The sequence below is a fragment of the Paracoccus liaowanqingii genome, assembly GCF_004683865.2.
GTDB classification, from domain to species: Bacteria; Pseudomonadota; Alphaproteobacteria; order Rhodobacterales; family Rhodobacteraceae; genus Paracoccus; species Paracoccus liaowanqingii.
On sequence record NZ_CP040760.1, the window covers coordinates 1 to 57,671 of the forward strand.

Consider the following 57,671-nt stretch of genomic DNA (forward strand, 5'->3'; position numbering starts at 1 on the left):
CGTGACGGCACCGGCCGGTCGCGGCCGCAGCCTGCGGCACGCGGCGGCCAGCCGATCCCGAGACGCTGATCGCTTTTCAAACCCACTTAGACGTCGACCTATCCCCAATCATTTCCCCTCAGGAGATCTTTCATGCGTCATCTGATCATGTTTGCCACTGCAACCGCCATCACCCTGTCGGGCGTGTCTCTGAGCCAGGCACAGCCACAGCCCAGAGCGACCGACGGCTGTCCGCGGGGCGAACAATCCTGCGCCCGGCCAGACGATGCCCGGGCGCCCGAGCGGCGCGGCAATGAACGAGAGCAGCGTCCTGCACCACAGGCGAACCCGGCGCGACAGGACAATCGCCCCGCCCCGCAGGCGACCCCGCACAGGCAAGACACCCGTCCGGCGCCACAGGCCGCTCCCCGCCGGCAGGATAACCGTCCACTGCCCCAGGCCGGCGCCATCGCCCAGAATGGGCAGCCGTTCCAGCGTGCCCCGGGAAGCCGCTTCAACGCCCCGCCGCGCGGCCAGGAGTACCGGATCGTGAACGAGCATCTGGTGCTGGTCGACAGCAGGACACAGCGTATCGTGACCGTTCTCGGTCTGCTGAATAGCTTGATGCGCTAGATCGGATTTCTGGAAGAGCGCTTCTGATAGGCACCTCCGGCACATTCGCAGAGACGAGTGTGCCGTCCTGCATGCCCGAGATGCCCGATTGCGGGGTGCCGGGTGGTGGTGACGAGGTCTCAACCGACCCAACAATGACAGCCGCCCGCCCGAGCATCTGCGGGGCGAAGGACCAGGAACCCAGACCATGAGTAAAACCAGCCTTGTAACCGGCGCCGTCATGGCGGCCGCCATGCTCACCACCCTTTCGGCGGCTGCCCAAGGCCCGGGACAAATGCCGCCCAAGCAGGTTGGCGTGGTCGAAGTCACCAGCCAGGAGGTTCCGCGACGGGTGACCCTCCCCGGTCGGGCAGTTGCCGCCTCCGAAACGGCGATCCGCCCCCGCGTGGGCGGCATCATCACCGAGATCCTGTATCGACCCGGCCAGCCGATCGAGGCGGGCACGGCAATGTTTCGCATCGAAGACCGAACCTATCAGGCCAACCTGGCCATTGCACAGGCGGAAGTCACCTCGGCCCGGGCGCAGGTCACGCAAGCGCAATCCTCGTTTGACCGCACCGAACAGCTGCAGGGATCAGGAACGACCCAGTCACAGGTCGAAGAAGCACGGGCCACGCTGGATCAGGCGCTGGCGGCTCAGCAATCGGCGGAGGCCGACCTGACCCTGGCGGAGGCCGATCTGGAATGGACCACCGTGACCAGTCCGATCTCGGGCATTGCCAGCGTCTCGGACGTGTCGGTCGGCGACTTGGTGACCGCAGGGCAATCGGATGCGATGGCGACGGTCACCCAGCTGGATCCGATCGAGGTCGACATGTATGAGCCCTCCTCGCGAATTCTCAGTGTGCTGGACGACATCAACGACGGCAGCCTGCGCATGAATGACCAGCTGAACGCGACGTTGACGCTGGAAAACGGTCGCGAATATCAGGCGGTGGGCAAACTGGTGGCGCCGGGGGTGACGGTCTCGACCTCCACGGGGTCGATCGACACCCGGTTCCGGTTCGATAATCCCGACAATCTGCTGCTGCCGGGCATGTTCCTGCGCGGTCAGATCGAGCTGGGAATGACATCGGCCATCCTGGTGTCACAATCGGCAGCCAGTCGGGACAAGATCGGCACTCTTTCAGCCTGGGTCGTCGTGGATGGTACGATTGCGCAACGTCAGCTGACCGAGGAAGGCACCTATCAGCACCAGTGGATCGTCACCGGGGGGCTGGAAGATGGCGACATGCTGGTGGTCGACGGGCTGGCAGGTCTGGCCGATGGGATGGACGTGATCAGTGTTCCGGTCTCTTTCGATGACACGGGTGTGGTGCGCGAAGCGGAGCCTGCAGGGGGCGCAGCTGCAGGCGTCCCTCCTACTGGAGCACAGGCCGGAGGGGCAGCAGCACCTGCCTCGGACGCGCCTGCCGACAATGCAACCCCCGGGGGGACGCCGACCGGGGCGCCCGCCGACGCGCCCGCGACGGAGTAACCCACCATGGCCCGTTTCTTCATTCATCGCCCGGTCTTTGCCTGGGTGATCGCCATCGTGACCATGCTTGTCGGTGCGCTTGGCTTGAACAGCCTTGCCATCGAGCAATATCCCCAGATCGCACCGACCACGGTCAACGTCAGTGCATCCTATAACGGCGCCTCGGCGGAAATCGTGGAGACTTCGGTGACCACGGTGATCGAGGATGCGATGACCGGTCTGGACGGGCTGATCTACATGACCTCGAACTCGACGCCGGGATCGGCCTCGGTCTCGCTGACCTTCGACGACACGGTGGATGCCGACATCGCGCAGGTGCAGGTGCAGAACAACGTGCAACTGGTCACCTCACAACTGCCCGACGTTGTCCAGCAGCAGGGTGTGCAGGTGTCGCGTTCGACCAGCTCCATTCTTCTGATCGGTGCCCTCACCTCTCCGGACGACAGCTATTCCACGGTCCAACTGGGTGATCTGTTTGCCCAGCTGATCGAGGAACCCGTCAAACGCACCCCTGGCGTCGGCTCGATCAACGCCTTCGGATCGGGCTATGCAATGCGGATCTGGATGGATCCGATGAAGATGACCCAGTACCAGGTCACCCCCGCCGATGTGACGGCAGCGGTCGAGGCACAAAATACCAACGTCACAGTTGGCGATCTGGGCGCGCAACCTGCGGCCGAAGGCCAGCGGCTAACGGTGTCGATCTCGGCGCAATCGCAGCTCACAACGGTAGATGAATTCGAAAGCATCTTGCTGCGTGTCGACGCCGACGGTTCCACGGTCTTTCTGGGCGACGTGGCCCGGATCGAGATCGGCCAGGAAAGCTATGGCGGCGCCGCGCGCTACAATGGAAACGCAGCGGCAGGCTTCTCGGTGAACCTGGCCACGGGGGCCAATGCGGTCGACACAGCCGAGGCGGTGCGCGAGACGATCGCCAGCATCGTGAACGCCCTGCCTGCCGGGGTCGACATGGTCTACCCCTATGACACGTCGCCTTTCGTCGAGGAATCCATCTCTCAAGTCTATCACACCCTGGCCGAGGCCGTGGTGCTGGTGTTCCTGGTGATCCTGATCTTCCTGCAAAGCTGGCGGGCGACGATCATCCCGGTCGTGGCGATCCCTGTCGTGCTTCTCGGCACTTTTGCGGTGCTGGCGGTCGCGGGCTATACGATCAACACGCTGACTATGTTCGCCCTCGTTCTGGCCATCGGCCTGCTGGTCGACGACGCCATCGTCGTGGTGGAAAACGTCGAGCGGGTGATGGAGGAAGAGGGCTTAGGCCCCGTCGAGGCCACCGAGAAGAGCATGGGCGAGATCACCTCAGCCCTGATCGGCATCGTGCTGGTGCTGGTTGCCGTCTTCCTTCCGATGGCCTTCATGAGCGGGGCAACCGGGGTGATCTACCGGCAATTCTCGGTCACCATCATCACCGCGATGGTGCTGTCCCTGGGCGTCGCCGTCATCCTGACGCCCGCCATGTGTGCCAGCCTTCTCAGGCCGCGCAAGCACGGCCAAGGCGGCATCGCGCCGGCGCGCTGGTTCAACCGCAATCTGGACCGGGTCAACACCGGCTATGTCGCCGTGGTCACCCGGATGGTCAAGCGTCCGCTGCGCATGCTGCTGGTGCTGGTCGTCATCGGCTTCGGTGTTCTGACCCTGTTCGACCGCCTGCCGGGATCCTTCCTGCCCAATGAAGACCAGGGCGTGGCGATGATCATCATCCAGGGCCCCGATGGATCGACCACTCAGCAAACCCAGGCTCTGGTCGAAAAAGTGGAAGATTACATGCTGACGCAGGAGTCCGAAACGGTCGAATCGGTCTTTGCCGCGCTTGGCTTCAGCTTCGGCGGGACCAGCCAAAGCAATGCCATGGTTTTCGTCAAGCTGCGCGATTACGACGACCGCGAGGGTCTGGACGTCGCCGCGCTGGTGGGCCGCGCGAACGGCCATTTCTTCACCACCAACCGGCAGGGCAACATCTTCGTGCTGCAGCCGCCGGCCATCCAGGGCATGGGCACCTCGGAAGGCTTCACCATGTATCTGGTCGATCAGGGCGGCGCGGGACAAGAGGAGTTGGCCGCGGCCGCAGACCAGCTTGTGGCCACCGCTCAAGCCGATGGTCGGGTGACCGGGCTGCGTGGCAACGAGGCCGCGACCCAGACAGCCCTGCAGCTGGACATCGACCAGCAGAAGGCTGCCGCCTTCGGCCTGTCCATCGACGAGGTCAACGCCATGTTGTCGGTGATCTTCGCCGGGCGCGACGTGAACGACTTTGCCCTGGGCACCGACCTGCGCCCGGTGATCGTGCAGGGCGAGGCCGAGACCCGGTCCCAGCCCGAGGATATCAACCGATGGTATGCCCGCAACGATCAGGGCGAGATGGTGTCCTTTGGCGCCTTCTCCAGCCAGAGTTGGCAACAAGAGCCACAGGCCGTTGCCCGCTATGGCGGAACAGGGGCGATGGAGTTGAGCGGCTCTGCCGCAGCGGGTGTGTCCTCCGGGGCAGCCATGGACGCCATGGAAGAAATGGTGGGCGAGCTGGACGGTGGTTATGGCACCGCCTGGACAGGCCTGTCCTATCAGGAGCGCCTGTCGGGCAGCCAGGCCCCGCTGCTGTTCTCGCTGTCGGCGCTGGTCGTGTTTCTTGCCTTGGCGGCGCTCTACGAAAGCTGGGCCGTGCCGCTGGCAGTCATGCTCACCGTGCCGGTGGGGGTCTTGGGGGCACTCGCGGCCGCGCTGTGGTTCGGGCAGCTGAACGACGTCTACTTCAAGGTGGGCTTGCTGACGACGATCGGGCTTGCGGCCCGCAACGCCATCCTGATCGTCGAATTCGCCCAGGCACAGGTCCACGACGGAAAATCAGTCGTCGAGGCCGCCCTGATCGCGGCCCGCCAGCGGCTGCGCCCGATCCTGATGACCGCCTTCTCGTTCATGCTGGGGGTGATGCCACTGGCCATCGCAACCGGCGCCGGGGCCGGGGCCCAGAACTCGATTGGCATCGGTGTGCTGGGAGGCATGACCTTGTCGGTCGTCGTCGGCATCTTTCTGGTGCCCGCATTTTATGTTGCCGTTCTGAAGCTGCGCGCACTGCTGACACGAAAGGAAATGAACTCGTGACCTTCCTCTATTCTCCCCGAGGCGTCTTGTCGCTGACCGCCCTCATGATGATCACAGCCTGCGCGGCTGTAGGGCCGAACCCGTCCGACCTGCCAGAGACCCGTGTTCAGGCCGCTTTTGACGAAGGGGCCTCCGGCACGGTCGGTGTGGTGGGCGCCAATGCCTTCTGGTCGGGCTATCAGGATCGTACTCTGTCCCGGCTGATCGCAGGTGGCCTGGAGACCAGCCTCGACATCATTCAAGCCAATGAACGCATCCGCGCTGCCGCCGCCGACTTGCAGGGAACCCAACCTCTCGCCGCCCAGATCACCGGCGACTCCGCCTCTGCAAGTCGTGTGCGATCAGGAGGGGAAGACCAGGCCACCGGCTACACGAGCAACTCCAGCCTATCGGCCGGCTTCGTCTTCGACTTGTTCGGCGGCGCCCGGCGGGCACGTGAAGGTGCCAGTGCGGCCTATGCCTCGGCTGAGGCGGAAGTGCAGGTCACGCGACTGGCTTGGCTGGCCGAAGTCATCAACGCCTATTCCGACGCCCGCTTTAATCAACAGGCCCTGGCTCTGACGCGTGAAACGATCCGCGCCAGGGAAGGCACCTTGGAGGTGACGCGCAACATGCTGTCCCTGGGTCTGGCGACCGATTACGACATCGCCCAAACGGAGGCGCTGCTCCAAACAGCACAGGCTGATCTGCCCAGCTACGAGGCGCAGTTCAATGCCCAGGTCTATCGCCTGTCCACCCTGCTGAACCTTCAGGCCGGACCGCTGATGGCGCAGATGCAGGCCGGATCGGGGGCGTTGCGCATCCCGCCGGGTCCCGGCACCGGCGTGCCCGCCGATCTGCTGCGCAACCGCCCCGATGTTCGCGCAGCCCAGCAGGATCTGGCACAGGCCCTGGCCGAGGTCGGTGTGGCCACAGCGGACATGCTGCCCTCGCTGTCGCTGTCGGGCACGGTCAGTGACTCCGGCGGTACGCAGGGCTGGAGCTTTGGCCCACGCCTGTCCTTGCCGGTGGCGGGGCAGGGCGTGCTGGCCGCGACCCGCACCCGCCGCCTGTCCGAGGCGCGGTCCGCCGATCTGGCATGGCGCGCGTCTGTCGCGGCAGCGGTTGAGGACGTGCAGACCAGCCAGTCGAACCTGCGCCGGTTGCGCCAGCGAGTCACCGCGCTGGACGAGGCCGCAACCTCCTATGACCGGGCCTATGATCTGGCGAGGACCAACTTCGAGGCTGGCGCTCTCCCCTTGGTCGACCTGCTCGATGCCGACCGCCAGCGGGCATCGGCACGGTTGCAGGCCGCCTCGGCGCGCAATGATGCGGCCGCCGAATGGGCAGCGCTGCAGATCGCCACGGGCGCGGGCGCAGCGGTCGCGCGCATCGCCGACTGACATTCTTGCGCGATTGACCGGCCATCATCCCCCGGTCTGAAACACCAGATTTTTTTGGAACACATGCTCCTGCATAGGGGTAGGAGAGACGCAGTGAGATATATATCCAAGGCAGCGACCCGCGCAGGTCTGCTGATCATCGTCGCGGGATTTCTGTCGGCCTGTTCCCCGGCCGGCTCCGGCCCGAACAGGACGCAAGTCCTGAGCGGCGCCGTCGAAAACGGTGGGAACGCTCACATCATTCACGTCAATAACCACGTCACCCGAGCAACGGCTGTCGCCACGGGTTACGGGTTTTCGAATGATTTTCGCAATGTCGGCACACTGGGTGCGGATCAGATCCGCGCCGGCGACATGCTGGGGCTCTCCATCTGGGAGAACGTCGACCAAGGTGTGCTGACCTCGGCAGGAGCACGGTCATCGGCGTTGACCCAGGTTCAGGTCGACAGTGATGGATATGTGTTCGTTCCCTATGCCGGCCGTCTTCTCGCGGCTGGCAAGACCCCAGACCAATTTCGTGACCTTGTCACCCAACGTCTCGGCGCCCAAACGCCCGACCCTCAGGTCACTGTTCAGCGCGTCGCCGGCGATGGGGCCACGGTATCGGTCATGGGTCGGGTCGGGGGCCAAGGTGTCTATCCGATCGAGCGGCCGACGCGGACGCTTTCCACGATGCTCGCCCGCGCGGGGGGCGTGATCGTCGAACCGGACGTGGCGACTGTCACCGTGAAACGCGGTGCTGACAGCGGCAAGATCTGGCTCGAAGACCTTTATGGAAGCCCTGACAATGACATCGTACTTCAGGCGGGCGACCTTATTGTCGTCGACGAAGATGTCCGCAGCTTCATCGCGCTCGGCGCAGTCGGGGGTCAGACCCGGGTTCCTCTCGGAAACAAGGTGATCAGCGCTCTCGAAGCCGTTGCAATGGTGGGTGGCCTTGATTCGGAGCTTGCCGATCCGGCCGGTGTCTTCATCCTGCGCAATGAACCTCAAGCGGTTGCTGGCCGGGTTCTGGGAAAGCCGATCACCGGAAGTCAGCGTTTCGTCTACCTTCTCGATCTGACACGCCCGAACGGCCTGTTTCTGGCCCGGAACTTCGGCATCCGCGACGATGACATTGTCTATGTCACCAACGCTGCCCAGTGGCAGAGGCCCCTCGGCGCATTGATCGGAGCAGCCTCCACGATCTCGTCGTTGAGTGACTGAGGACGTCATGGCAGTTCGGATATCGACAAGACATGCGGCGGCGGAGGCTCATGTGCACCGAAAGCTTGCTGAAATATTGGCGCCAATCATCCCGAAGTGCCCAGGACTTGAGGCCTTTCGGTTGTCTCAAGAACCCTGATGCGGCGAGGTGCTGGTTCGGAGGAGCAGGGCCCGACCCGCGTCATGGGGATTGCGCAGAAGGCTCAAAGCGCGGTGGAGAAGGCGGGTCAGGCTATGAATATGTCAGATCGCCTAAAATCACGTTTCTCCAAAGATGCACGCGTCAAACGGGGCAGTGACGATAATGGCGGCCTTTACTCATTCGAGCGCTTTCGTGGATCAAACTTTCGCGGCGTAAAACGGCGGTTTTTACCCATTTTTCGCGCGTGGTGCGCTTACAGATTGGAGGCTCTTATCCAATGACTGCGACCTTACGAGAACGCCGGCGGCTCCAGACCATCCGAGAAATCCAGCTGGCCGCGCTTCGATTATGCTTGAGCGTTGGTTATGCCAACGTGACGACAGATTTGATTGCTGCGGAGGCGGGCATAAGTCCACGCACCTTCTTTAACTATTACCCGAATAAGCAGGCGGCAATCCTCGGTGAAACCCCGGAACTGGGTTGCGTCTGTATCAGGTGGCCGCGTCTCTTAGACGGGTCTCTGACCACTGATCTTGCGCGCCTTGTCGGCTCAATCTTGGGGCAAATGCACCTCGACAGGGACGTCGTGTGCATGGTCGAGGAGATCTGCCATGACACGCCAGAGCTGTCAGCGCTCATTGATAATTCGATGAACACTATCGCGCTCATTATCGGTCAGCTTCTGGAACAAAGGCTCGGTCCGGAGCGCCGATCTGAGGCGATGCTGGTCGCACAGCTGACAACGGGCGCGCTTTCAAGGTCAATTCGGGTATGGGCTGCCGACGAAGCGATGACCCTGAAAGATATTTCGCAGATGGTTGAGCATATGCTCGCTCACGTCGGAGATTTGCTGCGGTAACTGAACGCCTGTATTTACAGCGTTTATGCCGATCCTGAGAGGCCGCACCCTCGACATAATCGCGCCTTGGGGCGCGTTAGCGGGCAGACGTAAAAGCTGCTCTTTGTGTGTGCTTATCTGAACCCATTAATATTATTCTGCCCCCGGGCAGACAATCACGGATGCTGATTGTGGCAAATAACCCGTAGAAGGCGGTTTTGATTGTGCTCAGAAAGATTTTCTACGTTCTGGATCTTGTCGCTATCATTCTTTTTGTTGCGCACATCGCGTATCGTCCGCCGTCGCTCCAAGGAAGAACGTCAAGCCAGGCCGTCGAGGCCTCGGATATAACCGCGCTCGGCCAGTTGGCGGTCGTTCCCCCGGGGACCGACAACCAGATGTCCGGCGTGCTGTCGTTGATCGAAGGACCCGATGCTTTTGCATCCCGCATTGCGCTGATCCGTTCGGCTCAGGTCGCACTAGATGTCCAATATTATATCTGGGAGCGCGATGCGACCGGGCTCATATTGCTTGATGAGCTTCGACGCGCCGCGCAGCGGGGTGTCCGCGTCCGGCTCCTCCTCGACGATAACGGAGTTCCTGATCTGGAGTCCGATCTTGCAGCACTCGACGCCTTGCCCCTGGTCGAGGTCCGGCTCTTCAACCCATTTATCTTTCGGAGTGTGAAGCAGCTAGGTTATGCCTTCGACTTTTTCCGATTGAACCGACGCATGCATAATAAGTCTCTCACAGCAGATGGCGCAGTCAGCGTGCTGGGCGGCCGGAATGTGGGTGACATATATTTCGGCTTCGGCGACGGTATACACTATCTCGACACGGATGTGCTTGTCACCGGCAGGGCGGCCGCGGCTGTCGGAGAAGACTTCGACCGCTACTGGTCGAGCCTCTCGGCGCATCCGGCCGACCGTATTCTTCCGGCTGCGTCGGTTAAAGCACTGGAACAATTAAATGTCGATGCCGAGGCCGCAGCAAGCTCAATTGAAGGAAAGCTATACGCTGAACACCTCCGAAGCTCGGATATCGCGAAAGGAATAGCTGCGGGACGATTGGACCTTGTCTGGGCCAAGGTGACCCTTGTCTCAGACGACCCGGCAAAAGGAATGGGAAAGGCACGTGCGGGGAGCTTGTTGTTTCCTCAGCTCGTGGCTCTCCTTGATCACCCTGTAAATTCAATCGATCTCGTTTCCGCCTATTTTGTTCCGGGTAAACAGTTTACCGAAACGCTGGCGGATCTCGCCTCGAACGGAACTCGAATACGGATCCTGACAAACTCTCAAAATGCGACGGATGTCACGGTCGTTCATAGTGCTTACGTTAAGTATCGCCCTGAACTCCTGAGGGCGGGTGTGGAGTTGTTTGAACTAAAATCGTCTGTCACCGCCTATGCCGAACCAGATACAGTGCTGCCGCTCGCATCGTCGGGTGCCAGCTTGCATTCAAAAACTCTCGTCGTGGACGAAGAAACCGTCTTCATAGGATCGTTCAACTTTGACCCAAGATCGCTGTTTCTGAATACGGAAATGGGAGTCCTTATCGAGGATGATACGGTCGCAAACGAGTTGACAGTCATTTTTGCAAGGACATCGGCAACGGCGAGCTATCGCCCACAGTTGATTGCCGACGGGTCTTTGGTCTGGGACGCGCTGACCGCTGCGGGGCAATGGGTCCGTTATCATAAGGAGCCGGGCACGACTTCCACCTCCCGGGCACTTGTGCTTGCCATGGGCTTGCTACCGATCGAATGGCTCCTCTGATCACTCTGCTCCTGTGAATGTTTGACCCAATCCAAGCCGTATGCCGTGAGCGTTGCAATCTTGCGGTTGTCAGGGGGCAGGTCAGCGCCTCAGAGCAAAGTTCGTTCACAAAAAACTGGATATGAGAAAACGTATGTAACGTCCCAGACCAACGCGAGACATGCGACAGGCTTAAGTTTCTTGGGTACACGATGGCCTTGAAGGACACAGAGATGAGAAATCACTCCTTAAAACTTGGAAGTCTGGCAGCTGCTCTTGTAACTGCAACTTCGTTACTTGCGATGCCCACCGTTTCCCACAGTGCTCCGGCTGGTTTTGGTCACGCGGACGAACCGCCGGGTGAACATCGCACCGGGCCGCGCAGCGACCGACGTGCCCAGGGCGTGGCCGGCGTCGAACGTCACTTCGATCGTCCCGGCGTACGGTCAGACCGCCCAGGGGTGCCGATGGGATTTGAGATCGCCGCGAGGCTTTCGGCCCTTGAGGTTTATGTGGGGATCAGAAGTGATCAGGAAGACGCGTGGCGGCGCTACACGTCATCGTTGATTGGTCTTTTCGACAGTCCGATGCCCATGCCGCCCGAGGGTGGGCCGGCACGTGGCGAGAACCAAGAAGATCCGCAACAGGGTGAGAACGCGCCTACGACCCCACCACTGCTTTCAGAGCGGTTGGCAAATGATGTCATCGCGCGTGGAGAAACGGCACGCGATCTTCAGGAAGCCATCGCCGAGCTGCGCACCACACTTGATAGCGCACAGCTCACTCGGCTTGCTGCGATAGAGCCCTCTCTCGTGGCACTGCCCGGCCCTGGCGGGCCAGACCACCCACGGATAAAGGGGCCTGGCGCTGACAGTATGGATAGGGATGATCGCGGCCCACGCCCAACGCCGCCATCTCCCTCGGATCGGTAACTTCCAAGGGTTCGGGGGGATGCATTTTCGGAAACCACGTCTTTAAATGTCAGCCTTGTTTAGTTAAGTTCCAAGCTGAATTTTTCGCCTGCCATGAGTGCAGAACCGGTGAGGTCTATCTCGTCCAGCGTTACGGCCGATGGCCAAACAACGGACGAGATAGATCCGTTCCAGCCAGATTATTTAGCCAATAAGCCGCAATTTGTTGTGGGCTTATTTTTACTTAAGTTAGTAAAAAGTTAAGGATATATTCTCAGTTTTTTTTGAACCCTGCAGTTTGCAAGTTGATGCCCCCCGGGCTTTCAGTTCTTCAGAAAGGCGTGTCCAGGATGCTATCAGGTCCGCAAATTGGCGATACCACCAGAGCAGAAATTACCCGTGATATGACCGATAATATGCTTTCGATACTCAATAGATTTCGAGGCGTTGGAATTCTTGCGCTTGAAATTCGCGGCGACAAACTATTTGTGCTAAACCCTTTGACCAAAAAATACGAAGTCGTCAGCATGGTCCAGGTCCCCCCCTCGTCAGATCGCTAGACGGGTGTACTGTCCCAAAGCAAAGGGATCGGCCAAGATATCGACATCATCTTGGCTATATGCCCGGCGGATAGTAGGCAGAATATGTCCTACAGCTTCGGCGCTGATCACCTTTGATGGTAAGATGCTGGTAGCATCTAGCCCGCACGCCCCTTCAAGGCCACGGAGGATGTATACTCTAATCTATTAAGTATTTCTAAATACCTCGGGCATTACACCACCTTGACTAACACATGGCACGCTGACTGTTTCGACGCGTTCAGTCGAAGGTTACTCGCCCACGCGTCACCCTGGCCTAACTAGTGTATTTGCGATGGATAGCGGGCACTATCAACGAGTGCAGTGTGCTAAGGGCAGACGCCTTCACCGAGTCTATATAGATGTCGGCAACAATCGAATAAGATAAAAATATTTTTGGGATATTAGCCGCCCTGCTGAAAGGGCGGCTCTCAGGCCGCCCTTCCTAAGGATGTGCTTTGAAAGCGAATACTCAGAACCCGTAGACCACGGCCACGCCGACCGTGTTGTCGGTGCGGATGGTGCGATTTTCCTGATACTCGGTCGTATAGCTGACGCGAGTTGCCAGCTGTTCCGAAATCTGGAAATTCACGCCAAACTCGTTCGAGATGACGTCGTCTGAGTCCTTTGAACCCAAATAGTCTGTGTCGTTAGTGAGGAAGACGTTTTCATTGAAGCGATGATAAAGGCGCGACGAAGCGATATAGCCCGTTTCGGTATTGGAGGATGCGTCCGATGCGACCAAAACACCGTCGATCAGCGTGGCACCCGCATAGGCCTCACCAGTCTCAGTATAACGAACGCCGACACCCGCTTGGACCCTCCAAGTCGTATCTGGCGTATTGATCACACGGTAGCCCGGACCGAAGCCCAAAAAGGCGTCTCGACGAAAGTCCGAAAACTCGGCGCCATAATCTTCGTCAGATTGCGCGTCGCTATTTCGAACGCCGTCGACCAGGCCGTTTTGGCTGATACGGCCGAGTGCAAAAGCGTAGAACTGATCATTGAAATAGTACTGCGCATCATAGATCGCTTTGACGTCTTCCTGATCCTTATTCCCGAAATCATCCTCACCAAATTCTAAGGAAAGGCCGACACTTTGTGCAATCTGGCCCTGATTGAAGTTCACCCGACCGGCAATCGCCAGATCCTGGTTCTCTGTGTTCCCGGTGCGGCCAGTGTAACTCAACGACATTGTGCCAAATAGCCCCTGCCGACGATCCGCCGGACCAAAGCGGTCCGGGTCAATATCGCGCTCGAAGCGGTCAGTCACATCATCCTCGATGTCAGTGATGCGGTCGTCGATCCCTGAAATGCCGGTTGCATCCGCGCCGGTTGCAATTTCAGACTGGGCAAATGCCGGAACCGCGAGCGCGATTACAATTGCAGCGGTACTGGTCAGCAGAGTCATTTTTCTCATTTGGTCCTCAGGAGTGCTATGTTTCTTGACTGCGGAAGCGGAATTTTAGTCGGTCAAATTGTTCAGCAAACCGAGGACCTTTACGATCCTGAACTTGCTGGTGTCGACGAGGACCAGATGGTCATTGACCACCCGATATTCCTGCCCTTGCGGCGGCCTGTCGAAGCCACTTTCCGATGCCTGATTGAACGGTTGGCCCTGTTTGCCGCTCTCACCGGTACGTGGCGTGGAGGGTTCGTTTCGCTGCGAGACGTCCTGCCGCTGCCTGCCTTGGTGGCTAATTCGTTCAGAGGCAGGAGCCGAGGCAATATCGGCCGACTTCATGCACGACATACTCTGGGGCGGGCATGTCTCAAGGCGCTGAGGCTGAGCATGGCTGACCGACGCGGTTGAGATCGTAAGGGTTGCAGCTGTGACGAGGCGGCCTAGAAAGTGCATCGTGTCCTCCCTGTCCAAACAGAAGAGGTGAGAGGCATTTTCTTCATAGTACGTCTCCTTTCGGCGGTCCGAGTATCGACGCCCTGCTTATAGGCCCTGCGTGTCCGGCATTCGTCTGCACGGTATCAAATGGTTTCCAATGAGGCCTGTTTTGTATCCTAATATTGCTCGAACCCACAATGTTGATAGGGACTGCCTCTCGTTTCAGTGGCAACCATTTGAGCCTTACGAGGCGATGGCAGCTGATGAAGGCCGTGCCGGGCAAGGCAGCGTTTCTGATCGTCGGCGACATCGACCAGCTTCCGTCCGTCGGCACCGGGCAGGTCCTTGCAGACGTCATCGGCTCTCCTTGAACTCATCTGACCAACGGCGCCGCTCGCCGACTGGCGCACCGTCAAACCGCTCCGTCACAGCCTCGGCCATGTCTCAAGCCGCAGCGCAATCGGATTGATCGAAGTGTCTCTTCGCAAACCGCCGTCGAAGGGTTCTCAGGACGGTCAGCTCTCTGTTTCGTACCTGGGGTGGATGGATCTTGTCGGCACAGTTACCTGGTGATCTTCATGTAATCTCAGACAATGCCGGCGCGCAGAAGGACAGCCATGGCGCTTTGGAAATGCGCATCCATCTGAGCCTGGGCGGCGGCAGCGTCGCGGTCCAGGATCGCGCGGGCGATCCGCTGATGGCAATGGATGTTGTCGAGACGATTTTCGTCAGTTGATCGAGAGCGCCAGCCAATCGCCCAGGTCTGCCGCGTGATCACCCGGAAACTCTCGATCAGCAGAGAATAAAGCGGATTGCCCGAGGCCCTTGCGATCACTTCGTGAAACTGGATGTCCAGTTCCTGGATCTGACTGTGGTCGCGCTCCAGCGCGGCAAACATGCTGTCAACGATCGTCGACAGCTCGCCGGCCTCTCTGTCAGACCGGCGCAGCGCTGCCAGTTCGACTGTGCGCATCTCCAGTGTGCGGCGGACATCCAAGATTTGCTGGATACTGACCCCGCCCGTATAAGACGCATGATCCAGAACCAGTCCCAAGGCGCTGGCATCGGGGCTTGCCACCCGCGCCTTCCGGCCATTGCCGATGGCCAGGATCTGCAACGTTGCCAAACCCCGCATCGCCTCACGCAGGACGGGGCGCGAAACGCCCAACTGTGCAGCCATCTTCGTTTCCGAGGGCAGAGTCTGACCGGGCATCAATCTTTCGGCACGGATGAGCGCGCGGATGCCGTCCATGGTCCGGTTGACCAGGGACGGATCCAGAGCGAACGCGACTTCGCCAGATTGTAAGACAGGTTTTAAACTTTTAGACATACAATTTCCATATTTTGGGTTGACTCAATGTAGCAAAATCGTTTGTCTGAGCGCTATCAAATACGGCATGGGGAGAGTGTCGTCAGGGTATTCAGCCTTAAAACTCGTTACTCGGCGCCGTGTTCGCCGGCCAAAGCAACGTGTCCGAGTGCTACCTCGCAGGGGTTCGGGCAACAAACTGGATTGCACATGAAGATCACCGCCATCAGGACTTTCCGCGCCGAAGAATTCTCTAACCTTCTGTGGGTGCATGTCCACACCGATGCCGGCATCACCGGACTGGGAGAGACGTTCTATGGCGCTGCCGCGGTCGAGGCGCATATCCACGACACTCTGGCCTCGCGTCTTGTGGGCAAGGACCCGTTGCAGATCGAGGCGCTGCATCGCGAGATGCTCAACCTGCCGATGGCACAGGCCTCGACAGGGGTGGAACACCGGGCCTGTTCGGCCATCGACATTGCGCTGTGGGACATCTTCGGCAAGCTGTGCGGCCAGCCGGTTCATCAGATGCTGGGTGGCCTGTGCCACGACCGGCTACGCATCTACAACACCTGCGCCGGCACCCGCTATGTACGTACCAACCGCATCCGGCCGGTGGACACGTGGAACCTGGATGGTCAGGACGGCCCGCATGAGGATCTCGACGCTTTCATGTCGCGGGCCGGCGATCTGGCACAGGATCTTTTGTCGAACGGCATCGGCGCAATGAAGATTTGGCCCTTCGACCCGGCGGCCTTGGCGAACAAGGGGATGCATATCACCCGCGACGAACTGAAGGCTGCGATCCGCCCGTTCGAGCTGATCCGAGAAGCCGTGGGCGACAAGATGCAGATCATGGTCGAGCTGCATTCGCTGTGGAACCTGCCCATGGCCAAAAAGATTGCCCGCTGGCTGGAGCCATTCGAGCCCACCTGGTACGAGGACCCGATCCGCATGACCAACGCGCAGGTGCTGGCGGAATTTGCCGCGTCGACCGATGTGTGGACCTGCGCGTCCGAGACATTAGGCACACGCTTTGCCTACAAAGAGTTTCTGGACCGCGACGCCTGCCATGTGGTGATGGCCGATCTGTGCTGGACGGGCGGGCTGACTGAGGGGCGCAAGATCGCCGCGATGGCTGATCTGTATCACCGCCCCTTCGCGCCGCACGACTGCATCGGCCCGGTGGGCTTTGCAGCGGCCGTGCACATGTCTTTCAGCCAGCCAAACACCCTGATCCAGGAATCCGTGCGCGCCTTCTATGACGGCTGGTATCGGGAACTGGTGACAGACGTGCCCCAGATCGCGGACGGGCATGTCCAACCGATGGAGGGGCCGGGACTGGGTACCGAATTGCTCCCCAACTTCTTCGAACGATCTGACCTCAGCACAAGATTGACGGAGGCTGAATGATGTCGCTTTCCCTTTTCGATCTCACCGGACGCACGGCACTGATTACCGGATCCTCACGGGGACTTGGCCGCGCCTTTGCCGAAGGGCTGGCGGGCGCGGGCGCGCGGGTGATCCTGAACGGGCAGGACAAGGACCGGCTGGACGACGCCGCGACTGAGATGCGCGCCGCAGGCCATGACGTGCAGACGCTTGCCTTCGACGTCGCAGACGAGACGGCCATCGTCGCGGCCTTCGACCGTCTGGACGCTGAGGGGATCGAGGTCGACATCCTGATGAACAACGCCGGCATCCAGTTCCGCCGGCCCATGCTGGAGCTGGACAGTGCCGACTGGCGCCGGGTGATCGAGATCAACTTGACCTCGGCCTTCATCATCGGACGCGAGGCAGCAAAGCGGATGGCCCCCCGTGGACGGGGCAAGATCATCAACATCGGTTCGCTGACCTCGGAACTCGCCCGCGCGACGGTCGCGCCCTACACGGTCGCCAAGGGCGGCATCAAGATGCTGACCAAGGCGATGGCAGCCGAATGGGGCGAAAAGGGCATTCAGGCCAACGCCATCGGGCCGGGCTACATGATCACCGACATGAACAAGGCGCTGCTGGAGAACGTCGATTTCGACGCTTGGGTCAAGGCGCGCACGCCCATGCGCCGGTGGGGCCTGCCCGAGGAGCTGGCAGGCACGGCAATCTATCTGGCCTCGGATGCGTCGAACTATGTCTCGGGACAGATCATCTATGCCGATGGCGGCATGATTTCGGTGCTGTGATGATCGCCATCACGATTTCCCCCCCGCACGATCTGCGCGTCGAGACGCTGGACATTCCCGCGGCGCCGGGCCCCGGCGAGGTTGCTGTGACCGTCAGCCATGGCGGCATCTGCGGATCCGATCTGCATTACTATCGCCATGGCGGCTTCGGCACGGTCCGGGTGCGCCAGACGATGGCCTTGGGCCATGAGGTCAGCGGCACCATCGCTGCCGTCGGGCCGGGAGTGGAGGGACTGGCGCCGGGCGATCCGGTTGCCGTAAACCCCTCGCGACCTTGCGGGCGCTGCGCCTGGTGCGATGCCGGGAAACCCAACCTGTGTGCGGATATGCGCTTCAGCGGCTCGGCCATGCGCGACCCGCACGAACAGGGGCTGTTCCGCAGCGTGCTGACCGTGCCTGCGGCGCAGGCCGTGCGGTTGCCGGCCGGCACCGATCTGGCGCAGGCCGCATTGACCGAGCCCCTGGCCGTCTGCCTGCACGCGATCGGTCAGGCGGGCGACATCACCGGGCAGACGGTCCTCATTTCTGGCGCAGGGCCGATCGGCTGCCTTGCGGTGGCGGTCGCGCGCCATGCTGGAGCGGGACGGATCTTAGTGACCGACATCGCCCCCGACCGGCTGGACCTGGCCCGGCGGATGGGTGCGGATGAGTGCCTTGATCTGACGGCAGGGACCCACGTGCTGACACCGTGGCAGGCAGATCGGGGCAAGGTCGATCTGGCGGTCGAATGCTCGGGCGCCGAGGCCGCCCTGCACGCGGCCTGCGCGGCATTGCGCCCGGCGGGTACGCTGGTCGCGCTTGGGCTGGGGGCCGAGCCTGCGCTGCCCATGTCGCTGGTCGTGACCAAGGAACTGCGTCTGTTGGGCAGCTTTCGCTTCGACGCCGAATTTGCGCAGGCCGCGCAATTGATTGCCGGGGGGCAAATCGACGTGACCCCGTTGGTCACCGCGGTCTTTCCGGCGGCCCGCGCCGCCGAGGCCTTCGCCGCCGCCGCGGGGGGCGGGGCGATGAAGGTGCAACTGGACTTTGCCAATACCGATTTCACATAAGGGAGGAGACCTTGATGAAAATCACCACACTTGGCCACAGCGTGGCCGCACTTGCTCTGATGACCGGCGCCGCCGCGGCGCAGGACTTCAGCTTTCGCTTTCAGTCATCGGACCCGGCGGGCAACCCCAACTTCATCTTCCAGCAGGAATGGACCGACACCGTCAGCGAGATGACCGAGGGCCGCGTGGCCATCGAACTGCTGCCCGTCGGCTCGATTGTCGATTACCGCGAGACGCAGGATGCGGTCGGCGCGGGCCTTCTGGACGGCCATATCACCGACACGTCCTATTTCGCTGGCCGCGACCCGGCCTTCGGGCTGATCGCCAACCCTGTCGGGGCCTGGGCCTCGCCTGAGCAGATGATCGACTTTGTCGAGAATGGCGGCGGATACGAACTGATGAACGAACTGAACAACCCCTTCGGGATGCAGTTCATCGGCGTCTCGACCCCGGGGCTTGAGGCCTTCGTGTCCCGCGTGCCGCTGGATTCGGTCGAAGATCTGCAGGGCGTCAAGGTCCGCTCTCCCGAGGGGCTGATCGCCAATGTCTTCCAGGCAGCGGGTGCCGCGCCTGTCAACCTGCCCGCCTCCGAGGTGTTCACCTCGCTGGACAAGGGCGTGATCGATGCCGCCGACTATTCGGTGTTCTCGGTCAACCAAGAACTGGGCATGAATGATATTGCGCGCCATCCGGTCTATCCGGGCTTTCATTCGCTGCCGCTGGTCGAGGTGTCGATGAACAAGGCGAAATGGGACGACTTGCCCGAGGATCTGCAGCAGGCGCTGACCGCCTCCGTCAAGGTGTTCCAAGAAAATCAGGTAGGCACCTTGATGGAGCGTGACCTTGAGGCGGTCGAGGCCGCCCGTGCGGGTGGCGAAATCACCGTCCATGACTGGTCTGACGAGGAACGAGCCAAGTTCCGAAACATTGCACGTGGCGAATGGGAAAAGATGGCCTCGCAATCGCCCATGGCGCAGAAGGTCTATGACACTTTGACCGCCCATCTGCGCGACCGCGGATTGATGGACTGAGGCATCCGGACCGGCGGGCGCGTCCCGCCGGTTCCCGTTTGCGGCGAAGGAGATCCCGATGAAGCCCTCTGTTCCCCCGACCGTGCTGCCCGACGGCGTGCCGGTCCCGCCCGAGATCCGCGAAGGGATCACCGGTGCCATGCCCGAGGCCGGGCTGCTGGGCCGCTGGATCTTTCGCGGCGGCTATCTGTTTGCCGCCGGTCTGGTGGTGGCCGCTGCGATTCTGCTGGTCGAGGTCTTCCTGCGCTATGTCCTGAACGCCCCCACCCGGTGGGCGCACGAGACGACGACGACGCTGTGTGCGCTGGCGTTTCTGTATGGCGGATTGTTCTGCGCGTCGCGCAACAGCCATATCCGCGTCGTCCTGGTCTATGACATGCTGAGCGGGCGCGCTCGGCGCGGGCTGGAGGCGGTGATCGCCGCCGTCTCGGCGCTCTCTTCGGCAATGTTCGCTTATGCGGCCTGGACCATGGCGGATCGCGCGCTGTTCACCCCGGGCGGAGAGTTCCGCCCCGAACGTTCGGGGTCAAGCTGGAACCCGCCCACGCCGGCGCTGATCAAGACCTTCCTGCTGATCGTCATGCTGGCCTTGACGGTGCAATTCCTGATCCTAGCCATCAATCATGCCCGCCGCTTTCGGCAAGGAGATCCGCTGTGAATGCCGTTCTGGATCTGGCTGCCATTGGGATCGGCCCCGCCACCCTGATGATGTTCGGCCTTTTGGTTGCGCTGCTTCTGACCGGACTTCCACTGGCCCTCGTAACGCTGCTGGTTGCCCTGTCCTTTGCCCTGTTGGGATATGGCGCGATGGCGGTGCCGCTGATCGCCTCCCGCATCTATACCTTCGTGGACAGTTTCGTCTTCGTGTCAGTGCCGATGTTCGTCTTGATGGCTGCGCTTCTGGACCGATCCGGCATCGCACGGGACCTGTTCGACGCGATGAAGCTGGTCGGACGTCGCATCCGGGGCGGAGTTGCGGTGCAGACGATTTTTGTCGCCGTGATCCTGGCCGCCATGTCAGGCATCATCGGCGGAGAGATCGTGCTTTTGGGCCTGATCGCCCTGCCACAGATGCTGCGACAGGGCTATGACCGCAAACTGGCAATAGGGGTGGTCTGCGCGGGTGGAGCGCTCGGATCGATGGTGCCGCCTTCCATTGTGCTAATCATCTACGGGCTGACGGCGAATGTCTCGATCGGCGATCTGTTCACAGCCGCCTTCCTGCCGGGTTTCATGCTGGCGGGTCTCTATATCGCCTACGTCCTGATCCGCTCCTATACCTCCGACCATATTGCTCCCATGCCCGACCTGACACCTATTCCGGCGACGGAAAAGCGCCGCTTGCTGAAAGGGCTGGCGCTTCCCCTGCTGGTCGTGTTCGTCGTCCTGGGCTCGATCTATGGCGGCATCGCCTCGGTCACCGAGGCCTCGGCAGTGGGGGTCGCCGGCGTGCTGGCCTCGACCGTCCTGCGCGGTGAGTTCAGCTTTGCCATGCTGCGAGATTCCGCGATGCAGACACTGGCCACCGTCGGCATGATCGTCTGGATCGGCATTGGCGCCACCGCGCTGGTGGGTGTCTACAACCTGATGGGGGGCATCCATTTCGTCTCGAGCCTGATTATCGGCATCTCGGATAACCCCACGGTGATCGTGCTGATCATGATGCTGATCCTGTTCGTGCTGGGCGCATTTCTGGATTGGGTCGGGATCGCACTGCTGACGATGCCGATCTTCGTGCCGATCATCAAGACACTTGGCTTGGACCCGGTTTGGTTCGGCGTCGTGTTCTGCATGAACATGCAGATCAGCTTCCTGACACCGCCGTTCGGCCCCGCCGCGTTCTATCTCAAATCCGTAACTCCACCCGAGATTTCACTGGGCGAGATTTTCACCGCGTTGCTGCCTTTCATCGGATTGCAGATTATTGCGCTTGGCCTGCTCATCGCGTTCCCTTGGATCGCTGTGTACTGACAATCACGGGCCACAAAACAAAAATAACGACGCATATGGAACGTCCTTTTGCTTCGACGAGCGGAACACCTTACGTCGATGTCCACCGGCTTCAGTCGTTTGGAACTGAGATGATCGAAATTAAAGTCTAGCTCTGATCACCTGATTCACATCAAGCCAAGCTTTCAGCCCGCTCAAGTACAGATTCAAGAATCCGGCGGGTGATGCCATGAGCATGTTTGTGCAGCTGCTCAAAGCCCTCACATGGCATGAGGCGCTCCATGATTGCCGCTGCAAAGTCGGGATCCATTTTCTGGACGACTTCAAGGGTTGTCTTCGCTGCATCATGGAATTGCGAAAGGTCGGTGATAATCTTTTCTTCACCCAGTACTTGAGCTGCCGCAGCGATATCAAACATGTCACGGGGCTGCAGTGCTGATCCCCGGAACACCAGCTTTTTGCCAAGGATCTCGCCTGGAACTTCCCGGGCTACCAACCGCCCCCGAACGTCAATATTCTCCGTAGGCGCATCGGTGACAGCCGCGCAGCTAATGAAGTCGATTTCGCCGACCCCATCAAAGATGATCTTCAGGGCCCGAGTACCGTCGCCCTCATAGCTGCTCGGCTCGAGGTCAAGGTCATATTCCTGAATGGTAGGATTGAGGTATGGAAGGTATTGCGGATCCGAGATGAAGATATCGATGTCATGGCTATCGCGATGACCGATCTGAAGCATGAGCGCGGTGCCGCCCCCAAAGCTCCAATCATGCATGTCGATTCCGCTGTCATTAGCCTGGTCGATGATGCGTAGTGCCTCGTCGAAAAGATCAGACCAACGGCTCGGTGTTGGCGGGGTGATCAAGCCGCCAGCGGAAGCAAATAGCCCGCTAACTCGGAATAGGCTTTCGCAACCTCTGACACGGACGCTCTTTCGACACCCATCTCTAATATAAACTGTGCCTGTAACGTCGGGCTGACCTCGGACAGGAAAGCAAAAGCTGCCGCGTCAAAAGAAGAAGCACTTCCCATGTCGGCGAGCTTTTCTGCTAGTTCCTCAGGCGTCACTGCCACGCTGTAGGGCGCGTTGACAGTGGCGAGGACTTTTGACGCAACAGGTGTCACCTGACTATTCCTTGTTGGAGACGCCCTTGTGTAAATGATGTCACACAAAAAATCAATCGGCATCCCATTTGCTGAGCAAACATCATGTTCGCTGAACGGGTTCCCAAAACATCATTTCACAAAAGGCTGCCGGGTGCCGCGCGCAGGCGCGCTCCGATAGTCTCTGGTGAAGAAGATGCCCTCCACGTATAATTTGTATGAGCTGAACGATCTGCAACACATGCAGCGCAGTCTGGTGGTACCCATCGCCCTTGGCAAAGCCCGGTCCTACCAGCGCGCCACGCAGTGCGGCGATTGCGAAAATCCTGCTCATTCAGCGCTTCCTGTATTGAAACGTGCTTGCATCGCTCCACGGCTTCCACAGGCTGTTTCCCATAGCCATGCAGCAGTTCCGCCGGAACTGCGGATTGGTTCTGTAGTCGATTGGATGCCATTGCCCGGCTCATCTTTCACGGCTCGGAAGCGCCGCAGGGGCGCGATAGCGGCCCGGTGCGCCGCGTCCGCATCATGACCCTGCATAAGAACGAGAGATAGATTTGGATTCAGTCCGCTTGGTAGACTCGCGTAAACTTACGGCTTTCCCCATCTTGGGCCAGAGCCTTCGCAAGTCCTGAATCCTCGATTTTGAACGTGGCGAACTCGGCCAGATCGAGCGTGGCGACGTGCTCGGCTTCCACAGCGGTGCGATCTGCGCGGGCAGCTTGGTCATCATCCGGCGCAGTTGGTCGCCCAGCCCATCGCCCGAGAAGCGCCAGAGCGCGCTTCGTCGCTGACAGACGATAGGCATTGCTGACCTGTCGGACCTGCGGCCCTCGTCCGTCATTGGGCACAGGCTCGAAGCGGCGCAATTAGTCCAGAAAGCCGCGATCGCGCAGCGCCTTCAACGCCTGCACAACAGCATCGCGCAACCGGCGGAGCTTTTCGGTGATGTAGTCCAACGACGGGTCTAGTCGACCGAATTTGAAGTTGACCAGATTGGCGAAGAGGGCCAGCTGTAGCGCGACAATCTGGGTGATCCCACCGAAAATCTTGACGAAAGTCACAGCGCCTCACATCAAAGCCATGCCTATGCGGCAAAGATCCTCAGCTGACCGGATACCCCGGAATGACTGACCCGATGTTGTTGGAGCAGCCGACCGGATGCGTCGGATTGCACAACCCTAGGATGGCCTCTCCGGTGTTATGGGTCACGCGGCAGGTCATCGCGACGCGGCCCACGATCCGCGTGGGATCGGGCGGGGTGGTGATCCCGACCGGTGCGATCCGCATCGTTGCCCCGTTGGTGCCGCCGCGATGGCTTGTTTCTTCGGGTGACGCGCCCGACAGCAGCGCCTCCAGCGCGGCCTATGACGATGGCCCCAGCAGGTTGCGCAGCCCGCGTTCGCGGATCGCCGCCTCCCATGCCATCAAATTGCTAGCCCAGGCAAGATCGTCGAAACTGACCGGATCGGCGATCAGCCGCCGCGCCAGCAGGAGGCATTGTTCGGTGTCGTCGGTCACCTGTCCCGCGATCGGCCCATACAAGACCGGATGCCCGTTGCAGGGCGCGACGAACCCGGTGATCTGGCCATAATGTTGGTGGATGGCGGTGCGGGGCAAACTCTGCACACATAGCCTTTAGCTATGCGACCCCGGAAGAATGGCTCTTTGTGACCAGAGCCACACGCGCCTAGTCTTGTTATGCAGATACGCATGACGACGGCTTCCATTGCTCGCGAGGTTGAATAGGCCTTTCGCAACGTCAGGCGCGAAAAGCATTTGATGCGACGCCCACGTAAGGAGAAAGCATGCCTCCCGCCCAAACCCCTGACGGCACTGAACGGCGCGATCTGGCCGTGGCCTATCGGCTGATCGCGCATTTCCAGCTGGATGACAGCATCTTTACCCATATCTCCGCCCGAGCACCCCGCTCGGAGGGGGACGAAGCCTTCCTGATCAATCCCTATGGCTTGCGCTTTGACGAGGTCACCGCCGACAATCTGGTGAGTGTCGACTTGGAAGGCCAGATCCTGCGCGACAGCTATGGTGCGGGCATCAATGCCGCGGGATTTACCATCCACAGCGCCATCCACGCCGCCCGCCCTGATGCAGCTTGCGTCGTGCATACACATACCGTGGCGGGCGTCGCTATCTCCTCGATGGAGGAGGGGGTCTTGCCGCTGAACCAGTGGTCGCTGCAATTTTATGACCGGCTAGCCTATCACGACTATGAAGGGATTGCGCTGAATCTGGACGAACGGGAACGGCTGGTCGCCGATCTGGGCAATGCCAAAGCGATGATCCTGCGCAATCATGGCCTGCTGGTAGTAGGTGCGAGTGTGGGCGAGGCGTTCACGCTGATGTACAATCTGGAACGCACTTGCCGTGCGCAGCTGGCCATCCTGTCGGCCTCGGGTGGGACGCCCCGCCCGGTGCCGCATGACCTGGCCGAGTTCACGGCCGGGCAATACGAAAAGATGACCGCGTTTCGCGGCGATCCCACCCGCAAAGACCCCGAATGGGAGGCGTATGTCCGCCTGGCGCTGAAAAAATACCCGGATCTGGCAGCATAAGCCGGACCGGGCCCGTCCCAACAAGGAGTGACATGATGAACAAGGTGATAACCCCGCTTGTGCTTGCCGCCGTTCTGACGGCGGCGCCTGCGCTGGCCCAGCAATCCGGTGGCACGCTCAATCTGGTCATCCAGCCGGAACCGCCCAGCCTGATGATGGGACTGGTGCAGAACGGCCCCACGCAGATGGTCGCGGGCGACATCTATGAAAGCCTGCTGCGCTATGACACCGACCTGCAGCCGATGCCGTCGCTGGCGCGCGAATGGGAGGTGTCCGAGGATGGCCTGACCTATACGTTCCATCTGCAGGACGGCGTGACGTGGCACGATGGCGAGGCCTTCACCGCCCATGACGTGGTCTTTTCCGCCGACGTGTTCCTGCGCGAAACTCATCCCCGCCTGCGCGCTACGCTCGAATATGTGGACAGCATCGAGGCCGTCGATGACGCTACCGTCGTCTTTACGCTGACCGAACCCTTCGGCCCGTTTCTTGGCACGTTTGAAGCTGGAACCATGCCGATCATCCCCCGCCACATTTATGAGGGGACCGATTTCGCCAATAACGAGATGAATAACACGCCCATCGGCACCGGTCCGTTCAAGTTTCAGGAGTGGCGTCGAGGCAGCTTCATCCATCTGGTGAAGAACGAGGATTACTATTTGGATGGCCGACCCTATCTGGACGAGGTCTATTACCACGTCATCCCTGATGGCGCGTCGCGCGCCGTGGCCTATGAGACCGGAACGGTGGATGTGCTGCATGGCGGCTCGGTCGAGAATTTCGATGTGCCGCGTCTGTCCGAACTACCCGATACCTGCGTGACCGAAGCTGGTTGGGAATATTTCGGCCCGCACAGCTGGATGTGGATGAACAACCACGAAGGCCCGATGGCCGATCCGAATACACGTCGTGCGGTAATGCATGCATTGGACCGCGAATTTGCGCTGGACGCGCTGTGGAACGGGTTGGGCAAGCTGGCGACGGGTCCGGTGTCATCCTCGACTCGCTTCTACGAACCCGACACGCCGTCCATTGCCTTCGATCCGGAGCTGGCGCGCGAGTATCTGGAACAATCCAGCTATGACGGAGAAACCCTGCAGTTGCTTCCCTTGCCCTATGGCGAGACATGGCAACGTTGGGCCGAGGCCACGCGCCAAAACCTGATCGAGGTCGGCTTTGATGTCGAATTGGTGGCCACCGATGTGGCGGGATGGAACCAGCGTGTCGCGGATTGGGATTTCGATCTGGCCTTCACTTATCTTTATCAGTACGGCGACCCGGCCTTGGGCGTGTCGCGGACCTATGTGGAAAGCAACATCGCCAAGGGCTCGCCCTGGAACAACGTCGCGGGCTATCGCAACCCCGAGGTCGATGCCAAATGGGATCAGGCCGCGCTCAGCGCGTCGGATGACGAACGCCAGACGCTGTACACCGAGATCCAAAACACTATCGTCGAGGACATGCCCGTGGCATGGCTGCTGGAGCTGGGCTTTCCCACCATCCACCGCTGCAACGTCAAGGATTTGGTGACCACCGGCATCGGCATCAATGATGGACTGCGCGACGCCTGGATCGAACAGTGACATCGCCGGGCGGGGCTATGCCCCGCTCGGGCCGTCTTGTCTTCGAACAACGAGGGAGATGTCCGTGATCCGTTTCATTCTGGCCCGTCTGGTCAAGGGTGCCGTCATCCTGCTGGCTATTCTGGTGCTGAACTTCCTGTTAATCCACGCCGCCCCCGGTGATCCGGCCGCCGTCATGGCGGGCGAGGCCGGGGCCACGGACGAACAGTTCATCGCCGATCTGCGCGCGCGCTTTGGACTGGATCAGCCGCTGTCCACGCAGCTGTGGCTGTATATCAAAGGCGCGATTCAGCTGGATCTGGGATACTCGTACCGGCAGGGCATGCCCGTCGCCGATCTGATCTGGGACCGTCTCCCCGCCACTCTACTGCTGACCATGTCGGCCTTTGTTCTCTCAATCATGCTGGGGGTGGCTGCAGGCGTGCTGGCGGCCTCGCGTCAGGGGGGCTGGGGTGACACGATAATCTCGACCGTGGCGATGATCTTTTACGCCACGCCGCTGTTCTGGATCGCCCTGATGGCGTCGCTGCTGTTCTCGGTCGTGCTGGGATGGCTGCCAGGTTTTGGCTATGAGACCATCGGGGCGAACTACACCGGCATGGCGCGGGTGCTGGATATCGGGCGGCATCTGATCCTGCCTGCCACCACCTTGGGGCTGTTCTTCACCGCCGTCTATATGCGTATGACCCGCGCCTCGATGCTGGAGGTGTCGCGGCTGGACTTCGTCAAGACCGCCCGCGCCAAGGGCCTGCGCCCCGGCATCATCCAGCGCCGTCACATCCTGCGCAATGCGCTGTTGCCGGTGATCACATTGGCGGGGTTGCAGGCAGGCCAGATCGTCGGCGGTGCTGTGCTGACCGAAACCGTCTTCGCATGGCCCGGCATCGGCCGCCTGATGTTCGAGGCGATCAGCCAGCGGGATTACAACGTGCTGCTGGGAGTATTCTTCGTCTCGGCGGCAATGGTGCTGCTGTTCAACCTGATCACGGACATCCTGTATGTTATCGTCGATCCACGCATAAGGATCGGGTCATGAAAAAAGGTTTTAGACGGTTCGCCCGCAATCGCGGTGCCCTGATCGGGCTGGTGATCCTAAGCTTTGTGATCGCGGTTGCGGCTTTGGGTCCTCTGATCTATTCCGAAAGCCCATGGCGCATGGTGCAGCGGCCCTTCCTGCCGCCCTTTACCGCGCCGGGCCTGCCTCTGGGCACCGATGCGCTTGGCCGCGATGTGCTGGCGGGACTGATCCATGGCGCGCGTGTGTCGCTGATGGTGGGCCTTGTGTCCACCGCGGTGGCGCTGCTGATCGGGTTGCCGGTGGGCGCGCTGGCCGGGTATTTCGGGGGCTGGGTCGATGACGCGTTGATGCGCTTTACCGAATTCTTCCAGACGATCCCCAGCTTCGCACTAGCCATCGTACTGCTGGCGATTTTTCAGCCCAGTCTGTTCTATATCATCCTGTCAATCGCCATCGTGAGCTGGCCCCCCGTCGCCCGTCTGGTGCGCGGTGAGGTTCTGTCGCTGCGCTCGCGCGAATATGTCGAGGCGGCGGTATTGTCGGGGCAGGGCACATGGCAGATCATCACCCGGCAAGTGCTGCCGAACGCAGTGTCGCCGATTATCGTTCTGGCATCCTTAATGGTGGCGACCGCGATTTTGTTGGAAAGCTCGCTGTCTTTCCTGGGGCTGGGCGATCCCAACGTGATGTCATGGGGGTATATGATCGGTGCCGCGCGGACGGTGTTGCGCACGGCATGGTGGCTAACCTTCATTCCAGGCATCGCGATCTTACTGTCGGTCCTGGCGCTGAACTTGATCGGCGAGGGGCTGAACGATGCCCTGAACCCCCGGCTGGCGAGGAAGGGCGAATGAACGTTCTGGAAATCCGCGATCTGGACATCGCGCTGCCCAAAGGCGCCGACCGCCCCTACGCGGTGCAGGATGTCAGCTTCGATCTGGCGGCGGGCGAGATCCTGTGCATCGTCGGCGAATCCGGCTCGGGCAAATCCATGTCGGCCAATGCACTGATGGGGCTGCTGCCCGAAGGGGTGCACCCGGTCAAGGGCCGCATCACCTATCAGGAACGCGACCTGCTGCAGACCAGCGAAGAGGACATGCGCGCCCTGCGCGGCCGCCACATCGGCATGATCTTTCAGGAACCGTTGTCGGCGCTGAATCCGCTGATGCGCATCGGCGCCCAGATATCCGAGGTGTTCGAGGCGCATGGGCTTTTGACCCCCGCCGCCCGTCAGTCCCGCGCGCTGGAACTGCTGGCCGAGGTCGGCCTGCCCGACCCCGCCAAGGCCATCCGCGCCTATCCCTTCCAGCTGTCGGGCGGGCAGCGCCAGCGCGTTATGATCGCCATGGCTTTGGCATTGGAGCCCAAGATCCTAATCGCGGATGAACCCACCACGGCGCTGGACGTCACCACGCAGGCCCAGATCCTGCAGCTGATCGAGGATCTGCGCCGTAAGCGGAACATGGCGGTGATCTTCATCACCCATGATTTCGGCGTCGTAGCAGATATTGCCGACCGGGTGATCGTCATGCAGCAGGGCCTGATCGTGGAACAGGGCGCGATGGATGACGTCCTGCTGCGCGCCCGCCACCCCTATACGCAAAAACTGATCCGGGCCATTCCCGGCATCGGCGGCGAGCCCAAGCAGGACATGCAGGGCACCCCGGCCATCCTGCGGGTGAAGGCGCTGAACAAGACTTACACGACCGGCGGCGGGCTGTTTTCCGCGCCCCGCGTTGTGCATGCGTTGAACGACGTGACCTTCGATCTGCATACGGGCGAAACCATCGGGATCGTGGGTGAATCGGGGTCCGGAAAATCCACCGCCGGGCGCTGCCTTGTGCGGCTGGTTACGCCCGACAGCGGCTCGGTCGAGATGGGGGGCGTGGACATGGCCTCCCTGAAGGGTGCGGATCTGCGGAACAACCGACGGCGCATCCAGATGATCTTTCAGGATCCCTATTCCTCACTGAACCCGCGCGCCACCATCGGGCGAATATTGACCGAGGGGCCGGTCGCTTACGGCACTCCCAAGGCTGACGCGCTGGTGCGGGCGCGCGAGTTGCTTGCGTTGGTCGGGCTGGACCCCTCGGCGGTCACCCGCTACCCGCACGAGTTCTCCGGCGGGCAGCGCCAGCGCATCGGCATCGCCCGGGCATTGGCGCTTGAACCCGACATCATCATCGCGGACGAGGCCGTCTCGGCGCTGGACGTGTCGATTCAGGCGCAAGTTCTAGATCTGCTAGCCGGTCTGAAACGCAAGCTGAACTTGTCGATGCTGTTCATCACCCATGATCTGCGGGTGGCGGCGCAGGTCTGCGACCGCATCATCGTCATGCAGCAGGGCAGGGTGGTTGAGATGGGCCCCGCCGACAGGGTTTTAACGGATCCCGCCCATGCCTATACCCGGGCCCTGCTGCAGGCCATTCCCGGGCGTAATTACGAACGCGCCTTGAAAGAATCCATCGGAGCCAGCTCATGACAGACCTGCATGACCGCATCCTAGCTGCCGTCGAGGCGGGGTTTCAGGCGCAGATCGCCCTTACCCAGGACCTCATCGCTTTGCCTTCTCGACGTAATGCCGAACACGAAGCGCAACGCTTCATGGCCGCGACACTGACGGCGCGCGGCTATCAGATTGACGAGGTCGCGACCGACCCCGACGCCATCCGCGACCATCCAGGCTTTTCACCGATCTCGGAACATGCCTCGACCGCGCCCAACATCGTCGCCACGCATGAACCGAGACAGGTGGCGGGCCGGTCGCTGATCCTGAACGGCCATGTCGATGTGGTCCCCGAGGGGCCGCACGAGATGTGGTCCCGCCATCCCTATGACCCGTGGCGGCAGGGCGACTGGCTGTATGGCCGGGGCAGCGGCGACATGAAGGCCGGGCTGATCGCCTGCGTGGCGGCGCTGGACGCGCTGCGCAGCCTTGGCCTGCAACCCGCCGCCCGCGTACATATCCAAAGCGTGGTCGAAGAGGAATGCACCGGCAACGGCGCGTTGGCCTGTCTGGTGGCGGGCTATACCGCCGAGGCCGCGATCATCCCCGAACCCGAAGATGAATGTCTGGTCCGCGCCAATTGCGGCGTGCTGTGGTTCGAAGTGGCGATTGCGGGCCAGCCCGTCCATGTGCGCGAGGCTGGCACCGGCGCCAATGCCATCGACGCGGCCTCCCGCGTGATCGCCAGCCTGCGTAAGATCGAGGCGCGCTGGAACGCCGAGGCGCCCCAGCACGAACATTTCCGTGACATGGCGCATCCGATCAACTTTAACGTCGGCCAGATAGAGGGCGGGGACTGGGCCTCGACCGTGGCCGCATGGTGCAAGATGCAATGCCGCATCGCCATCTATCCCGGCGACGACCCTGCTGTTCGCGCCGCCGAGATCGAGGGCCATCTGCGGCAGGATCTGGCCGACGATCCCTATCTATCTTCGAACCCGCCACAGGTGAATTGGAACGGTTTTTTCGCCCGCGGCTATGTGCTGGAAGAGGGATCGGATGCCGAGGACACGCTGCGCCGCGCCCATCTGACCGCCGCCAGCGCGCCGCTGCAGTCACTGACCACGCCTGGCTATCTGGATGGACGGGTCTTCGTGATCTATGGCGACATGCCTTGTCTGGTCTATGGCCCGGTGTCCGAGGCCATCCACGGGTTCAACGAACGCGTCAGCCTGTCCTCGGTCCAGCGCGTGACGGGGGCGATTGCGCTGTTCATTGCCGAATGGTGCGGGCTGGAGGCTGTCGATGACGACCAGCCTTGAGCCGATCGCGGGTGTCTATCTGTGCGACATGCTGGATCTGGAAACGCTGTTTGCCCCATCGCTGGCTCGCCTGCCGCAGTTGCGCATGTATCGTCCGGACGCGGTGCCCGATGCGGCCGAAATCCGGCTGGCCATCGCCTATCGCCCGGCGCAGGCGGCCTTTCTGCCGTTTTCCCGCCTGCAGCTAGTGCAATCCATCGCGGCGGGGGTGGATGGGATTCTAGGCAACCCCTCGCTGCCGCCCGACATTCCCGTGGCGCGGGTCCGGGACCCCGAACAGGCCGCGATCATGGCAGGCTTCGCTGTCTGGCACGTGATCTGGCATCACCGCCGGATGGGCCATTACCTGAAGGCTGCGCAGGCGTATCGATGGGACCGGATCAGCTTTGCTGGGCTCAAGGCGCCTTCGGCGACCGTGGTGGGGGTTTTGGGCTATGGTACCATGGGGCGCGCCGTGGCCGAGGCCGTGGCGCAGCTGGGCTTTGATGTGCGCGCCGCGACCCTGACCCCACGCCAAGATCAGGGAGCCATCCCGCTGATCACCGGGCCCCATGCTCCGCGCCGTCTCGCGGCACAGTGTGATATTGTGATAAACCTACTGCCACTGACGCCCGACACCCGAAGCATGATCGACGCCGGCTTTCTGGCCGCGATGCCGCAGGGCGCCGTCCTGATCCATCTAGGCCGCGGAGAGCAACTGGTCGAGCCCGCATTGCTGGACATGCTGGACCGTGGTCACCTTTCCGGCGCCTCGCTGGATGTCTTCGCGACCGAGCCGCTGCCCGCAGACCACCCGTTCTGGAACCATCCCAATGTCGTCGTCACCCCACACGAGGCCAGCGTGTTACCCGCTTCGGCCGTCGTGGACGCGCTGGAACGATCTTTGGCCGATCTGCGCGCGGGCGTGACCCCGCGCACGGCGGTCGACCGCATCAAGGGATACTGATCCGATGAAAGCCATCTTCGACCCCCGCCAGCTGAACCACGCCCCAATGGAGTATTTCCGGCGCGGCGCAACCATGCCCCATCCCGAACAGCCCCTGCGCGCCATCCTGATCCGCGACATGCTGCTGGCTCATGATTTTCCGGTTGAGGCGCCTCGCGATCACGGTCTGGGCCCGATCTGCGCGGTCCATGAACCGGACTATGTGGCGTTCTTTCAGGATGCCCATACCCGCTTCCGAGCCGATATGGGCGACGGTCCGATTGCCGTGCCCACCACCCATCCCGGCGCCCGGCGCGGACGCTGCCCGGGCGATATTCACGGCGCGATGGGCTGGTGGATGACCGACACCTCGACGCCGCTGACTGAAGGTACGTGGGACGCGATCTATTGGTCCGCCCAGACTGCCATCGAGGCCGCCGCCCGCGTCATCGACGGCACGCCTATGGTCTATGCCCTGTCCCGCCCGCCGGGGCATCACGCGATGGTCGCAGGCGCGAATGGATTCTGCTTTTTCAACAATGCCTGCATCGCCGCGCAGCATCTGACGCAGCGATGGCCCCGCGTCGCGCTGCTGGACATCGACGTGCACACCGGCAACGGATCGCTGGATATCCTTTACGACCGGGGCGATATCTTTTTCGCCTCGCTGCATCCCGACCCGGCGGTCTATCCGACCTTCTATCTGGGTCACGAGGATGAAACCGGGGCAGGGCAGGGGGCGGGCACCTGTCGCAATTTCGTGCTGCCGATGGGGGCCTCGCAGGATCAAGTGCTGGCGCGTCTAGATCAGGCCTTGGCCGCGATCGGCGATTTCGACGCGCAGGCGCTGGTCGTGTCCCTGGGTTTCGACATGGCGGCGGATGACCCGCTGGCCGCCGTCAATGTCTATCCCGACGGCTTCGCCGAGATGGCACGCCGCATCACCGCGCTGCGCCTGCCTACCGTGCTTGTGCAGGAGGGCGGCTATTTGGGGCCGTCGCTGGCCGAAAACGCCCGTTCTTTCCTCACCTCCTGTCGGACCCACTTGGAATGATGGGCTCAGGGGCAGCCACGCTTGACTTGGACCGGGGAAGTGATGAGCGTTCCGCCATGGGTCGCCTTTCACATCTGCACAAGCTGCTGGCCGAGGATCACCCCCTTCCCCGGGGCCGGCTGTCGAACTGGGGCATGCTGCGGACCTTCCACTATATCGCCAGCGAGGGCAGCATCACCGGCGCCGCGCGGCGTCTGGCGATCAGCCAGCCGTCGGTCAGCGCGGCGCTGCAGCGGCTGGAGGATGTGCTGGACCATCAGTTGGTCGAACGCGGCGCGCGGCGCATCACGCTGACCCGCCACGGTCAGATCCTGTTTGCCGAAACGCAGCGCATCTTCCGTGCCGTGCAGCGGGCCGAGGAACGCCTACGCTTCGATGGCGGCAGCTTGACCGGGCAGCTGCGCATTCAGGTGGTCACCGGCAGCGCCAGCGGGCTGTTCAACGACGCACTGCGTCTGATGCATCAGCGTCAGCCGGGGGTGAATTTCCGCATCGATGTGGCCTCGTCGCACAAGATCGTGCGCAACGTGGCCGAACAGGTGGTGCCCTTCGGCGTCTGCCTAATGGTGCAGCCCGCGCCGGGGCTGGACTGCCGCCTGATCCTGCGCGCGGAATACGGCATCTTTTGCGGGCGCGAACACCGGCTGTTTGGGGCGACCGACGTCACCCTGTCCGATCTGCGCGAGGAAGGCTATATCGGCTTTGCCTGCTCCGAGGAAGGCGATGCACCCGAACCACTGATCACCCTGCGCAACAGCCATGGTCTGGGCCACAACATCCGCGGCAACAGCGCCGATTTTGCCGAGGTGTGCCGCATGGTCGTGGCGGGTCTGGGCATCACCATCCTGCCGCTGGCCACGGTGCGCCAGACCCTGCGCGACCATCAGTTGTGGCAATTCCCGATCAAGGATTGCCGGCTACGGGCCGATCTTTATTTCGTGTCGAACCCGCAGGCGCAGCACGCCCCGGCCGAGCAGGCCTTCCTTGAGGTCATGGAGAGCGTGATCGCCGCCGCCCCCGATGCCATCATCACCATCTGAACCAGAGACAGCCCTCATGACCGCAGACCTTCTGGCCCGCCGCGCGCGGCTGATGGGGCCGAACGTGCCCACCTTTTACGCCGACCCCGTGCATATCGTGCGTGGAGAGGGCGTTTGGCTGTGGGGAGCGGACGGCACCCGCTATCTGGATTGCTACAACAACGTGCCGCATGTGGGGCATTGTCATCCGCATGTGGTCCAGGCCATCGCGGCGCAGGCCGCCGTCCTGAACACCCATACCCGCTATCTGCACGATCTGGTACTGGACTATATTGAACAGCTATCTGCGACCCTTGGGCATGGTCTGGATCAGACGATCATGGTCTGCACTGGGTCCGAGGCCAATGACATCGCCCTGCGCATGGCGCAGGCAGTGACGGGCCGGACCGGGATCATCGCCACCGACAACACCTATCACGGCAACACCTCGGCGGTCAGCGTACTGTCCACCCGGCGCCCGCCCATCGGCGGCTATCCCGATCATGTCCGGCTCGTGCCCGCCCCCGATACGCTGCGCCCGGTGGGCGGCAGTCTGGAGGGGCAGGCACAAGCCTTCGGCGATCACGTCGCCCGCGCGATCCGCGACTTGCAGGACAGCGGCCACGGGTTTTCCGCAATGATGATCTGTCCGGTCTTTGCCAACGAGGGCATCCCCGCCATCGCCCCCGGCTTTCTGGACCCGGCGCTGCAGGTGGTGCGCGCGGCGGGGGGGCTGCTGCTGGTCGATGAGGTCCAGCCCGGTTTCGGGCGCAGCGGTGCCCAGTTCTGGGGCCATGAGTGGCTGGGAGTGGCCCCCGATGTGGTGACGGTGGGCAAGCCCATGGCCAATGGCCACCCGGTCGCGGCGGTGGTCGCACGTCCCGACATCATGGCCGAGTTCCGCAATGCCTTCGGCTATTTCAACACCTTCGGCGGCAATCCCGTCTCGGCGGCGGCCTGCCTTGCAACGCTGCATGTCATCCGCACCGAAGGTCTGCAGCAGCGTGCGGCGATGGTCAGCGCGCATCTGTCCGCCCGCCTGCGCGCCCTGCGACACCCTCTGCTGGCCGAGGTCCGCGCGGCGGGTCTGTTCTTCGCCGCCGAATTCGTGCTGGACGCCGAGATGACCCCTGCCAGCGCTTTTACCGAACGGCTAGTAGAACGGCTGGTGGCGCGCGGCTTTCTGCTCAACCGCATCGGGCGGCACGGAAACGCGCTAAAGATCCGACCCCCGATGCCCTTTTCCATCGAGAATGCCGATATGCTGATGGATGCCCTGACCGAGGAACTGGCCCTTGTGCCGGTCGATGCGCCATGAACGATGCCGAGGCCCTGATGCAGGCCCAGCAGGCGGCCGCGGCATGGGGCGCGACTGATATGCCGCGGCTCATCCGCAACCGCGAAAACGCGGTGTTTTCCATTACCACCCCGCAGGGGCGCGGCGCCCTGCGCCTACATCGCCCCGGATATCAGTCCGACGCGGCGATCCGTTCCGAGCTGTGGTGGTGCGAGGCCCTGGCCCGCGTCGGTGCCTCCGTACCAAAGGCTCTGCGCACGCGCGACGGCACCCTGCTACACCACCTGCCGGACGGGCGTCGCGCGTCGCTGATCGGGTGGGTCGAGGGCGATCTCATGGGCGAGGGCGGCGTGCCCCTGTCCGGCGACCGCGCGGCGCACGCCGACCTGCATCGCCGCTTGGGCGCCCTGCTGGCACAGGTACATCGCGCGACGGATGCGCTGAGCCTGCCAGGTGATTTCAGCCGCCCACGGTGGGACATTCCTGGCCTTCTGGGAGAGGCGCCGCTGTGGGGCCGGTTCTGGGATCACCCGCAGCTGAGCGCCGATGAAAGCCGGCGCATGTCCAACATCCGCGCCGCCTGCCGCGACCGGCTGCAGGACTATGCCGCGACCGGGCCGGATACCGGCCTCATCCACGCCGATGTCCTACGCGAGAATGTCTTGCTGGGCGATCACATGACGCTGATCGATTTCGACGACAGCGGCTTTGGCTTTCGCCTTTATGATCTGGGCACCGTCCTGTCGCAGACTCTGTCCGAGCCACACTCCGATGCAATCCGCAACGGGCTGGTTAGCGGCTATGGAACGCTTGGCCCGGCGGATCTGGACATGCTGGCGGTCTTTACCCTGCTGCGGACGCTGGCCTCGGTCGGCTGGACGATGGGGCGGGTGCCGCCCGGCGATCCGCGCCACCGTGCCTATATCGACCGCGCCTTTCTGGCGGCGGAGCGGGCCCTGTGATGGCGCCTTGCGCGCAGTCGTGGGCGCTTACCAATGGCCGCTACGGCCTATGCGATTTGCATTGTGGCCGGAATGGTCGGCCATATCCTGACCAAATTATTCGGTTCCGATTTCGGCCCTTACAGGAGGTTGCCCATGCTGAAATATTGCCTGCTGACCGGGGCTAGCCGGGGCATTGGACATGCCACCGTCAAGGTCCTGCAAGCCGAAGGTTGGCGCGTCCTGACAGTGTCCCGCCAGTCTTTCTCGGACGAATGCCGCTGGCCCATGGCGCGCGAAAGCCACATTCAGGCCGATCTGGCGGATCTGGCGGCCATCCCCGCCCTCGCCGCCGAGGTCCGGTCGCGACTGGCGGGCGGGCAGCTAGCCGCGCTGGTAAACAATGCGGGCATCTCGCCCAAGGGCAAGGGCGGCGGCCGCTTGGGCGTGTCCCAGACCGGGGTGGATATCTGGTCGCAGGTGCTGAACGTCAATCTGGTCTCGATCGCGCTGCTGGTCCGCGAATTGCTGCCCGAACTAACCCTTGCCAAGGGCTCGATCGTCAACGTGACCTCGATCGCTGGATCGCGGGTGCATCCTTTCGCAGGCACAGCCTATGCGGCGTCCAAGGCTGGGCTGGCCGCCCTGACGCGCGAGCTGGCGCATGAGTTCGGCCCGCGCGGCGTCCGCGCCAATGCCATCTCTCCGGGCGAGATCTCGACTTCGATCGTGTCGCCCGGCACCGACGGTCTGGTCCAGCGCGAGGTGCCGCTGCAGCGTCTCGGCACCGCCGAAGAAGTCGCCCGCACAATCCATTTCCTTTGCACCGACGCCGCCGCATATATCAACGGGGCCGAGATCCACATTAACGGTGGCCAGCATGCCTGACCGCACCTTCGCTCCCTCTATTGGCCACCGAACGATCACGCACCAACCCGACAGGACTTTTCCATGACCCATCTTCCCAATTCCGTGCAGGGCCGCGATCTGAAGTACCTGCTGCATCCCGTGACCAATGCCCGCGCCCATGAAAAGCACGGACCTTTGATCATCACCCGGGGCGAGGGTGTCCGCGTCTTTGACGATACCGGCAAGGATTACATCGAAGGGCTTGCCGGATTGTGGAGTGTGGCGCTTGGCTTTTCCGAACAGCGGTTGGTGGATGCGGCGATCCGCCAGATGCAGCAGCTGCCCTATATGCATCTGTTCGCCTCCAAAGGACACGAGCCGTCGGTCCTGTTGGCCGAAAAGCTGGTGCAGATGACCCCGGACGGTCTAGACCGCGTGCATTTCACCAATTCGGGGTCCGAGGCAAACGACACCGTCATCAAGATGGTCTGGTTTTACAACAATGCGATTGGCCGACCCGAAAAGAAGAAGTTTATCGGGCGCATCAAGGGTTATCACGGGATCACCATTGCCGCGGGGTCGCTAACCGGGCTTCCAGCCAATCACAAGGGGTTCGATCTGCCGCTTGATTTCGCCCGCCATGTCTCGACCCCGCATTTCTGGCGCTTTGGAGAGGAGGGCGAGACCGAGGACCAGTTCTCGGATCGTCTGGCCACCGAGTTAGAGGAGATGATCCTGACCGAAGGCCCTGACTCGGTCGCGGCTTTTATCGGAGAGCCTCTGATGGGCGCGGGCGGCGTGATCGTACCGCCGCGCGGCTACTGGGACAAGGTTCAGACGGTCTGCCGCAAATACGATGTACTGATCGTCGCCGATGAGGTCATAAATGGCTTTGGCCGTACCGGGCGGATGTTTGCCTGCGAAACGTATGGGATCAAACCCGACGTCCTTGTCCTGTCCAAGCAGATCACATCATCCTATCAGCCGCTAGCGGCAGTAGTGTTTAGCGATGCGATCTATCAGGGGATCGCCGACGGGTCCGACAGGCTGGGCACATTCGGGCATGGCTATACGACCTCGGGACATCCGGTTGCGACCGCCGTTGGGCTGGAATGCATTTCCATCATCGAAGAGCGTGACCTCGTCTCAAATGCCGCTCGCATGGGTCAGATCCTGCGCAAGGGGCTCGCCCGATATGCCGATCACCCGATGGTGGGCGAGGTGCGCGGCGCAGGGCTGATCGCAGCTGTCGAATTCGTGTCGGACAAGACCAGCAAGGCAGGGTTCGAACCGGTGGGCCTTGCTGCGCAGGCGGTGGTGACGGCCTGCCAGGCCCATGGCCTGATCCTGCGCGTGTCAGGCGAGGCGGTGTGTTTTTGCCCGCCCATGATCATTACCGAGGAAGAGGTGCGTGATCTGCTGCACCGCTTCGATCTTGCCATGAACGACGCCTTTGCCATGATCGCCGCGTGACCGTCGGCGGGCGATCCGAGGCGTGACGCCTGACAGCATCGGCGCGCCTCAGACTTCATACGTCGGGCGCAAATCGGCGCTTAGGATCGTACCGCTGTCTGAGAGGTGGTCGCAGGAATTTGGACCAGTCGCTAAGCTTTGCCAATTGACGAAGGACTGATCTGTATGACGGAACGGAAGCGCTATTCGTCTGAGTTCAGCGCAAAGGTGGCGTTGAAAGCCACCCGCGAAGAACTGACGACTGCCGAGCTGGAGAGTGTCCGAGCTTCTGTGTATCGGTGATTTGGTTCATGCTTCCTGAGAGAAGCAAGGACGATGACGATTTCGAACGGCGGGCGTTTTCCCGTAAAACACGGGGATCTGGAGCTTCTACATCTTCTGCAATTATCCACTCCGCAACATAGGGAGGGCCGTCGCTACCAGGAACCGCATGACAAGTAGTAAGGGAATATCTGGTCTCATCGACCATATCCTTTTAATCAAGGCGAGTCTTAGCTTTGCATGGCTCTACGCGATGGCTATTTGGTTCAGGCTGAACAACGCTGCCCATGAGCGAGATAGCCGTTTTCTGTCCTGATCACTTGCAAGATAGCGGCGAGAATGAAGGCCAGCAAAGCCCTGAGGTGGGCCAGGATCTTGCGGATGTTATGGCCGCAGCCGCAGAGCACGGCGAAGATGGCGTCCCCGGACGTGCCCTTCAGCGGGCAGCGGGATAAGCGTCCGTCTGTCTTCATATGTCCGATCTCGGGCTCGATGGCGCTGCGTCGCCTCAGCAGCGCTTTCAGCTTTTGCGTCAGGCCGCGGCGGGTGCCGCTGATCAGCACCTTCGTTTCCAACACCCCATGGCCGCGATACCCGCGGTCCACGACCGCCAGATCCGGGATCTGACCGGTCAGGATCGCAACCTGCTCCAGCGCTTCGGGCAGGGTGTGGCCATCGTAAGGATTGCCCGGCAGGGCACGCATGCCCACGACAAAGCCCTCGTCGATGGTGGTGGCCAGACTGACCTTGGTGCCGAACTCATAGCGCTTGCGTGCCTTGCCCTTGGAGATGCAATCGACCTCGGGCTCATGCAGGGCGTAGATCTTGCCGTGGCTTTTTGGGGACTGATGCAGCAGACGACCGACGAGCACGAGAGTGTCCAGAACCCGTTCGCGGAAGGGCCCCTCCGCAATCCCGTCCAACTGCCGGCGAATATCCCGCAGGACACGACCGGTGTATCCCTTCAGCTGTTTCAGAGCCTTGCCCATGCGTTTGAACTGCCTGGCATGGGCGTAGCGCCCAATCCGCACCGCCAGGCGCGGGGCCAGGCGGTTGTAGTTCTGCCGCAACGTGATCCCGCCTTCATTGGCGAGGGCGACAAGCTTTCCACGTGCGGTCTCATACAAGCGCGCATCGGTCGGGTGGGCGATGTTCTTTTCCATAACCGTGGTATCGACGGATATGCGCGACAGGCTGCGGTCATCGACTGTCCTTGACGCCCGCCCGGCCTCGATCGTCTTGGTCAGCAGCCACTCGGCTCCTTCCTCTCCGATCCGCTTGCGCCACCGGGTCAGGGAGGACGGGTCGATCGGCAGGCGGTGCTGGAAGAAGACCTCGCCGGTGAAATGCTGGTAGTAAGGGTTCTCGACCCAACGATCGACGACGGCCTCGTCAGACAGCCGATAGGCATGCTGAAGATACAGCAGACCCGCCACCAGCCGCGGCGATGTGGCCGGCCGTCCTGTCGGGGACGGAAAGAAACCCGCCCATTCGGTCTCGAAGAACTCCCAGTCAATCAGCGCAGCAAGTTTCGCCAGTTCATGGCGCAGATCGATCATGTCGGTCAGGCGGGGACGCAGGAGATCATCCTGCTCTTCAGTGCGCAAACGAGGCTTCATCACAGCTCCGAAAATTCGCAAGGTTTCGAGTATCAGCATACGAAACCTTGCAATTCCCCGCTACCGCTTCGGCACTTTCATCAATAAAATTCAGATGGTTCAGAGTTGTTCAGGTCGAACTATTTGGTGGCTTTATATTACCAGCAGTCTGATCTGGAACGTCGCTGCCGGGTCACACGGCTAAGCACCCGGCACCGGACAGAACAGCTGCATCCGCGCCCTTTGTCCCTACGAGCATTGCCAGCGCCCATGGCTTTCCGCTCCAGGCCGATGGAAAGCTGATTGCGCAGCCATCCACCAAGTTGACCAGCGAAGTATTGCGCAGCATGGCCGCGTTTAGGCGGTCAAAGTCGGCCTCGACCTCGTCGATGCGAGGCGGCATCATCTGCAGTGTCGGCGCCAGCATTGCGTCATGGCCCGCCATCTGGTCCTCAAAATGCGCTGAAATCTCCGCCCGCCCGGCATAGGCGTCGTCGATCTGGTTTTTAGAAAGCGTTTCTGCAAAGCGGATGCGCGACAGCACGCGAGGATCGCCCAAGTCCGCCAGCCGCTTTAGATCCCCGGCATAGATCTCGTGCGCCTCGACCGCGACGATGATGCGGTTCAGGCCGACAGCAGCGCCGATCCTGGTAGCATCGACGGGCGACAGGCGGTGTCCCATGGCCCGGAGACGGGTCTGCTCTGCATCGAACCACGCGGCAATCTCCGGGGAAAGGTCGTTGGTAAAGCCGCCATGAGGCACTGCCAATGTCAACGACCGTTCAGCTGGGGCGGGCAGGGGTGAACCGGCCATCGTCACCAGCACTCGGTGCAGGGTGGCGTGATCGCACGCCATCGGGCCGGGCGTGTCATAGCTGGGTGCCAGCGGATGAACGCCGGCGTCCGGTATCAGGCCCTGACTGGGCTTCATCCCCCAGATGCCATTGGCCGCCGCCGGGATGCGCAGGGAGCCGCCGGTATCGGTGCCGATGGCGGCATCGGTCAGCCTAAGCGCTACCCCCACTGCGCCACCAGAGGACGAACCGCCGGGGATCACGCCATGAGCCAGCGCGCTGGAGGGGGTGCCATGATGGGGGTTCAGTCCCACCCCGGAATAGGCGAACTCCGACATGGAGGTGCGCCCGAACATGACCGCGCCCGCCGCGCGCAGTCGCGCGACGGCAACTGCATCGGCAGTGGCAGGCGCACGATCCGCCAGCAGCAGGGACCCGGCGCTGGTAATCTGGCCAGCCTCGTCGAACAGGTCTTTGACCGAGATCAGCGTACCCAGCAGGGGCAGATCCTCCCCCGAATCATGACGCGATTGCTGGCGCTGCGCCTCGGCGCGGATGCGGTTGGGGTCGAAAGCCACGAAGATGGCGCGAAGCTGTCCTTCGGGCATCGCCATGACGCGCGCGATAGCGGTGTCAATCTTGGTAGCAAGCGCGCTCATGCGACCTCAGCGAGGGTCACAGTGGCATATTCATGGCTGATGCTGCGACCGGTGGTGGGGTCGGACATTGCCATGCGGAACCGGCTGGCCGGGCGCACGCCGCCTTTGGCACCAAAGGTGCCGCACATCATCGCCACGGCGCCGTCTCTTGCCAGACTATCCAGTCCAGCCGCCGTGATTAGATCGCCCAGAGGCCGTATAGCGGAGAGGCTGCCTTGCTGATACGGCACCCAAGACCCATCCTCGTCGATCCAGCTTTCCAGAACGATCTGGTCCAGACGGTCGGCGACACTGTCCCAGTCCCACAACTGGGCCGCGCAGGGCTTGGCGCAAATCTGCTTGGACAGGGCCACAGAATGCGCCTCCAAGGTGCGGTCGGTGTGATCGGATCCAAGGCCTAGCCACTGCCGGCCACCCGCCTGCACCACAAGTGGCTCGACCTCACCTGAACTGCCGGTGCCCACCACCTCGATCCGAGGCGATTGAGTCAGCAACGCGCTTGCGGCGCGATAAAACAGCGGTGTGGTCGAGGGGGGTGTGACCCCGATCGCAGCCAGCTCGTCGATATGGTGCTGGATCGCGGCTTGATCGCGGCCGGTCCATCCGGCGACAACGAGGTGGGACAGTTCGAGATCCAGCCATTGGCCATTGCAGGTAAAGCGCATGGGTCAGTCCTTTCAGAAGGCAGAGGGCAGCCACAGCGCCAGTCCGGGCACCGCAATCAGCGCGGCGACCATCAGGGCCATGACCAGAACATAAGGAATGACGCCCATGATGACGTCATTGATGGATCCGCTTTTGCGCGCGCCCTGAACCACGAACAGATTCAAGCCGACAGGGGGCGTGATCAGTGCCATTTCGACCAGGACGATCATCAGGATGCCGAACCAGACCTTGTCATAGCCAAGCCCCGCCATGATGGGTACGACAATGGGGATTGTGGCGACCATCAGGGCCAAGGTCTCGATAAAGAAGCCCAGTACAACATAGAGGGCGATCACCAGCATCAACGTGCCAAAGGGAGACAGGCCCGACCCGCCGATCAGCGCAGACAGTTGCCGCCCGAGGCCTGCCGAAGTCATTGCAAAGTTCAGGAAATACGCCCCCACGATCACCAGCATGATCATCGCGGAAATGCGGATCGTTCCCTCCAGCGCCTCACCTATTGACCGCAGCGTCAGCCCGTCGCCGAACGCAGCGATTACGGCGGCCATGGCAACCCCGATGGCGGCCGATTCCGTGGGTGTGGCCCAGCCTGCATAGATGGACCCGATGACTACGCCGAAGAGGACGATGATAGGCAGCAGCTGTCCCAGACTGCGGACGCGTTCCGACCATTGAAAGCTGCGCGACGGTCCGCCAAGCGCGGGGCGTACGATGCAGATGGCGGCGGTAATGACAATGAAGCCCAATGCCAGAAGCAGCCCCGGGATCAGCCCGGCAAGAAACAGCTGCGGGATCGAAGTTTCGGTCAGAAACCCATAGACGATCAGATTGATCGAGGGCGGGATCATGATGCCCAACGTGCCGCCCGCGGCGATTGCCCCAGAAAACAGGCGCGGATCGTAATTCAGCCGCTCCGCCTGCGGCATGGCGACCGTGGCGACCGTCGCGGCGGTCGCCACGGATGACCCTGAGGTAGCGGAGAACATCGTGGCCGTGGCGATATTGGCATGGACCAGCCCGCCCGGCAGCCAGGACAGCCATTTGTCCAGCGCCGCATAAGTGCGTTCGGCCACACCGCCGCGGACCAGAATTTCGCCCAAGAGTACGAAGAGCGGGATGGCGATCAGGGTGCTGGAAGCCGAGGACGACCAGACCATCTGCCCCATCCCGCGCAGCAGGGGAAAGGCAGAATAGAATTCGCTGACCCCGACGCCTAGAAGGAACAGCACGATCCCCACGGGGATCGACAGGGCCATCAGCCCCAGCAATGAGATTGCGACGGACCAGATCACAGTTCCACCTCCGATCCGATGCCTATAGTGGCGTCGAGCGCCTCTCGGCGCCCGGCGACGAGATAAGCCAGTGCGATCAGCGTCAGGGCGGTGGCGGTCAAGGCGAACCACAGCCAGCCGGCGAACCAGATGCCCTGCGGAATCCATAAGGGCGTTTCCAGCGGCGTGTTGGCGCGCGATCCCTGTTCCAGCGTGCGGGCCAGAACCGGCCAGCTTTGAAAGGCGACCAGCAGAACGATTGCATTGGTGACAATCATCGCAAGGATGTCCATCGCTGCCCGACCGGTTTCCGCGAGCTTCAGCCGGATCACGTCGATGCGCACATGGGCGCGCTGGATCAGGGCGCAGCCCAGCCCCCAACTGGCCACGGCAGCCATGACATAGCCCGATATCTCGTCCGAGCCGCCAAGCGAGGCGCGGCCGGATCCGCGCAGGATCACATCCGTCAGGATGAACAGCACCGTCAGCACCAACGCCAGACCCAGCACCAGCGCCACGGCGCGATTGGCGCGCCGCAGCGCGCCATAAAGATGATCGACCATTCGCCCGCGCCCTATTCGGCGATGGTCAGGCCGACCGTCTGGCCGACCGTCTCGTTCCAGCGCGTGGCCCAGTCACCGCCCGCACGCTCGGCCCAGTCCGGCAGAACCTCGTCGGTCAGGATCTGGCGAGCACGGGCGGTGTCGTCTTCGCTGGCCTCGATCACGGTCATCGAGGCGCTGCTGCCCCCCTCGCAGGCATCGCTGCCGGTCAGGCAGGCGAGATCGTTGTCCAGGCCGCCCTGAGCAGCCTCCCATGCCGGGGCCTCCAGCCCTTCGGCCACGGCCGACAACAGCGCAGTGCGGTTGTCCTCGGACAGACCGTCGAAGCGGTCTGCATTCATCGCGATGACCACGGGATCCCATCCGCCAAGTGGCAACGTCAACAGATGGTCAGAAACCTCCCACCAGCCAGCAGAGAAGCCCGAACCGGCGCCAGTCACCGCACAGTCGATCACGCCACGTTCCAGGGAACCGGGCACCTCGGAAAATGCGATGTTGATGCCTTCGGCACCAAGCGCTTCGAGGAACATCGTCGTCATGCGGCCTGATCCTCGCACCTTTTTGCCTGCCAAATCGTCCAGCGAAGTGACTTCGCCCCGGCAGAACACCATCTGTGGCGGATAGGGGGCGATGCCCAGCACCTGAGCGCTGAACCGTTCGCGCATGATATCTTCAACCATCGGTCGGGCTGCCTGAACCATTGCCAGTGCGGCTGCTGCATCGCTGGCCACCAGCGGCACATCCAGACCTTCCAGTTCGGGTGCATCGCCAACTGTATAATCGGCCACCGTCGCGCCTACATCGAAGACGCCGTCGCCCAGCATCCGGTACACATCGGCGCCCGCGATGCCCATCTGGTCAAAACTGGTCAACTGCGCGGTCAGCGCGCCGCCGGTCAGATCGGATAGGCCCTCGGTCCAGAAGGGCGTTTCGAAATCCTGATAGAGCGGAAGGTTCGACCAGCTGCCCACGACGGCCAGTTCCTCGGCCAGGGCGGGGGTGGACAGCAGCGTTCCGGTCATCAGCAGTGCAAGGGTGGTTTTCATCATTTTCTCCTGTTGGTTTTTTTGTGTTTAATCGTGTTCAGATTGGCGCGGTCGGCTCAGCACGGTCCAAGTCAGGTGGAAAGACGCCGGTCAGAGTACGACCGGCCTGGGCCGCAGGAATGTCCGTGACCAGCATGTGGCCCGGTGCATGAGTGATGGCAAAGGCGGGGCGTGCCGCCGCGATCGCCGCCTGAGGGGTCACGCCGCAGGCCCAGAACACCGGGATGTCGCCGGACCGGATGACGGGGGGATCGCCATAGTCGGGGGTATGGATATCAGCGATGCCAATCAAGGCTGGATCCCCCAGGTGAACGGGCATGCCATGGGCTAGTGGAAAGCCGTCGCAGATGCGCACAGCTTCGATCGCATCAGCGGCGGGCATGGCGCGGAGGCTAACCACCAGCGGCCCACCAAAGCGACCGGCGGCCCGGGTTTCAAGATTGGTGCGATACATCGGCACGTTTCGCCCCGCCGCCTGATGGCGCACGGGAATGCCCGCACGGGACAGCGCATCTTCGAAGCTGAAGGAACAGCCGATGACAAAGCCAATCAGGTCATCCCGCCACAGATCGGCGATGTCGGTGGGATCGGCTACCAGCATCCCGTCGCGCCAGAGGTGATACCGGGGCAGATCGTAGCGCAAGTCGATATCGCGCCCCAAGGTCGGCAAGGTTGGATCGCCGGGGGCGCCCACCGCCAGCAGCGGGCAGGGGCGCGGGTTCTGCTGGCAATAACGTAAGAAATCAGCCGCCTCGTCGGCGGGCAGGATGACCAGGTTGCCCTGCAAGGCATCTCCGCCCAGACCTGCAGTCGGGCCTTCGAAGGCCCCCCGGCGGATTGTCTCGCGCACTTGGCGAGGCGTAGCACACGCCAGCTGATGTAGGCTTGAAAGAACAGGGGACGTCATCGGTACCTCTTTCACTGCTCACGGGACAGTGTGCGGTGCGGAATAAGGTCATGCAACAGTTCAGATATCGTCATTAATGATCACCTGAAGTGATCAGTCATCTGCTGCCGCGAGGGCGGCACGGGTGACCTCGCGGCCGATTTTCTCATTGCGCTTCGCAGAATAGCAGATTGCGAAATCCAGATCGGGCAGGCGCGCCTCGGGGGTCACGCAGATCTCCTTTAGCCCGGCATGCGGCCAGGACCGCACGATTTCATGGGGGATGGTGCCGATCCCAAAGCCTTGGCTAACCAGATGCAGGGCTGTGGCCAGCGAGGCTGAGCCATGCACCGCCGCCACTTTCCGCCGTCCTGGCGAAAGAAGCTGCACGACCCGTCGATGCGGCAGGCTTGATTTGGGAAATGACACGATGGGTAGAGCGGCCAGATCGTCGATGCCAGCCGGGCTCGGCAGGGTGAAATGCGCAGGAACACCGAACCAACCAAGCGTCACCGGCGGCAGGGGTGTCAGGTTAATGCCGCGCGGCGCCTGATCGCGCAGCATAATTACGACGTCAAGCCCGTCTTGTGCCAGCACAGCACCCATTTGGTCCGAAGTATCTATCGAAATCTCGAACCGCAGCAAGGGATGTCGGGCGCGCAGATCGGTCAGCATGCGCGGCAAGACGGTATGGGTCATCGTTTCGGCCACGCCAAGGCGCACGACCCCGGCCATGACGTTCTGTGTCAGCTCTTCCAAGATGCGGTCACGTTGCGCTACCAGCACCTCGGCTTCGTCGCAGAGGCGCCGGCCGGCGGCTGTAAGGCGTACTCCACGTCCGTCACGTTCAAAGATGGCGATCTTCATCCTGTCCTCAAGATGACGCACCCGCCGCGAAATCGCCGATTGTGCAAGACCCAAATCGTCAGACGCAGCCCGGAAGCCGCCATACCGCACGATGGCACGGATAATTTCTATATCACGAAAGCCGAACATCGCACGATGAGACGGGGACACCGCCTGGCGGTCAAGCCGATCTTTCTCCTTGCTCATTAGCCTCCCAAATGCACCGATGGGTGCTATCCTTCTTAAGGCAATGCGTACTATCTTGACGACAGTTGGCGATGGAGATGCTCAAATTATCGGCATTCCATACGACAAACTACCGCGCGACTATACGAGATGGCGCAAAGAGACATACGGTACGGGCGTACGCGCGTCTTACGGGTAGGGGCGTGGTTTGAGATGCAGGCCGTGCAGCTTGCCGAAGCCTTGCGTGGTTCTTCGGGCAAGCTATTGCTTTGAATAACGGGCCTATGAACAGTTCACCGTATGGGCCGTGTTGCGCCTAATAGGGGCTACTGATCGGAAAATCTTTCAACTCTCACTGCAATGACAAAGCCCTGTCCGCCATGACTGCGGCGGAGGTGCGGTTATCCACTCCCATCTTCTGAAAGACCTGCTCGAGGTGTTTATTCACTGTTCGCCAACTGAGGCCAAGGATCACGCCTATATCTGCGCTGGTCTTGCCCTGCGTCAGCCAAAACAGGACATCACCCTCGCGCTCGGTGAGGTTAAAACGTTCGGCCAGCACCGGGCCAGGGGGCCGGGTGTCGCGGCGTGATAGGGATAAAAGGACCTCGCGGGTGGGGCTGGTTCCTAAATAGGAAACAATGATATCGCCATCTCGGTGATCGCCCGCCTCCGACAACGGTACGCGAGCCAATGCCGCCAGCCAGTGGGCGAACTCCCCCTCCGCCCGGCCATTCTGGACAAGCGTCGCTCCCTGGTTCAAAAACTGCCGTGCCCGCGCCGATGTCCATGCGACGCGCCCGTCGGGATGAAACGACACCACGGCCGTGTCTGTCGCATCCAACGCCTGCTGCGCCGCCAACAATTTGCCCGCATTCACCAGATGTACGCCGATGCGGGCGATAAGAGCGTCGAGCTGCAAGGGTTTGGTGACGTAATCGACACCGCCGGCACTCAGTCCCTCCAGCAGATGCTCACTAGCCGACAGACCGGTCATGAAGATGACGGGCGCCTCTATCTCAAGGGGCGGCGCCTTCAATCTGCGGCACGTTTCGAACCCGTCTAGTCCCGGCATGACCGCGTCGAGAAGGATCACGTCCGGTGCCAGCCGTTCGACAAAGCGCAGCGCGGTTGCCCCGTCCCGTGCGGTCATGACAGTGATGCCGACCGCCTCCAACGCGTCCGATACCAGCATCAGCGATGCGGGGTCGTCGTCCACCACCAAGGCGACCTTGCGGCGGACGGTCTCACCCAAGGATGACATCAGTGCCCCCCTGATGCTGATCCAGCAGTATCAGAACTTCATCAAAATCTGCCATGACTGCTGCAGCCTTGAGGGCCGTGTGCAAGCCGGGATCAAGCGCGGCGGTCTCCAGTTGGTCAAGAATGCCTCGCAGATGACCGATCCGCGCCATTCCGCGCAACGTCGTCAAAAGCTCGAAATCGGGCTTGTGGGACGCCTGACCCTTTCCGGCAGATGTCATGCGCGCAACATTCGAAGGCATGTTCCGATCAACAGCTTCGTTTGTCGTGCCGTCCGAAAGCACTTCGTCATAGGGATCAGTGGCGCGTTCGACCTTGAGGAGATGCATGATGCGCGACAACAGGTCATCGAGGATCAGCGGCTTTGCGATGAAGCCATCATGCAGTCGGATGTCCGGCACGCCCGATTGCAGTTCCAGCGCATGCCCCGTCAGGATCAGAACGGGCGTTGCAGGATGTCCGTTGACGCGAAGCCACTGGACGAGTTCCCACCCGCTCATACCGGGCATGTCGATATCCACCAGAAAGAGATCTGGAGAAAGTTCACCCAACAATTCCTGTACTGCGGCCGCATCCGAGGCGGTGACGATGTTGAAACCCTTCGGGCGCAGATAACTTTCCATCAAGGCAAGATGATCTGAATCATCGTCGACAATCAGCACCAGACGGCGTCGACCGTCATAACTGTTGCCGGGCGACAGTTGCTGCTGGGCGGCAGCCTTGGGCGAATGCGCACCCGCCAGATATAGCTTCAGGCGAAACTGGCTACCCACCCCGGGCTGGCTGGTCACGCTGATATCGCCGCCCAGTACATCGACCAGAAGCCGAGTGATCGTCAGGCCGAGCCCCGTTCCGCGCGGAAGGCCCGGGGTGCGACCCCGCGCAAAGGGTTGCCAGATCCGGTCAAGATCCTCGTCCAGGATTCCCATGCCGGTATCCTCGATCTCGATCGTGGCCACCTGATTGCGCCAACCGATGCGCATCGTGACATGACCTTTTGCAGTGTACCTGAAGGCATTCGCCAAGAGATTGATCAGGATTTGCCGCAGGCGCTTTTCATCGACCAATACCCATTCTGGCAGCTTGCTGAGCAGCTCGATCCGAAAGTCCAGATCTTGCCGCCGGGCGCTCTCGCGAAATACATCGGCAATCTGGTGCAGCAGATCGGGCAACCGGACCCGGGTGCGGACCAGTTCCAACCGCCCTGCCTCGATCTTCGAAATATCAACGAGCCCTTCGATGAGCCCTGCCAAATGCTCGCTTGATCGCCGGATCGCGCGGACACCTTCGCGCCGGTCGCGGGGCAGGCGCTGATCTGCGTCCAGCAATTGTGCGTAGCCATAGATGGCATTTAGCGGCGTCCGCAGCTCATGGCTGAGGCCTGCCATGTAACGCGTCTTGGCAAGGCTGGCGGCCTCTGCCTGTTCCTTGGCGGCCTGCAGCGCCTTGTCGGTCCGCTCATGGGCGCGGACTTCGCGCAGCAGGCGCTCGGTCTGAAGCTCGTTGTCGCGCAAGGCGGCCAGCCTGGCTTCGCCGGTCAGAAGAAACAGCCAGACCGCAATACCGATCGTGATGACCGAGCTGGCCAGGATCAGGGCAAGCGTCGCATCCATGGCTGCCGAATCCGCTGTGCCGGCTGTCTGCCGGATCACAAGAAGCACCCCGGCCACCACGCCGACCAACAGCGTGGTCGTGACGAGGAACCGTGCCAGCCGCTGATCCAGCAGGCGAACCACTTGTGCGGGAAGATAGGTCTCGGCCAGCTTGCGCGAAACGTTGTCCAGCCTTGTCTCTGGTTTGCAGGCATCCCCGCAGGACGCGTTCAGCGAACAGCAGAGCGAACAGATCGGCGCTGCGTAAAAGGGGCAATGCGTCATGTCCTCCCTGTCAAAGCGGTAATCGCACAGGCAACATTCGACTAGATCAGCGGCCATCACGACGGGCGGACGCGCGATGTAGAACCGCCCGCCCGTGGCCCATGCGATCAGCGGCGCCAGAGTGATCGAACTGACAAGCGCGATAAACGGTGAAAGCGCCTGCGCCTCGGGACCGAACACGCCGGCATAGGCCAGAAACGAGATGCCCGCGCCCCCGCCCATGGCGCCAAGACCGACCGGGTTCACGTCATGCAGATGCGCGCGGCGGAACTCGATCCCCCTGGGGCTGAGGCCCAGGGGCTTGTTGATCGTCAGGTCGGCGAACAGCACTCCGATCCAGGCCAGGGCCACATGCGAATAGATAGACAGCGTCGTCTCCAGCGCGGCAAAGACGCCCAGCTCCATCAGCAGCAGCGCGATCGCGACATTGAACACCAGCCAGACCACGCGTCCGGGATGGGCATGGGTGATGCGCGAAAAGAAGTTCGACCAAGCGATCGAGCCGGCATAGGCATTCGTGACGTTGATTTTAAGCTGGGATAAAATCACGAAGATTCCCGTCAGCACCAGCGCCAGCACCGGATAGGGCAGGGCCATCGAAAAGGCCTTGTGGTACAGAAGCGTCGGGTCGATGGCATGGGTCAGGTCCAGGTCGATCGCCTCTGGCGGGACCAGCGTGATCAGCCAAGAGCCCAGCAGCATCTTGACGGTGCCCAGAACTGCCCAACCCGGCCCGGCCAAGATCACCGCACCCCACCAGCGCCACTTTTCGCGCCTGCCGTGCGGTTCGGGCAGGAAGCGCAGGAAATCAACCTGCTCGCCGACTTGCGCGATCAACGCCAGCACAACACCGGATGCTGCGCCAAAGGCCAGGATGCCGGGCGTGGCGCCGCCGTCCAGACCCTGGAACCCGGTCCAGTCTGGCAGGTCCTGGCCGCTCAGCGCGATCAGCCCGAAGGGCAGGAGATGCAGCACGATCCACGCGGGCTGTGTCAGCGCCTGAAAGGCCGAGATCCGGCTGAAGCCGTGGATGACCATCGGAATGATCGCCAAGGAGGCGATGAGATAGCCGACCGACACCGGAATTCCAAAGACCAGCCGCAGCGCCGAGGCCAGGATCGCAGCTTCCAGCGCGAAAAAGATGAAGGTGAAGCAGGCATAGATCAGCGAGGTCAGGGTCGAGCCCAGATAGCCAAATCCCGCCCCGCGCGTCAGGAGGTCGATATCGACCCCATAGCGCGCCGCATAATAGCTGATGGGAAACGCGGTGACGAACAGAATCAACCCGCCCGACAGGATCGCCGCGACGGCCACGTCAAATCCCCAGCTCAGCGTCACCGCGGCCCCGATCGCCTCGAGGGCCAGAAACGAGATTGAGCCGATGGCGGTGTTGGCGACCCGTCCCGGTGACCAGCGGCGGGCCCTGCGCGCAGTGAAGCGCAGGGCAAAATCCTCTATCGTCTCGTTGGCGACCCAACGGCTGTATTGCCGCCGTTCCCGCGTGGCCTGAAAGGCTTCGCCCATCTCCTCGATCTGTCCCCATTGTGTCGGTGCAGAGAAACGGCCGTACCTCTGGCGGTACCGATGCCCGGACAGCCCCTGCCGCCATTCCGCTATCGTCCCGAGGATACGGGGAAAACTGCGAAGGGGTATACGTCATTCGACGTATGTTGCGCTGCAGCATCCGCCTTCATGATCATCGCAAGGCGCCGCTCGTGAACACAGCGCCAGCGAACAGAGAGGAACCTGCCATGTCCCGCAAGCCGCCATTCCCCGTATCTGCCCAGTCCACCGCCTCGCGCCGCGCCTTTCTTGCCGGCTCTGCCGCCCTGACCGCGAGTCTTTTCCTGCCAAAGGGCGTCAGGGCCCAGGATTTCCCGACTGCAACGGTCAATACGACCGGTCTGGCCGTCACCGATACCGAAGTGACCGTGGGCATCCTGCACTCGGTCACCGGCACGATGGCCATTTCGGAAACCGGCTCCGTGCAGGCCGAAAAGCTGGCCATCTCGCAGATCAACGAGCAGGGCGGGGTGCTGGGCCGCCAGATCACCTTCATTCAGGAAGACGGCGCGTCCGACTGGCCCACCTTCGCAGAAAAGGCCCGCAAGCTGCTGGTCAACGACAAGGTCGCGTCCGTCATGGGCTGCTGGACCTCTGCCAGCCGCAAGGCGGTGCTGCCGGTGTTCGAGCAGCATAACGGCATGCTGTATTACCCGACCTTCTACGAAGGGCTCGAGCAGTCGCCCAACGTGATCTATACCGGACAAGAGGCGACGCAGCAGATCCTGGCCGGGCTGGACTGGGTCACCGAAACCAAGGGCGCCAAATCGTTCTATCTTCTCGGCTCGGATTACATCTGGCCGCGCACCTCGAACAAGATCGCCCGCAAGCATATCGAGATGAAGGGCCTGGAGGTGCTGGGAGAAGAGTACTTCCCGCTTGGCCATACCCAGTTCAACTCCGTCATCAACAAGATCAAGCTGCGCAAGCCGGACGTGATCTACGCGATCGTGGTCGGCGGGTCGAACGTGTCGTTCTACAAGCAGCTGCAGGCCGCAGGGATCGACCTGACGCAAGAGGCGCCGCTGCTGCTGACCATTTCGGTCACCGAAGACGAGATCCTGGGCATCGGCGGCGAAAGCATCGAAGGCGCCTATGCCTGCATGAAATACTTCCAGTCTCTGGACAATCCCAACAACATGGCCTTCGTCGAGGCGTTCAAGGAGATGTGGGGCGACGACATCGTCATCGGTGACGTCACGCAAGCCGCCTATCTGGGTCCGTGGCTGTGGAAGGCCGCCGTCGAGCGGGCAGGCAGCTTCGACATCGACCGCATCCGCGAGGCCAGCCCGGGCATCGAGATGGACACCGCCCCCGAGGGCTTCGTGAAGGTGCATGACAACCACCATCTGTGGTCCAAGACCCGCGTGGGCCGGGCCATGGCGGACGGGCAATACGAGGTCGTCTTCGAGACCGCCGAGCTGGTCGAACCCGATCCCTTCCCGGAAGGCTATCAGTAACGCTCCCCTCTGCCATCCGACCTTGGATGCCGGCCAGACCGGCATCCGCCCCTTCCCCGACGCGAGGTGCGCGATGTTTGCCGATTACAGCTGGGGCGAGCTGGGTTCGATCTTTGCCATGCAGGGATTTGCCGGGCTGATCCTGTTCTCTGTCTTCGTCCTGATGGCCCTGGGGCTGGCGATCATCTTCGGCCAGATGGGCGTCATCAACATGGCGCATGGCGAGTTCATGATCCTGGGCGCCTATGTGACCTATCTGATGTCGGGGCTGTTCCAGACCTGGCTGCCCGGCCTGTTCGGCATCTACTTCTTCGTCGCAATGGCCTTGGCCTTTGTGGCCGCGGGCGCGCTTGGCATGGTCGTGGAATGGCTGCTGATCCGCAGGCTGTATCACCGGCCCCTGGACACGCTGCTGGCAACCTGGGGACTGTCGCTGATCCTGCAGCAACTGTATCGCAGCATCTTCGGCGCGCGCGAGGTCGGTGTCAGTGTCCCGCAATGGATGATGGGCTCGCTGCCGCTGACCGACATGATCGAATTGCCGATCAACGGCATCTTCGTGATGGTGCTGACGCTGGTGATCGCCGGCGGCGTCTATGTCATGCTCTATCGCTCGCAATGGGGCCTGCAGGTGCGCGCGGTGATGGCCAACCGCAGCATGGCCGATGCGACGGGCATCAATACCGGCTGGACCGACCGGCTGACCTTCGGCATCGGCTGCGGCGTGGCGGGGGTTGCCGGTGCGGCCTTCACGATGATCGGTTCGACCAGCCCGACCGCCGGGCAGCTCTACATCGTCGACACCTTCCTGGTGGTCGTCTTCGGCGGGGCCGCCAGCCTGCTGGGCACCATCGCCTCGGCCTTCGCGATCAGCCAGACGCAGTCCTTCCTCGAGTTCTTCCTGTCGGGCTCGATGGCCAAAGTGCTGACCCTGCTGGCCGTGGTCGGCATCCTGATGCTGCGCCCGCAGGGCCTGTTCTCTCCCAAGATCCGGAAATGAGGCCTGTCATGACCGACACCCCCCCCGCCATGCCGCCCGCCCGCGGCTTTCTGGACCGGACCGAGATCCTGGGCGTGATCGTCCTTGCCATGGTGATCTTCGTCATCCTGCCCGCCTTCACCGATCCGTTCCGCCTGAACCTGTATGGCAAGTACCTGACCTATGCTTTCGTCGCGGTGGGGCTGGTGCTGTGCTGGGGGTCGGGGGGCATCCTCAGCCTGGGGCAGGGGATCTTCTTCGGCCTCGGTGGATATTGCATGGCGATGTTCCTGAAGCTGGAGGCCTCGACCCCTGAGGCGACCGCGATCCAGTCCACCCCCGGCATTCCCGACTTCATGGACTGGAACCAGATCACCGCCCTGCCATGGTGGTGGGAGCCCTTCCATTCGTTCAGCTTCACCCTGTTTGCGGTGGTGGCCGTGCCGGTGGCCTTCGCCTTCATCATCGGCATGGCTATGTTCCGCAGGCGCGTGGGAGGGGTGTATTTCTCGATCATCACGCAGGCCGTGGCCGCGATCCTGACCATCCTGATCATCGGGCAGCAGGGCTTCACCGGCGGCATCAACGGCATCACCGACCTGCGCACGCTGCTGGGCTGGGACATCCGCACCGACAGCGCAAAAGAGATCCTGTATTTCGTCAACGGCATCCTGCTGTTCGTCTGCCTGGGCATCGCGCAGTTCATCCGCCGGTCCAAGGCGGGCCGACTGCTGATCGCCATGCGCGACCGCGAGGACCGGGTGCGGTTCTCGGGCTATGACGTCGCCGCCTTCAAGATTTTCATCTTCTGCGTGGGGGCGGGCTTTGCGGCCATCGGCGGCGCGATGTTCACGCTGCAGGTGGGCTTCATGTCGCCCAGCTTCGTCGGCATCGTGCCCTCGATCGAGATGGTGATCTTCTGCGCGGTCGGCGGGCGCTATTCGATCCTGGGGGCGGTCTGGGGCGCGCTGCTGGTCAACTGGGCCAAATCCGCGTTCTCTGAGAGCTTCCCCGAGCTGTGGCAGTTCGGCCTGGGCGGGCTGTTCATCGCGGTGGTGCTGCTGTTCCCCGAGGGACTGGCCGGGTTGTGGAACCGCTATGCCGCCCCCCTGCCGGGCCGGCTGCGCCGCAGGGCGCCCCGCTCCGCCCCTGCTCCGGCTGAATGAGGACCGACGATGAACGTGGAAAATCCAAGGCTGATCCTGTCCATCGAGGATCTGACGGTGTCCTTCGACGGGTTCAAGGCGGTCGACGGGCTGAACCTCTATGTCGCGCCGAATGAATGTCATGTCATCATCGGCCCGAACGGGGCCGGCAAGACCACCGTGCTGGATCTGATCTGCGGACGGACACGCGCGACCTCGGGCTCAATCGAGTTCAAGGGCATGGAACTTCTGAAGATGCGCGAGGATCAGATCGTGCATGCGGGCGTGGGCCGCAAGTTTCAGACGCCCTCGGTCTATGAGGATCTGACCGTCTTCGAGAACCTCGAGATCAGCTATCCGCGCGGCTATTCGGTCTTCGGTGCGCTGGCCTTCCGCCGCACCTCCGAGATCCGTGACCGGATCCACGACGTCGCGGGCACGATCTTCCTGGCCGATCACCTGGGCCAGAAGGCCGCCCATCTCAGCCACGGCCAGAAACAGTGGCTGGAGATCGGCATGCTGCTGATTCAGGATCCGCAGCTGCTGATGCTGGACGAGCCGGTGGCCGGCATGTCGGTGGCCGAGCGCGTGAAGACGGCCGAACTGCTCAACCGCATCATCGCCGACCGATCCGTCATCGTGGTCGAGCATGACATGAAGTTCGTCGAGGACATCGCCACCCGGGTCACCGTCCTGCATCGCGGCAAGCTGCTGGCCGAGGGCTCGATGGCCCATGTCCAGGCCGATCCGAACGTCATCGAAGTCTATCTGGGCCATTGAGGGGGAAGCCATGCTGAACGTCACCGACCTGCGCGCGGCCTATGGCGAAAGCGAGGTGCTGCACGGCATCGACCTGCCCGTGGCACCGGGCGAAATCGTCGCCATCATGGGCCGCAACGGCATGGGCAAGACCACGCTGATGAAGACGCTGATGGGCGTGGTGCCGCTGAAGTCGGGCGCCATCGCGCTGGACGGCACGCCCATCGGGGCCCTGCGCCCCCATGCCCGCGTGGCGCGCGGCATCGCCTATGTGCCGCAGGGGCGGATGATCTTTTCCGCGATGACCGTGCAGGAGAATGTCGAGACCGGCCTGACCGTGACCGGCCGCCGAAAGGTGCCCGACGACATCTACGAGCTGTTTCCCGTGCTGCTGGAGATGAAGTCCCGCCGGGGCGGCAACCTGTCGGGCGGCCAGCAACAGCAGCTGGCCATTGCCCGCGCGCTGGCCTCCGACCCCAAGGTGCTGCTGCTGGACGAGCCGACCGAGGGCATCCAGCCCTCGATCATCCGCGAGATGGCGCGCACGCTCAAACGCATCCGCGACCAGCGCGGCCTGTCGATCCTGGTCTCCGAACAGGTGCTCAGCTTTGCGCTGGACGTGGCCGACCGGGTGATGGTGATCGAGAACGGCCGCATCGTCCACGACGCCCCCCGCGCCGGGCTGGACGAAGCCCGCGTCTCGAAATTCCTTTCCGTCTGACTTGCCAACAGGAGGCTATCATGGCTGACACGCTGATTTCCGTGGACCTTGCGGAGAGCCCGCACACCAATGACAAGATCCACAACCGCTGGCATCCCGACATCCCCATCGCGGTCTGGGTCGAGCCGGGCGACGAGTTCAAGATCGAGAC

General features: G+C 62.0%; 48 protein-coding genes and 1 pseudogene (1 of these 49 running past the window's edge). 32 read left to right on the forward strand and 17 right to left on the reverse strand.

Annotated features, from left to right (window positions below):
• Positions 1 to 132 precede the first annotated feature (132 nt).
• The 7 genes from E4191_RS16820 (at position 133) to E4191_RS16850 (ending at position 10,549) form a co-directional block, all read left to right on the forward strand.
• Positions 133 to 612, forward strand: coding sequence for a hypothetical protein (locus E4191_RS16820; protein WP_139615643.1), 480 nt, complete (start codon positions 133 to 135; stop codon positions 610 to 612).
• Positions 613 to 799: 187 nt separating this feature from the next.
• Positions 800 to 2,089, forward strand: coding sequence for an efflux RND transporter periplasmic adaptor subunit (locus tag E4191_RS16825; RefSeq protein ID WP_139615644.1), 1,290 nt, complete (start codon positions 800 to 802; stop codon positions 2,087 to 2,089).
• 6 nt (positions 2,090 to 2,095) lie between these two features.
• Positions 2,096 to 5,206, forward strand: a complete 3,111-nt coding sequence (locus E4191_RS16830) for an efflux RND transporter permease subunit (RefSeq protein ID WP_139615645.1) — start codon at positions 2,096 to 2,098, stop codon at positions 5,204 to 5,206.
• A gap of 44 nt (positions 5,207 to 5,250) precedes the next feature.
• On the forward strand, positions 5,251 to 6,588 hold the full coding sequence (locus tag E4191_RS16835) for an efflux transporter outer membrane subunit (RefSeq protein WP_228461811.1): 1,338 nt from the start codon (positions 5,251 to 5,253) through the stop codon (positions 6,586 to 6,588).
• Positions 6,589 to 6,681: 93 nt separating this feature from the next.
• Entirely contained in the window at positions 6,682 to 7,794 is a 1,113-nt protein-coding gene (locus E4191_RS16840; RefSeq protein WP_228461813.1) for a polysaccharide biosynthesis/export family protein, read from the forward strand.
• Between the two features lie 419 nt (positions 7,795 to 8,213).
• Positions 8,214 to 8,795, forward strand: coding sequence for a TetR/AcrR family transcriptional regulator (locus E4191_RS16845; RefSeq protein ID WP_139615647.1), 582 nt, complete (start codon positions 8,214 to 8,216; stop codon positions 8,793 to 8,795).
• A 203-nt stretch (positions 8,796 to 8,998) separates the two neighbouring features.
• Positions 8,999 to 10,549, forward strand: a complete 1,551-nt coding sequence (locus E4191_RS16850; protein WP_228461824.1) for a phospholipase D-like domain-containing protein — start codon at positions 8,999 to 9,001, stop codon at positions 10,547 to 10,549.
• Positions 10,550 to 12,489: 1,940 nt separating this feature from the next.
• Here E4191_RS16850 and E4191_RS16855 read toward each other — a convergent pair.
• The 3 genes from E4191_RS16855 to E4191_RS16865 form a co-directional block, all read right to left on the reverse strand.
• Positions 12,490 to 13,428: a DUF481 domain-containing protein gene (locus tag E4191_RS16855; RefSeq protein WP_228461815.1), complete on the reverse strand. Its 939-nt coding sequence runs from the start codon at positions 13,426 to 13,428 to the stop codon at positions 12,490 to 12,492.
• Positions 13,429 to 13,482: 54 nt separating this feature from the next.
• Positions 13,483 to 13,761: a hypothetical protein gene (locus E4191_RS16860; RefSeq protein ID WP_139615650.1), complete on the reverse strand. Its 279-nt coding sequence runs from the start codon at positions 13,759 to 13,761 to the stop codon at positions 13,483 to 13,485.
• 682 nt (positions 13,762 to 14,443) lie between these two features.
• Positions 14,444 to 15,109 (reverse strand): FadR/GntR family transcriptional regulator, encoded by a 666-nt coding sequence (locus E4191_RS16865; RefSeq protein ID WP_176562781.1) that lies wholly within the window; start codon positions 15,107 to 15,109, stop codon positions 14,444 to 14,446.
• A 267-nt stretch (positions 15,110 to 15,376) separates the two neighbouring features.
• On the opposite strand from E4191_RS16865, the gene E4191_RS16870 reads away from it, so the two are divergent.
• The 6 genes from E4191_RS16870 to E4191_RS16895 are packed head-to-tail and all read left to right on the forward strand — an operon-like array spanning position 15,377 to position 21,397.
• On the forward strand, positions 15,377 to 16,579 hold the full coding sequence (locus E4191_RS16870; RefSeq protein ID WP_139615652.1) for a mandelate racemase/muconate lactonizing enzyme family protein: 1,203 nt from the start codon (positions 15,377 to 15,379) through the stop codon (positions 16,577 to 16,579).
• Complete coding sequence (locus tag E4191_RS16875; protein WP_139615755.1) at positions 16,579 to 17,346, forward strand: SDR family oxidoreductase; 768 nt, start codon at positions 16,579 to 16,581, stop codon at positions 17,344 to 17,346. The genes E4191_RS16870 and E4191_RS16875 overlap by 1 nt, the downstream gene beginning before the upstream one ends.
• Positions 17,346 to 18,395: an L-idonate 5-dehydrogenase gene (locus E4191_RS16880; protein ID WP_139615653.1), complete on the forward strand. Its 1,050-nt coding sequence runs from the start codon at positions 17,346 to 17,348 to the stop codon at positions 18,393 to 18,395. Before E4191_RS16875 ends, E4191_RS16880 begins: the two co-directional genes overlap by 1 nt.
• Before the next feature lie 14 nt (positions 18,396 to 18,409).
• Positions 18,410 to 19,426, forward strand: coding sequence for a TRAP transporter substrate-binding protein (locus E4191_RS16885; protein ID WP_139615654.1), 1,017 nt, complete (start codon positions 18,410 to 18,412; stop codon positions 19,424 to 19,426).
• 58 nt (positions 19,427 to 19,484) lie between these two features.
• Positions 19,485 to 20,084 carry a TRAP transporter small permease subunit gene (locus E4191_RS16890; protein ID WP_139615655.1) on the forward strand — a complete coding sequence of 200 codons (600 nt, stop codon included), beginning with the start codon at positions 19,485 to 19,487 and terminating at the stop codon, positions 20,082 to 20,084.
• Complete coding sequence (locus E4191_RS16895) at positions 20,081 to 21,397, forward strand: TRAP transporter large permease (RefSeq protein ID WP_228461817.1); 1,317 nt, start codon at positions 20,081 to 20,083, stop codon at positions 21,395 to 21,397. The genes E4191_RS16890 and E4191_RS16895 overlap by 4 nt, the downstream gene beginning before the upstream one ends.
• A 151-nt stretch (positions 21,398 to 21,548) precedes the next feature.
• Here E4191_RS16895 and E4191_RS16900 read toward each other — a convergent pair whose 3' ends face one another.
• From E4191_RS16900 to E4191_RS24745, 4 genes and pseudogenes are all read right to left on the reverse strand, one after another.
• Positions 21,549 to 22,238, reverse strand: coding sequence for a nucleotidyl transferase AbiEii/AbiGii toxin family protein (locus E4191_RS16900; RefSeq protein ID WP_228461819.1), 690 nt, complete (start codon positions 22,236 to 22,238; stop codon positions 21,549 to 21,551).
• Positions 22,235 to 22,498, reverse strand: coding sequence for a hypothetical protein (locus E4191_RS16905; RefSeq protein WP_139615656.1), 264 nt, complete (start codon positions 22,496 to 22,498; stop codon positions 22,235 to 22,237). The genes E4191_RS16900 and E4191_RS16905 overlap by 4 nt, the downstream gene beginning before the upstream one ends.
• A gap of 848 nt (positions 22,499 to 23,346) precedes the next feature.
• Positions 23,347 to 23,541 (reverse strand): hypothetical protein, encoded by a 195-nt coding sequence (locus E4191_RS16910; RefSeq protein WP_139615657.1) that lies wholly within the window; start codon positions 23,539 to 23,541, stop codon positions 23,347 to 23,349.
• Between the two features lie 40 nt (positions 23,542 to 23,581).
• Positions 23,582 to 24,106: pseudogene (locus E4191_RS24745) on the reverse strand (ADP-ribosylglycohydrolase family protein).
• A 179-nt stretch (positions 24,107 to 24,285) separates the two neighbouring features.
• On the opposite strand from E4191_RS24745, the gene E4191_RS16925 reads away from it, so the two are divergent.
• The 13 genes from E4191_RS16925 (at position 24,286) to E4191_RS16985 (ending at position 38,977) form a co-directional block, all read left to right on the forward strand.
• Positions 24,286 to 25,050: a class II aldolase/adducin family protein gene (locus E4191_RS16925; RefSeq protein ID WP_139615660.1), complete on the forward strand. Its 765-nt coding sequence runs from the start codon at positions 24,286 to 24,288 to the stop codon at positions 25,048 to 25,050.
• Positions 25,051 to 25,082: 32 nt separating this feature from the next.
• Complete coding sequence (locus tag E4191_RS16930; RefSeq protein ID WP_228461821.1) at positions 25,083 to 26,633, forward strand: ABC transporter substrate-binding protein; 1,551 nt, start codon at positions 25,083 to 25,085, stop codon at positions 26,631 to 26,633.
• Positions 26,634 to 26,691: 58 nt separating this feature from the next.
• Entirely contained in the window at positions 26,692 to 27,669 is a 978-nt protein-coding gene (locus tag E4191_RS16935; RefSeq protein WP_176562782.1) for an ABC transporter permease, read from the forward strand.
• A complete protein-coding gene (locus tag E4191_RS16940) occupies positions 27,666 to 28,505 on the forward strand; it encodes an ABC transporter permease (RefSeq protein WP_139615662.1) in 840 nt (279 codons plus the stop codon). Before E4191_RS16935 ends, E4191_RS16940 begins: the two co-directional genes overlap by 4 nt.
• Positions 28,502 to 30,133 carry an ABC transporter ATP-binding protein gene (locus E4191_RS16945; protein ID WP_139615663.1) on the forward strand — a complete coding sequence of 544 codons (1,632 nt, stop codon included), beginning with the start codon at positions 28,502 to 28,504 and terminating at the stop codon, positions 30,131 to 30,133. Before E4191_RS16940 ends, E4191_RS16945 begins: the two co-directional genes overlap by 4 nt.
• Positions 30,130 to 31,419, forward strand: a complete 1,290-nt coding sequence (locus E4191_RS16950) for an ArgE/DapE family deacylase (protein WP_139615664.1) — start codon at positions 30,130 to 30,132, stop codon at positions 31,417 to 31,419. Before E4191_RS16945 ends, E4191_RS16950 begins: the two co-directional genes overlap by 4 nt.
• Positions 31,403 to 32,365, forward strand: a complete 963-nt coding sequence (locus tag E4191_RS16955) for an NAD(P)-dependent oxidoreductase (protein ID WP_139615665.1) — start codon at positions 31,403 to 31,405, stop codon at positions 32,363 to 32,365. The genes E4191_RS16950 and E4191_RS16955 overlap by 17 nt, the downstream gene beginning before the upstream one ends.
• 4 nt (positions 32,366 to 32,369) lie before the next feature.
• On the forward strand, positions 32,370 to 33,398 hold the full coding sequence (locus tag E4191_RS16960; protein WP_139615666.1) for a histone deacetylase family protein: 1,029 nt from the start codon (positions 32,370 to 32,372) through the stop codon (positions 33,396 to 33,398).
• 56 nt (positions 33,399 to 33,454) lie between these two features.
• Complete coding sequence (locus E4191_RS16965) at positions 33,455 to 34,438, forward strand: LysR family transcriptional regulator (protein ID WP_176562783.1); 984 nt, start codon at positions 33,455 to 33,457, stop codon at positions 34,436 to 34,438.
• 16 nt (positions 34,439 to 34,454) lie between these two features.
• A complete protein-coding gene (locus tag E4191_RS16970) occupies positions 34,455 to 35,735 on the forward strand; it encodes an aspartate aminotransferase family protein (RefSeq protein WP_139615668.1) in 1,281 nt (426 codons plus the stop codon).
• Positions 35,732 to 36,676 carry a phosphotransferase enzyme family protein gene (locus E4191_RS16975; RefSeq protein WP_139615669.1) on the forward strand — a complete coding sequence of 315 codons (945 nt, stop codon included), beginning with the start codon at positions 35,732 to 35,734 and terminating at the stop codon, positions 36,674 to 36,676. The genes E4191_RS16970 and E4191_RS16975 overlap by 4 nt, the downstream gene beginning before the upstream one ends.
• A 135-nt stretch (positions 36,677 to 36,811) precedes the next feature.
• Positions 36,812 to 37,543 (forward strand): SDR family NAD(P)-dependent oxidoreductase, encoded by a 732-nt coding sequence (locus tag E4191_RS16980; protein WP_139615670.1) that lies wholly within the window; start codon positions 36,812 to 36,814, stop codon positions 37,541 to 37,543.
• Between the two features lie 63 nt (positions 37,544 to 37,606).
• Positions 37,607 to 38,977 carry an aspartate aminotransferase family protein gene (locus tag E4191_RS16985; RefSeq protein ID WP_139615671.1) on the forward strand — a complete coding sequence of 457 codons (1,371 nt, stop codon included), beginning with the start codon at positions 37,607 to 37,609 and terminating at the stop codon, positions 38,975 to 38,977.
• A gap of 527 nt (positions 38,978 to 39,504) precedes the next feature.
• On the opposite strand, the gene E4191_RS16990 is transcribed toward E4191_RS16985, so the two are convergent.
• From E4191_RS16990 to E4191_RS17035, 10 genes are all read right to left on the reverse strand, one after another.
• Positions 39,505 to 40,857 (reverse strand): IS5 family transposase, encoded by a 1,353-nt coding sequence (locus E4191_RS16990; protein ID WP_139615611.1) that lies wholly within the window; start codon positions 40,855 to 40,857, stop codon positions 39,505 to 39,507.
• A gap of 172 nt (positions 40,858 to 41,029) precedes the next feature.
• Entirely contained in the window at positions 41,030 to 42,289 is a 1,260-nt protein-coding gene (locus tag E4191_RS16995; RefSeq protein ID WP_139615672.1) for an amidase family protein, read from the reverse strand.
• Positions 42,286 to 42,954, reverse strand: coding sequence for a DUF2848 domain-containing protein (locus tag E4191_RS17000; RefSeq protein ID WP_139615673.1), 669 nt, complete (start codon positions 42,952 to 42,954; stop codon positions 42,286 to 42,288). The genes E4191_RS16995 and E4191_RS17000 overlap by 4 nt, the downstream gene beginning before the upstream one ends.
• Positions 42,955 to 42,966: 12 nt before the next feature.
• Complete coding sequence (locus E4191_RS17005; RefSeq protein ID WP_139615674.1) at positions 42,967 to 44,247, reverse strand: TRAP transporter large permease; 1,281 nt, start codon at positions 44,245 to 44,247, stop codon at positions 42,967 to 42,969.
• On the reverse strand, positions 44,244 to 44,789 hold the full coding sequence (locus E4191_RS17010) for a TRAP transporter small permease subunit (RefSeq protein WP_139615675.1): 546 nt from the start codon (positions 44,787 to 44,789) through the stop codon (positions 44,244 to 44,246). Before E4191_RS17010 ends, E4191_RS17005 begins: the two co-directional genes overlap by 4 nt.
• Positions 44,790 to 44,800: 11 nt before the next feature.
• On the reverse strand, positions 44,801 to 45,835 hold the full coding sequence (locus E4191_RS17015; RefSeq protein WP_139615759.1) for a TRAP transporter substrate-binding protein: 1,035 nt from the start codon (positions 45,833 to 45,835) through the stop codon (positions 44,801 to 44,803).
• Between the two features lie 37 nt (positions 45,836 to 45,872).
• Positions 45,873 to 46,742, reverse strand: a complete 870-nt coding sequence (locus E4191_RS17020) for a putative hydro-lyase (RefSeq protein WP_139615676.1) — start codon at positions 46,740 to 46,742, stop codon at positions 45,873 to 45,875.
• A gap of 93 nt (positions 46,743 to 46,835) precedes the next feature.
• Entirely contained in the window at positions 46,836 to 47,774 is a 939-nt protein-coding gene (locus E4191_RS17025) for a LysR family transcriptional regulator (RefSeq protein ID WP_139615677.1), read from the reverse strand.
• A 331-nt stretch (positions 47,775 to 48,105) separates the two neighbouring features.
• Positions 48,106 to 49,017, reverse strand: coding sequence for a response regulator transcription factor (locus tag E4191_RS17030; protein WP_139615678.1), 912 nt, complete (start codon positions 49,015 to 49,017; stop codon positions 48,106 to 48,108).
• Positions 49,001 to 52,417, reverse strand: coding sequence for a hybrid sensor histidine kinase/response regulator (locus E4191_RS17035; protein ID WP_139615679.1), 3,417 nt, complete (start codon positions 52,415 to 52,417; stop codon positions 49,001 to 49,003). Before E4191_RS17035 ends, E4191_RS17030 begins: the two co-directional genes overlap by 17 nt.
• Before the next feature lie 227 nt (positions 52,418 to 52,644).
• Between E4191_RS17035 and urtA the strand changes: the two genes are divergently transcribed.
• The 6 genes from urtA to fmdA form a co-directional block, all read left to right on the forward strand.
• Entirely contained in the window at positions 52,645 to 53,916 is a 1,272-nt protein-coding gene (gene urtA / locus E4191_RS17040; protein ID WP_139615680.1) for an urea ABC transporter substrate-binding protein, read from the forward strand.
• A gap of 73 nt (positions 53,917 to 53,989) precedes the next feature.
• Complete coding sequence (gene urtB / locus E4191_RS17045; protein WP_139615681.1) at positions 53,990 to 54,916, forward strand: urea ABC transporter permease subunit UrtB; 927 nt, start codon at positions 53,990 to 53,992, stop codon at positions 54,914 to 54,916.
• A 29-nt stretch (positions 54,917 to 54,945) separates the two neighbouring features.
• Entirely contained in the window at positions 54,946 to 56,061 is a 1,116-nt protein-coding gene (urtC, locus tag E4191_RS17050) for an urea ABC transporter permease subunit UrtC (protein ID WP_139615760.1), read from the forward strand.
• A gap of 9 nt (positions 56,062 to 56,070) precedes the next feature.
• A complete protein-coding gene (gene urtD / locus E4191_RS17055) occupies positions 56,071 to 56,820 on the forward strand; it encodes an urea ABC transporter ATP-binding protein UrtD (RefSeq protein WP_139615682.1) in 750 nt (249 codons plus the stop codon).
• 10 nt (positions 56,821 to 56,830) lie between these two features.
• On the forward strand, positions 56,831 to 57,520 hold the full coding sequence (gene urtE, locus E4191_RS17060; protein ID WP_139615683.1) for an urea ABC transporter ATP-binding subunit UrtE: 690 nt from the start codon (positions 56,831 to 56,833) through the stop codon (positions 57,518 to 57,520).
• A gap of 20 nt (positions 57,521 to 57,540) precedes the next feature.
• A protein-coding gene (fmdA, locus tag E4191_RS17065; protein WP_139615684.1) for a formamidase crosses the window boundary here: on the forward strand, positions 57,541 to 57,671 show its 5' portion. Its footprint extends 1,099 nt past the window's final position; only the first 131 of its 1,230 coding nucleotides appear in the window; its start codon is at positions 57,541 to 57,543; its stop codon lies beyond the right edge, outside the window.

Coding starts and splice junctions, on each gene's coding strand:
- E4191_RS16965 (WP_176562783.1), top strand. CDS start 33,455: ATGGGTCGCCTTTCACATCTGCACAAGCTGCTGGCCGAGGATCACCCC.
- urtD (WP_139615682.1), top strand. CDS start 56,071: ATGAACGTGGAAAATCCAAGGCTGATCCTGTCCATCGAGGATCTGACG.
- urtE (WP_139615683.1), top strand. CDS start 56,831: ATGCTGAACGTCACCGACCTGCGCGCGGCCTATGGCGAAAGCGAGGTG.
- E4191_RS16880 (WP_139615653.1), top strand. CDS start 17,346: ATGATCGCCATCACGATTTCCCCCCCGCACGATCTGCGCGTCGAGACG.
- E4191_RS16940 (WP_139615662.1), top strand. CDS start 27,666: ATGAAAAAAGGTTTTAGACGGTTCGCCCGCAATCGCGGTGCCCTGATC.
- E4191_RS16970 (WP_139615668.1), top strand. CDS start 34,455: ATGACCGCAGACCTTCTGGCCCGCCGCGCGCGGCTGATGGGGCCGAAC.
- E4191_RS16875 (WP_139615755.1), top strand. CDS start 16,579: ATGTCGCTTTCCCTTTTCGATCTCACCGGACGCACGGCACTGATTACC.
- E4191_RS17010 (WP_139615675.1), bottom strand. CDS start 44,789: ATGGTCGATCATCTTTATGGCGCGCTGCGGCGCGCCAATCGCGCCGTG.
- E4191_RS17015 (WP_139615759.1), bottom strand. CDS start 45,835: ATGAAAACCACCCTTGCACTGCTGATGACCGGAACGCTGCTGTCCACC.
- urtA (WP_139615680.1), top strand. CDS start 52,645: ATGTCCCGCAAGCCGCCATTCCCCGTATCTGCCCAGTCCACCGCCTCG.
- E4191_RS16990 (WP_139615611.1), bottom strand. CDS start 40,857: ATGAAGCCTCGTTTGCGCACTGAAGAGCAGGATGATCTCCTGCGTCCC.
- urtC (WP_139615760.1), top strand. CDS start 54,946: ATGCCGCCCGCCCGCGGCTTTCTGGACCGGACCGAGATCCTGGGCGTG.
- E4191_RS17030 (WP_139615678.1), bottom strand. CDS start 49,017: ATGTCATCCTTGGGTGAGACCGTCCGCCGCAAGGTCGCCTTGGTGGTG.
- E4191_RS16980 (WP_139615670.1), top strand. CDS start 36,812: ATGCTGAAATATTGCCTGCTGACCGGGGCTAGCCGGGGCATTGGACAT.
- E4191_RS16860 (WP_139615650.1), bottom strand. CDS start 13,761: ATGAAGTCGGCCGATATTGCCTCGGCTCCTGCCTCTGAACGAATTAGC.
- E4191_RS16995 (WP_139615672.1), bottom strand. CDS start 42,289: ATGAGCGCGCTTGCTACCAAGATTGACACCGCTATCGCGCGCGTCATG.
- E4191_RS16830 (WP_139615645.1), top strand. CDS start 2,096: ATGGCCCGTTTCTTCATTCATCGCCCGGTCTTTGCCTGGGTGATCGCC.
- E4191_RS16825 (WP_139615644.1), top strand. CDS start 800: ATGAGTAAAACCAGCCTTGTAACCGGCGCCGTCATGGCGGCCGCCATG.
- E4191_RS16960 (WP_139615666.1), top strand. CDS start 32,370: ATGAAAGCCATCTTCGACCCCCGCCAGCTGAACCACGCCCCAATGGAG.
- E4191_RS16925 (WP_139615660.1), top strand. CDS start 24,286: ATGCCTCCCGCCCAAACCCCTGACGGCACTGAACGGCGCGATCTGGCC.
- E4191_RS16855 (WP_228461815.1), bottom strand. CDS start 13,428: ATGACTCTGCTGACCAGTACCGCTGCAATTGTAATCGCGCTCGCGGTT.
- E4191_RS16985 (WP_139615671.1), top strand. CDS start 37,607: ATGACCCATCTTCCCAATTCCGTGCAGGGCCGCGATCTGAAGTACCTG.
- E4191_RS16945 (WP_139615663.1), top strand. CDS start 28,502: ATGAACGTTCTGGAAATCCGCGATCTGGACATCGCGCTGCCCAAAGGC.
- E4191_RS16820 (WP_139615643.1), top strand. CDS start 133: ATGCGTCATCTGATCATGTTTGCCACTGCAACCGCCATCACCCTGTCG.
- E4191_RS16930 (WP_228461821.1), top strand. CDS start 25,083: ATGATGAACAAGGTGATAACCCCGCTTGTGCTTGCCGCCGTTCTGACG.
- E4191_RS17025 (WP_139615677.1), bottom strand. CDS start 47,774: ATGAGCAAGGAGAAAGATCGGCTTGACCGCCAGGCGGTGTCCCCGTCT.
- E4191_RS16955 (WP_139615665.1), top strand. CDS start 31,403: ATGACGACCAGCCTTGAGCCGATCGCGGGTGTCTATCTGTGCGACATG.
- E4191_RS16885 (WP_139615654.1), top strand. CDS start 18,410: ATGAAAATCACCACACTTGGCCACAGCGTGGCCGCACTTGCTCTGATG.
- urtB (WP_139615681.1), top strand. CDS start 53,990: ATGTTTGCCGATTACAGCTGGGGCGAGCTGGGTTCGATCTTTGCCATG.
- E4191_RS16870 (WP_139615652.1), top strand. CDS start 15,377: ATGAAGATCACCGCCATCAGGACTTTCCGCGCCGAAGAATTCTCTAAC.
- E4191_RS16950 (WP_139615664.1), top strand. CDS start 30,130: ATGACAGACCTGCATGACCGCATCCTAGCTGCCGTCGAGGCGGGGTTT.
- E4191_RS17035 (WP_139615679.1), bottom strand. CDS start 52,417: ATGGGCGAAGCCTTTCAGGCCACGCGGGAACGGCGGCAATACAGCCGT.
- E4191_RS17000 (WP_139615673.1), bottom strand. CDS start 42,954: ATGCGCTTTACCTGCAATGGCCAATGGCTGGATCTCGAACTGTCCCAC.
- E4191_RS16835 (WP_228461811.1), top strand. CDS start 5,251: ATGATGATCACAGCCTGCGCGGCTGTAGGGCCGAACCCGTCCGACCTG.
- E4191_RS17020 (WP_139615676.1), bottom strand. CDS start 46,742: ATGACGTCCCCTGTTCTTTCAAGCCTACATCAGCTGGCGTGTGCTACG.
- E4191_RS16890 (WP_139615655.1), top strand. CDS start 19,485: ATGAAGCCCTCTGTTCCCCCGACCGTGCTGCCCGACGGCGTGCCGGTC.
- E4191_RS16845 (WP_139615647.1), top strand. CDS start 8,214: ATGACTGCGACCTTACGAGAACGCCGGCGGCTCCAGACCATCCGAGAA.
- E4191_RS16935 (WP_176562782.1), top strand. CDS start 26,692: ATGTCCGTGATCCGTTTCATTCTGGCCCGTCTGGTCAAGGGTGCCGTC.
- E4191_RS16975 (WP_139615669.1), top strand. CDS start 35,732: ATGAACGATGCCGAGGCCCTGATGCAGGCCCAGCAGGCGGCCGCGGCA.
- E4191_RS16865 (WP_176562781.1), bottom strand. CDS start 15,109: ATGGACGGCATCCGCGCGCTCATCCGTGCCGAAAGATTGATGCCCGGT.